Genomic DNA, 57,671 nt, shown 5'->3' with positions numbered 1-57,671 from the left:
CCAATCAGCAGGCCGGATAAAAATTCGCTGACGTGCTCGCGCGGTAGCGTGCCCAGCACGTGCGAAGCGCGAACCTGAAAGAGCTGCGCTAAAACGGCGGGCGATGTCAGCCCGCGCTCGAGGCCGGCGGAAAATGCCTCCGCTGAGGTTTCCTGCTGCGGCAGGCCGGCGCCCACCAGCGAATGGTGCAGTAATAAATGGTGCAGTTCACCGGTCATCACGGTGCGAAAATCAAGAATTTGCTCGCGATCGGCCTGCACCCATTTGCAGTGGGTGCCGGGCATCACATAGACAGAGGAGGGAGCAATCGCGCGCGCGCCGAGCAGCTGCGTCTCTTCGCCGCGCATCACGTTGCGGTTATCGTCCCGGGAGACGCTAAGGCCGGGAACGATCCAGATATTGTCGCCAACGGCGGTTAACTGTTGGCAAATAGCCGAAAAATGGGCGGGAACCGGTAGGTAAGGGGCGATTTTCCAGCCCACGTTGCTGCCGACCATCCCCGCCATCACCGTTGGCGTGGCGTCATCGCGCCAGCTTTCGGTTATCTCGCTAAACACCGCAGCCGGGGACCTGCCGTTGAGGCGGGTTACGCCAGCTTCCGACTGCCTGCTCTCCAGGCACCTGTCGCCCTGGAAAAGCCAGGCGCGCAGATTGGTCGATCCCCAGTCAATTGCGATGTAGCGAGATGTCATGTGATTTCCTTCAGCCTTCGTGTTGAGCTGGCGATCATGGTGAGCGCCGCCTGCTCCGCCGCTTCGCTATCCTGATGCCGGATGGCATCAAACAGCGCCTTATGTTCCTGGAGGGTTTTCGGCATGTTGCCTTCATCACCCATCCAGGTTCGTTCAAATACCGCTCTCTGCAGCGAGCTGATTGCCACGCTCAGCTGCTGTAACACCGGGTTATGTACCGACTGCAGCACCGCTTCGTGATAGCGAATGTCGGCTTCGTTAAAGGCATCCCGGTCCTGGTTATTGGCAATCATGTCGTTGAGCGCTTCTTCGATTTGCGCTAAATCGCTCGAGGTTGCGCGTTCAGCCGCCCAGCGGGCGATGGCCGGTTCCACCAGGTTTCGTACTTCGCTCATCGCGCCAATCAGGCGCGGGTCGTAATCATTCTCCAGCACCCACTGCAGCACCTCGGTATCAAGGTAGTTCCAGTGGTTACGCGGTGCGACGAAGGCGCCGCGATAACGCTTCATTTCTATCAGCCGCTTGGCCATCAGGGAGCGGAACACTTCGCGAATAATATTGCGCGAGGTTTCAAACTCTTCACACAGCTCCGCCTCAGCCGGCAGCGCCGAGCCGGGAACGTATTTGCCGCTGACGATCTGGTTGCCCAGCGTGATAACGATGCGATCGGTTTTATTGAGAGTCATGGAGAGTCCTTGTGCTCTGTATGTCCTGCTCTACTTTACCGTGACCGCCGGATTTCGCCTCAACTTTGTAGTACTAACGTGATAGCACTCATCATTACCGTGGCCTTAATGTAGTACAACCATATCGTGTTGTACTACAATTTAGATCACAAAAACGACAATTGATGATAAGAATATTGATGGCGGGGAAACGGCAGGCATAAAAAAACCCGCGAGGGTCGCGGGTTGGTTCCAGGGGAAGAGGGATTAATTCAGAACATACTTTTCAATGGCATACGCCACGCCATCTTCAAGGTTAGATTTAGTAATAAAGTTTGCCGCTTCTTTAACGGTCGGTATCGCGTTATCCATCGCGACGCCAACGCCGGCGAACTCAATCATCGCAATATCGTTTTCCTGATCGCCAATCGCCATGATCTCTTCCTGCTTGATATTCAGCGCATCGGCCAGCGACTTCACGCCGGTACCTTTATTGACCCGCTTATCGAGGATCTCGAGGAAGTATGGCGCGCTTTTCAGCACGGTATACTTCTCTTTCACTTCTGCCGGGATGCGGGCGATCGCCTGGTCCAGAATCACCGGCTCATCAATCATCATGACCTTCAGCAGCTGGATGTTGGGATCCATATTTTCTGCTTCACAGAAGACCAGCGGGATGGTTGCAACGTAGGATTCATGCACCGTGTAGTAGCTCACATCGCGGTTGGCGGTATACAGGGTATTGCGGTCAAGCGCGTGAAAATGGGAGCCGACGTCGCGGGAAAGCTGTTCCAGATAGCGGTAGTCATCATAGCTCAGCGCAGTTTGCGCGACGGTGCTGCCGTCGCTTGCCTTCTGCACTAACGCACCGTTGTAGGTGATGCAGTAGTCTCCCGGCTGCTCCATGTGCAGTTCTTTCAGGTAGCTGTGCACGCCGGCATACGGCCGACCGGTGGTCAGCACCACGTTGACGCCGCGCGCGCGCGCCGCGGCAATCGCGGTTTTAACGGCAGGAGAGATGGTATGGTCTGGCAGCAGAAGCGTGCCGTCCATATCAATTGCAATCAGTTTAATGGCCATGAGATCCCCAGGTAAGATGAGTCCTGACTCATGCTAACGCGATTCCGCTCAAAAAACAGCAACAGAAGCCAGGGAAAACGAGGATAGGTTCGGCAGGGGCATTCCCCTTTTCCGGCTGAAAAAAAACCGGATGACGCCGTTGAGCGTGCGATCCGGGTTTATCAAACGGTTACCCCGGTCAGCGAAGCGCTATACCGGGGAATTCGCGGCTTAGATATCGATATTCGCCGCTTTCAGGGCGTTTTCTTCGATAAATGCGCGGCGCGGTTCAACGGCGTCGCCCATCAGGGTGGTGAACAGCTGGTCAGCGGCAATCGCATCCTTAACGGTGACGCGCAGCATACGGCGGCTATCCGGGTCCATTGTGGTTTCCCACAGCTGATCCGGGTTCATTTCACCCAGGCCTTTATAGCGCTGGATAGAGAGCCCGCGGCGGGACTCTTTCACCAGCCACTCCAGCGCCTGCTCAAAGCTGGCAACCGGCTGACGGCGTTCGCCGCGTTCGATAAACGCGTCGTCTTCAATCAGGCCGCGCAGCTTCTCGCCCAGGGCGCAGATACGACGATATTCGCCGCCGGTCACAAACTCATGATCCAGCGGATAGTCGGTATCTACACCATGAGTACGGACGCGAACAATCGGCTCGAACAGCTGCTGTTCCGTGTTTTCATGAATATCAAACTTCCACTGGCTGCCGTGCTGCTCATTTTCGTTCAGGTCGGTTACCAGCTTATTCACCCAGCGGGTTACGGCCTGTTCGTCCGCCAGTTCAGCTTCGCTCAGCGTTGGCTGGTAAATAAGCTCTTTCAGCATCGTTTTCGGGAAGCGACGCTCCATGCGGCCAATCATTTTCTGCGTTGCGTTGAACTCGGCAACCAGCTTCTCTAACGCTTCGCCAGCCAGGGCAGGGGCACTGGCGTTGGTGTGCAAGGTGGCGCCATCGAGGGCGATGGAGATCTGGTACTGATCCATCGCTTCATCGTCTTTAATGTACTGTTCCTGCTTGCCTTTCTTCACTTTGTACAGCGGCGGCTGCGCAATGTAGACGTGACCACGTTCGACGATTTCCGGCATCTGACGGTAGAAGAAGGTCAGCAGCAGGGTACGAATGTGCGAACCATCGACGTCCGCATCGGTCATGATGATGATGCTGTGGTAGCGCAGCTTATCCGGGTTGTACTCGTCGCGGCCAATGCCGCAGCCCAGGGCGGTGATAAGCGTAGCGACTTCCTGGGAGGAGAGCATCTTGTCAAAACGGGCTTTCTCAACGTTGAGGATTTTACCCTTCAGCGGCAGGATAGCCTGGTTTTTACGGTTACGGCCCTGCTTGGCAGAACCGCCCGCGGAGTCCCCTTCCACGAGGTACAGTTCGGACAGCGCCGGGTCGCGTTCCTGACAGTCAGCCAGCTTGCCCGGCAGGCCAGCCAGGTCCAGCGCGCCTTTACGACGGGTCATCTCACGGGCACGGCGTGCCGCTTCGCGCGCGCGCGCAGCATCGATAATTTTACCCACCACGATTTTGGCGTCTGACGGGTTTTCCAGCAGGTATTCGTTCAGCAGCTCGTTCATCTGCTGCTCTACCGCGGTTTTCACCTCGGAGGAGACCAGCTTGTCTTTGGTCTGCGAGGAGAACTTAGGATCCGGTACTTTCACGGAGACTACGGCAATCAGGCCTTCGCGGGCATCGTCGCCGGTCGCGCTGACTTTGGCCTTTTTGCTGTAGCCTTCTTTATCCATGTAGGCGTTCAGGGTACGGGTCATCGCCGCGCGGAAGCCCGCAAGGTGAGTCCCGCCGTCGCGCTGCGGAATGTTGTTGGTAAAGCAGTAGATATTTTCCTGGAAGCCGTCGTTCCACTGCAGCGCAACTTCGACGCCGATACCGTCTTTTTCGGTGGAGAAATAGAAGATATTCGGGTGAATTGGCGTTTTGTTCTTGTTGAGATACTCAACGAACGCCTTGATGCCGCCTTCGTAGTGGAAATGGTCTTCTTTGCCATCACGCTTATCGCGCAGGCGGATGGAGACGCCGGAGTTCAGGAACGACAGCTCGCGCAGGCGTTTTGCCAGAATCTCATATTCGAACTCGATCACGTTGGTGAAGGTTTCATAGCTCGGCCAGAAACGTACCATGGTGCCGGTTTTTTCGGTATCGCCGGTTACGGCCAGCGGCGCCTGCGGCACGCCGTGGGCGTACATCTGACGGTGAACTTTATTATCGCGCTGAATCACCAGCTCCAGCTTCTGCGACAGGGCGTTAACCACGGAAACGCCTACGCCGTGCAGGCCGCCGGAAACTTTATAGGAGTTATCATCAAACTTGCCGCCTGCGTGCAGTACGGTCATGATGACCTCTGCCGCCGATACGCCCTCTTCCGGGTGAATACCGGTCGGAATGCCGCGGCCATCATCCTGTACGGAGACGGAGTTATCGCTATGGATGGTGACAACGATGTCTTTACAGTACCCTGCGAGCGCCTCGTCGATAGCGTTATCCACAACCTCGAATACCATGTGGTGCAGACCGGTGCCGTCATCCGTGTCGCCGATATACATACCCGGGCGCTTACGCACCGCATCCAGCCCTTTCAGGACTTTGATACTGGAGGAGTCATAAGAATTCGACATCAACGTTTCTCGCTCATTTAATCTTGGGTTAATCCGTTATTTTACCCTTTTCCACGGTGAACATCTTCGAATTTTTGTCCGACATGTCCATTACGTGCTCAGCGCTTATTGCGCTGACGAAAACCTGCGACTGCGTGGCTTTTAAGCGGCTGGCAAGCAGCCCGCGCCGCGCGTCATCAAGTTCCGAGGCAAAATCATCTATCAGATACAGACAGCGTCTCCCGCTTTCGCGGGTTAAAAACTCTCCCTGTGCCAGCCGTAGCGCGCACATCAGGAGTTTGAGCTGCCCACGTGACAAAGTATCTTCGACCGGCGCACCATCGGCACGTATGCGGAAATCCGCTTTGTGCGGGCCGTGGGCGGTGTAGGTCAGCATGCGGTCACGCTCGAAGTTTCTCTCCAGTACCTCGGCGTAATCCGTGTCTTTTTCCCAGCCGCGCTGGAAGGAAAAGGTCAGAGAGAATTCAGGTAAAAACTGCTTACAGGTATCCGCCATGTCTTCGACGATAGCGGCGCTGTAATCGGCACGCCAGCGGCTAATTTGCTCCGCCAGCGGGATAAGCTCCAGGTCCCAGGGCCGAATTTGAGCATAGCGGCCGACCTGACGCAGCGCGGCGTTGCGCTGCTTCAGCAGGCGCTTCAGGTTGCTCCAGGCGGTAAAAAACCCGCTCTCATTGTGAAAGCATCCCCAGTCAAGAAAGGCTCTTCTGTATTTGGGGCCGCCGTTGAGTAAAGTGAACCCTTCCGGCGTAATCAGCTGCATCGGCATTAAATGCGCCAGCTCAGCGACTTTGTGCCCATCGGTACCGTCAATACGGACCTTGCTGTCACCGAGCTTATCTTTAGTCAGGCCGATGGCGACCTCGCGCTCGTTATCCTGTAAGCGTCCGTGCAGGATAAACGACTCCTGCTCATGGCGGATAACGCGGCCAATTTGCAGGCTGCGAAACGCCCGGCCGTGACCGAGCGTATAGATGGCCTCGAGCACGCTGGTCTTGCCGCTGCCGTTGGCGCCAACCAGGAAGTTAAAGCCAGGAGATAAAGCGAGATCCGCATCTTCAATATTGCGGAAGTCTTTGATGAGTAATCGGGTCAGCGACATATCAACTCATAGCCAGGGCGTTATCGTCGCAGCCAGTTTCAACGCGGACTGCGCACAGGCCCTGGAGCGTACACGAAGTACGTGACAGGGGCGAGCACAGCCCAGGTTGAAAATGGCAAGTAAGATAGCCCGATATTCTTTACAAGCGCATAGGCATGACAACGTAGGCTGCGGATTGCGACGCCGCATCCTCAATCTGCACGCTCGAAACCGAATCGGTCAGCAAAATACGCACGTTTTCGCACTTCAGCGCATTCAGCACGTCCAGCACGTAGCTGACGTTAAAGCCGATTTCCATTTCGCTGCCGGAGTAGGAAACGTCGAGGATCTCCTCCGCTTCTTCCTGCTCCGGGTTATTGGCGGTGATTTTCAGCTGATTTTCGCTCACGTACAGACGCACGCCGCGGAACTTCTCGTTCGACAAAATCGCCGCCCGGGCAAACGCCTGCTTGAGAATATCGCAGCCTGCATCCAGATGTTTATCCGGATTCTTCGGCAGCACGCGGCGGTAGTCAGGGAAGCGACCGTCAACCAGCTTCGAGGTAAAGATGAAGTCACCGACGTGGGCGCGGATATTGTTGCTGCCAATCTGCACGCGCAGCGGCGTATCGCCGCCGTCGAGCATGCGCATCAGCTCAATCACCCCTTTACGCGGTACGATCACCGAATGGTCAGGCAGCGATTCCCCCAACGGCATAGAGCAGACCGCCAGGCGGTGCCCGTCGGTGGCGACGGTGCGCAGTTCGTCGCCTTCGGTTTCAAACAGCATACCGTTTAAGTAATAGCGGACGTCCTGATGGGCCATCGAAAACTGGGTGGCTTCAATCAGGCGCTTCATCGTCGCCTGCGGCAGCGTGAATTCAACTTCGCTCTGCCAGTCGTCGAGATTAGGGAAATCTGCGGCAGGGAGCGTCGATAGCGAGAAGCGGCTGCGCCCGGAGCGCACCAGCATCCGATCGCCTTCCAGCTGAACCGCGATCTCCGCCCCTTCAGGTAGGCCACGGCAGATATCAAAGAATTTACGTGCCGGAACCGTCGTTGCGCCCGTTTCATGCGGTTGCATCAGCGCAACGCGCGCCACCATTTCCATTTCCAGGTCCGTGCCGGTGAGCGACAGCGCGCCTTCCGAGACCTGAAGCAGCAGGTTACCGAGAATGGGCAGCGTCGGACGACCACCTAACGGGCCGCTTACCTGTTGCAGCGGTTTTAATAAATGTTCACGTTCTACGGTAAATTTCATAGCGTCACGAGGATAATGTTCTGATTAAATTGGAAAAATCTTCTTTGATATCGTGGCTTTCTTCACGCAGCTGCTCAATCTTACGGCAGGCGTGCAGCACGGTGGTATGGTCACGGCCGCCAAACGCATCGCCAATTTCCGGCAAACTATGGTTGGTCAGCTCTTTGGCCAGCGCCATCGCCATCTGACGAGGACGCGCCACCGAGCGGGAGCGGCGCTTGGAGAGCAGATCCGCTACCTTAATCTTATAATACTCCGCCACCGTCTTCTGAATATTGTCGATGGTGACCAGCTTTTCCTGAAGCGCCAGCAGATCGCGCAGCGCTTCGCGGACGAAATCGATGGTAATCGCCCGGCCGGTAAAGTTGGCGTTAGCGATAACGCGGTTCAGCGCCCCTTCCAGCTCACGTACGTTGGAACGTAAACGCTTGGCAATAAAGAAGGCCACTTCACCCGGCAGACGAATGTCGTTTTCGTCCGCTTTTTTCATCAGGATCGCCACGCGGGTTTCCAGCTCCGGCGGCTCGATCGCCACCGTCAGCCCCCAGCCGAAGCGTGATTTCAGACGATCCTCAACGCCGTTGATCTCTTTCGGATAGCGATCCGAGGTGAGAATGATCTGCTGATTACCTTCCAGCAGGGCGTTGAAGGTGTGGAAAAACTCTTCCTGCGAGCGCTCTTTATTCGCAAAGAACTGAATATCATCGATCAGCAGGGCGTCTACGGAGCGGTAGTAGCGCTTAAATTCTTCGATCGCGTTGTTCTGCAAGGCTTTCACCATGTCCTGAACGAAGCGCTCGGAGTGCATATAGACCACTTTGGCGTTCGGTTTGCGCGCAACAATGCCGTTACCGACCGCGTGCAAAAGGTGGGTTTTACCCAAACCGGTACCGCCATAAAGGAATAACGGGTTGTAGGCGCCACCCGGGTTATCCGCAACCTGACGCGCCGCAGCGCGGGCCAGCTGGTTAGACTTACCTTCGACAAAGTTATCAAAGGTATGCTTGACGTTGACGTTGGAGCGGTAGGTCGGTTCCGCCGGCGCCGGGACGTTATCCCAGCCCGGGCGCACGATCGTCGGCGCTACGCGCGTCATCTGAACCTGCGCGGCCGGGACGGTTGCCGCGACGTTATTTACCGCGCCGCGCTGCGGCTGTACTGCCGGTTTAGTGCCGACTTCAAACCGCAGCTGTGGGGCATCAGCACCGCAAAAATCATTGAGGAGTCCATTGATATTATTGAGGTATTTATCCCTTACCCAATCGAGCACAAAACGGTTTGGCGCATACAGTGCCAGCGTGTTATCGCTCAGTTCCGCCTGCAACGGGCGTATCCACATACTGAATTCTGTGGCTGGTAACTCATCCTGCAATCGGGCAAGACACTGCTGCCAAAGCGAAAGTGACACGGCGGACTCCACTCGAACGTAAAATCGATATAAAGAAAAAAAGAAACAATCGTGATTGTTGGCACACGTCGACAAGGCCCTGCATAAGCCGAAAGCCCCTGCACAAAAGGGGTGACGTGCGAACCGCTATCTGCGGTTTTTGTCCGATGCGGATCCGGGGATCGCGATCGGGACCGGGGATCATAGCCTAAACTGAAAAAGATATCTTGTGTTTCTCAACAGATTCTTCCCGTTTTATCCACAGGAAGGATCGAAGCCGGGTAAGTGTAATCGATCCAGGGAAAGGAGGGGCACGATTTCGCCCACATATTGGAAAAATTAATGAGCTATGCCGGTTTTGGGCCTAAACGATCTAACAAAGATCCCCTGCGATCCTTGCGCTTTACCCGTCAGGCCGTATAATCCTCCACCCGGTGCGTAATGCCCGTTTTCCGCAGCCTGTCTCAGCTCATTTTTTGTGCGACAAGGTGTGAGAAATAAGGAAAGAGAATTGACTCCGGAGTGTACAATTATTACAATCCGGCCTCTTTAATCACCATCGCTGAGGCGTTAGCCGTTCGAAGTTCGTTCGGGTATACGCAAAAGTCAGTGAAATTATTCAAGTTTAGGTAGAAACCGCCATGAAACGCACTTTTCAACCGTCTGTACTGAAGCGCAACCGTTCTCACGGCTTCCGTGCACGTATGGCTACTAAAAATGGTCGTCAGGTTCTGGCACGTCGTCGTGCTAAAAGCCGTGCTCGTCTGACCGTTTCCAAGTAATAAAGCTAACCCTGCGTGGTTAAGCTAGCATTTCCCAGGGAGTTACGTTTGTTAACTCCCAGTCATTTCACTTTCGTCTTCCAGCAGCCACAACGGGCTGGCACGCCGCAAATCACCATCCTCGGCCGCCTGAATTCGCTGGGGCATCCCCGCATCGGTCTTACTGTCGCCAAGAAAAACGTCAAACGCGCGCATGAACGCAATCGGATTAAACGTCTGACGCGTGAAAGCTTCCGTTTACGTCAGCATGAACTCCCGCCAATGGATTTCGTGGTGGTGGCAAAGAAAGGGGTTGCCGAACTCGATAACCGTGCTCTCTCGGAAGCGTTGGAAAAATTATGGCGCCGCCATTGTCGCCTGGCTCCCGGGTCCTGATAGGCCTTATACGGGTCTATCAGCGCCTGATTAGTCCGCTACTCGGGCCGCATTGTCGTTTCACTCCAACCTGCTCAAGCTACGGAATTGAGGCATTGCGCAGGTTTGGGGTGGTAAAAGGCAGTTGGTTGACAGTGAAACGCGTATTAAAATGCCACCCTTTACACCCTGGTGGTGACGATCCCGTCCCGCCTGGACCATTTGATACCAGAGAACACTAACGATGGATTCGCAACGCAATCTTCTTATCATCGCTTTGTTGTTCGTGTCTTTCATGATCTGGCAAGCCTGGGAGCAGGATAACAATCCGCAAGCCCAGCAACAGCAGACCACGCAGACAACGACCACAGCAGCGGGTAGCGCCGCCGACCAGGGCGTACCGGCCAGTGGCCAAGGGAAACTGATTACGGTTAAAACAGACGTGCTTGATCTGACCATCAACACCCGCGGTGGTGATGTTGAGCAAGCGTTGCTTCCGGCTTACCCGAAAGCGCTGAAGTCTACCGAACCGTTCCAGCTACTGGAGACCACTCCGCAGTTTATCTATCAGGCACAGAGCGGTTTAACCGGTCGTGATGGCCCGGATAACCCGGCGAATGGCTCTCGTCCGCTGTATAACGTCGATAAAGATGCGTTTGTGCTGGCCGACGGCCAGAACGAAATCGTCATTCCGCTGACGTACACCGACCAGGCCGGCAACGTATTCACCAAAACGTTCACCCTGAAACGTGGTGAGTATGCGGTGAACGTAGGCTATAACGTACAGAACGTCGGCGAAAAACCGTTGGAGATCTCCACCTTCGGTCAGCTGAAACAGTCTGCTAACCTGCCAACCGCCCGCGATACGCAAACCGGTGGCCTGTCTACGATGCACACCTTCCGCGGTGCCGCGTATTCAACTGCAGATGCCAAGTACGAAAAATACAAATTCGATACTATCGTCGATAACGAAAACCTGAACGTCAGCACCAAAGACGGTTGGGTCGCCATGCTGCAGCAGTACTTCACTACCGCATGGGTTCCGCATAACAGCGGCACCAACAGCTTCTACACCGCGAACCTCGGTAACGGTATTGTCGCTATTGGTTACAAATCTCAGCCGGTTCTGGTACAGCCGGGTCAAACCGATAAGCTGGAAAGCGTGCTGTGGGTCGGCCCGGCAATTCAGGACAAAATGGCTGCCGTTGCGCCGCACCTCGATCTGACCGTTGACTACGGCTGGCTGTGGTTTATTTCTCAGCCGCTGTTCAAGCTGCTGAAATGGATCCATAGCTTCCTCGGCAACTGGGGCTTCTCCATCATCGTTATTACCTTTATCGTTCGTGGCATCATGTACCCGCTGACCAAAGCGCAGTACACCTCCATGGCGAAGATGCGTATGCTGCAGCCGAAGATTCAGGCAATGCGTGAGCGTCTGGGCGATGATAAACAGCGTCAAAGCCAGGAAATGATGGCCCTGTATAAAGCGGAGAAGGTTAACCCGCTGGGCGGCTGCTTCCCGCTGATTATCCAGATGCCTATCTTCCTTGCGCTGTACTACATGCTGAGCGCCTCGGTTGAACTGCGTCATGCGCCGTTTATCCTGTGGATCCACGACCTGTCTGCACAAGACCCGTACTACATCCTGCCGATCATCATGGGCGCAACGATGTTCTTCATTCAGAAGATGTCGCCGACGACCGTGACCGACCCGATGCAGCAGAAGATCATGACCTTTATGCCGGTCATCTTCACGGTGTTCTTCCTGTGGTTCCCGTCTGGCCTGGTGGTTTACTATATCGTCAGCAACCTGGTCACCATTATTCAGCAGCAGCTGATTTATCGTGGTCTGGAGAAGCGTGGCCTGCATAGCCGCGAGAAGAAAAAAACCTGATTCTCTTCATTCTTCAAGCCGCAGATGCGTTGGCTTCGTTAGTTCGCCCCAGTCACTTACTTGAGTAAGCTCCTGGGGCCTCTCTAACTTGCCGCCTTCCTGCAACTTGAACTATTTCGAGAATATACGGTAAAGTTAATGCCAGAGAAGGCGGTCAATAGACCGCCTTTTTTACATTTACATAGAGAGTCATCATGAGCCATAACGACACTATCGTCGCCCAGGCAACCCCACCGGGACGCGGTGGTGTGGGCATCCTGCGCATCTCCGGCCTGAAGGCGCGCGAGGTCGCGCAGGCGGTGCTCGGCAAGCTGCCAAAGCCGCGCTATGCCGACTATCTGCCGTTCAAGGACGTTAACGGAACGGCGCTGGATCAGGGCATCGCGCTGTGGTTCCCTGGGCCAAACTCCTTTACCGGCGAAGACGTCCTCGAGCTGCAGGGCCACGGCGGCCCGGTCATTCTCGATCTGCTGCTCAAACGCATCCTGACCCTTCCGGGCCTGCGCATTGCTAACCCGGGAGAGTTCTCCGAACGCGCGTTTCTCAACGATAAGCTCGACCTGGCTCAGGCCGAGGCGATTGCCGATCTGATTGACGCCAGCTCCGAGCAGGCGGCGCGTTCGGCGCTAAACTCGCTGCAGGGCGCCTTCTCCGCGCGCGTAAACCACCTTGTGGAAGCGCTGACCCACCTGCGTATCTACGTCGAAGCGGCAATCGACTTCCCGGACGAAGAAATCGACTTCCTGTCCGACGGCAAAATAGAGGCCCAGCTTAACGACGTGATCGCCGATCTCGACGCGGTTCGCGCTGAGGCCCGTCAGGGCAGCCTGCTGCGGGAAGGGATGAAGGTGGTGATTGCCGGGCGCCCCAACGCCGGGAAATCGAGCCTGCTGAACGCGCTGGCCGGGCGTGAAGCCGCGATTGTGACGGATATCGCCGGAACCACCCGCGACGTGCTCCGCGAGCATATCCACATCGACGGCATGCCGCTGCACATCATCGATACCGCCGGTCTGCGCGACGCCAACGATGAGGTTGAACGCATCGGTATCGAGCGCGCCTGGCAGGAAATCGCCCAGGCCGACCGGGTGCTGTTTATGGTGGATGGCACCACCACCGACGCCGTCGACCCTGCGGAGATCTGGCCGGACTTTATCGAACGCCTGCCGGCAAAACTGCCGATTACCGTGGTGCGCAATAAAGCCGACGTTACCGGCGAAACGCTGGGTCTGAGTGAAGTAAATGGTCACTCGCTTATTCGCCTGTCGGCGCGTACCGGAGAGGGCGTTGAGGCGCTGCGCAATCATCTTAAGCAGAGCATGGGCTTCGAGACCAATATGGAGGGCGGCTTCCTCGCCCGCCGCCGCCACCTGCAGGCGCTGGAAGCGGCAGCCAACCATCTGCAGCAGGGTAAGGCCCAGCTGCTTGGCGCATGGGCCGGCGAGCTTCTGGCAGAAGAGCTGCGGCTCTCGCAGCAGGCCTTAAGCGAAATTACCGGCGAATTTACCTCTGACGATCTGCTGGGGCGCATTTTCTCCAGCTTCTGTATTGGTAAATAACGTTTAGTCCGTAGTCGTGCGTAAACGTTCACTAACCCGCATTAACCGGCTGTTAATGCGGGTTTTTACTTATTAACCCCCCGTTTTTCCTCCCAGGAAATCATTGTTGTCCAAATGGCAACTCGTACTGGCACGCATTCACCATTACTCTGTACGGCACTATTATCGCGAGGGGTTCTATGGCACGCTTTCTGATCTGTGGTTTTGCGCTGGTTTTGCTCTATCCATCCGGCATTGATATGTACCTGGTCGGTCTGCCGAGAATCGCGCAGGATCTGGGGGCCAGCGAGGCGCAGCTGCATATCGCGTTCTCGGTCTACCTGGCGGGTATGGCCACCGCAATGCTGTTTGCCGGGCGCATTGCCGATAAGTCCGGACGCAAACCGGTCGCCGTATTTGGTGCCTTTATCTTTATTCTGGCCTCCCTTCTTTGCTCGCTGGCGCATACCAGCACCCTTTTCCTGATCGGACGCTTTATTCAGGGTATCGGCGCCGGGAGCTGCTACGTGGTGGCCTTTGCGGTGCTGCGCGACACCCTCGATGACCGGCGGCGCGCCAAGGTACTATCGCTCCTCAACGGCATTACCTGCATTATCCCGGTGCTGGCTCCGGTACTGGGCCATCTGATTATGCTTAGGTACCCGTGGCAAAGCCTGTTCTACACCATGACCGGCATGGGCGTGATGGTCGGTCTGCTTTCGATCTTCGTGCTGCGGGAGACGCGGCCGACCGCGCTGCCAGGCGAGTCGGCTCAGCAACCTGCCGGCTCCGAGTCGCTGCTGAACCGCTTTTTCCTCAGCCGGGTAGTCATTACCACCCTCAGCGTAACCGCCATCCTGACCTACGTGAACGTCTCGCCGGTTCTGATGATGGAGGAGATGGGCTTCGACCGCGGCAAATATTCGATGGCGATGGCCCTCATGGCGCTGATTAGCATGGCCGTGTCGTTCTCCACGCCCTTTGCGCTCACCCTGTTTAAGCCGCGCACCCTGATGCTAACCTCGCAGGTGATATTCTTTATCGCCGGGGCGCTGCTCAGCCTCGCCACCAGCCAAACGGTGACCATGCTGGGCCTGGCGCTGATCTGCGCGGGCTTCTCCGTCGGCTTCGGCGTGGCAATGAGCCAGGCGCTGGGGCCGTTTACCCTGCGCGCCGGCGTCGCCAGCTCCGCGCTGGGTATCGCTCAGGTCTGCGGCTCTTCGCTATGGATTTGGCTGGCCGCTATCGTTGGCTTAAGCGCAATGAATATGCTGATCGGGATCCTCATTGGCTGTAGCATAGTCAGCATTGTGCTGATTGTGGCCGCTGCCCCCGCACGGGCCGCGCAAACTTATGAAGAAACCCCTGTCGAGTCTCGATCTTAATTTATTACTCTGCCTGCAGCTCTTAACCCAGGAGCTCAGCGTCACCCGCACGGCGAAACGAATGAACGTTTCGCCGTCGGCGGTGAGCAAGTCGCTGGCCAAACTCCGCGCCTGGTTCGACGATCCGCTATTCGTTAAAACGCCCCTCGGCCTGACGCCCACCCCGCTGATGACCAGCATGGAGCAGGATCTGGCGGACTGGATGCAGATGGGCAACCAGATCCTGGATAAGCCGCATCACGCCATGCCCAGCGGTCTGAAGTTCGAACTGGCGGCGGAAATGCCGCTCATGATGATCCTGTTTGATACCCTTGCCCGGCAGATCTACCAGCGCTATCCCCAGGCGCTGATCCGCCTGCGCAGCTGGGACTATGATTCGCTGGATGCCATTATTCGCGGCGAGGTTGATATTGGATTTTGCGGGCGGGAAACGCACCCGCGTTCACGCGAACAGCTGAGCCAGCTGCCGTGGTATATCGATTTTGAGGTGCTGTTTACCGATCTGCCGCAGGTGTGGCTGCGCGCGGATCATCCGGCCCTCAGCGAAGAGTGGAATCTGGAGACCTTTTTACGCTACCCGCATATCAATATCAGCTGGGAGCAGATCGATACCTGGGCGCTGGATGAGGTTCTGCACGATTTGGGACACAAGCGCACCGTCGCCCTGACCCTGCCTGGCTTTGAGCAATCGCTGTTTATGGCCGCTCAGCCGGATCACCACATGCTGGCGACGGCACCGCGCTACTGCCACCACTATAACCGCCAGCACCAGCTGCCGCTGGTGTCCCGCCCTCTCCCTCTGGAGCCCCAGCTGCTGGAAAAAGTCAGGGTGCCTTTCGTCCTGCTGTGGCATAAGCGCAACAGCTACAACCCAAAAATCGTCTGGCTCAGGGAAGCCCTGAAACGACTCTATACGGACCCGCTGTAGCGCTGTTATCCGTATCCCCCTCTCTTTGTTACGCAAGAATTTGTAAAATTCACATAATCCCCTTTTCAAGGGATGATTTCCGCATTAAAACCTATCAATTCCAGGCGATAATGTAATTCTCAATTTTTATCTCTGACCATTAATCACGGAGCGACGAATGGCAACGCATTTTGCAAGAGGGATACTGAGCGCAAGGGAGCCGCTATCGACACGCCTGTCGGCGGCCTGTCATCAAACCGCCCAAAGTTTGCCGGAGTACCGACAGACCCGCTACCGCGCATCGCGGTCGCTGCTCGCAGAGCTGCTGTTTATGCTGTACGGCATTAGCGAGCTCCCCGAAATCATCAGAGAAGCCGACGGCAGGCCCGTCTTTCGCGACCGCCATCTTCCCCGCTTTTCCATTTCGTATGCCGGAAATATCGTTGGCGTCACGCTGACAACGGAAGGCGACTGCGGCCTGGACATGGAGCTGCAGCACGCTTCGCGCGGCGTGCATCCGCTGCACGACGCCAATCGGTATGTTTTCAACAGCAACGAAAATCTATGGATTAACAACCAGCACGATCCTGATGAAGCACGCGCCCAGCTGGTCGCGCTGCGCCGCAGCGTCCTCAAGCTCACCGGCGAAGCGCCCGTGCGCCTGCAGCTGCTTCCAGGCTCAGGTCGGCTGCGTACCGCCAACATGCAGCCCATAGAGGCGCTCTGCGACGCCGAGACTGTGCTGGTCTGGTCCATCGCCGCCACTCCGGGTCTCGGCCAGCTTAAAGTCTGGGAGTACACGAGCAGCGACGGCTGGCGTAGCCTGCCGAACGCACAGGTACGCGCGAAAGAGCCCTCAGCCCGCCTGATGCGCTTTACCAGCCTGCCGGTGGAAAAAGCATTCTCCCTCAACTGACCGGTCCGTCCGGCCATCATGATGCAAAGGAGCAATCATGTCTGATACGTTGAAAGTTGTTACGTTACTCGGAAGTCTGCGCAAAGAGTCGTTTAATGGCATGGTCGCACGCACCCTGCCAGCTATCGCCCCTGCGGGCATGGCAATCTCGGCGCTGCCGTCGATTGGCGACATTCCGCTATACGATGCGGATCTCCAGCAGGAAGAGGGATTCCCACAAAGCGTGCAGGATATCGCGCGGCAGATTCGCGAAGCGGATGGCGTGGTCATCGTGACGCCGGAATATAACTACTCGGTTCCCGGCGGCCTGAAAAATGCGATTGACTGGCTATCTCGCCTGCCTGAACAGCCGCTCTCAGGTAAACCCGTATTGATCCAAACCAGCTCGATGGGCGCTATCGGCGGCGCGCGCTGCCAGTATCACCTGCGGCAGATTCTGGTGTTCCTCGACGCGATGGTGATGAACAAGCCTGAGTTTATGGGTGGGGTTATTCAGAACAAGGTGGACCCGCAGTCGGGAGTGGTGGTCGATCAAAGCACGCTCGATCATCTCAGCGGACAGCTGAGCGCCTTTGGCGATTATATTCAGCGCGTTAAAGCCTAAGTGACAGCCCTCTCCCTTTTGGGAGAGGGCTTCGTGCGGGCAAATCAGTGGGCGTCGATAAACACAATTTTCAGCACGAACAGCAGTGATACGATGATTACGCACGGGCTGAGGTCGCGCAGGCGGCCGGTACCAATCTTCATCACGCAGTAGGAGATAAAGCCGAGGGCGATACCTTCGGTGATAGAGAAGCTAAACGGCATCATGACCGCGGTAATGAACGCCGGTACCGCTTCCGTCAGATCGTCCCACTTCACGCGCGACAGGCTGGATGTCATCAGCACGCCGACGTAGATTAACGCGCCAGCGGCAGCGTAGGCTGGCACCATTCCCGCCAGCGGCGACAGGAAAATAACCAGCAGGAACAGAATGCCGACAACGACCGCCGTCAGGCCGGTACGTCCGCCGACGGAGACGCCGGAGGAGGATTCGATATAGGCCGTGACCGACGAGGTGCCGATAAAGGAACCCGCTACGGAGGAGATACTGTCCACAAACAGCGCCTGCTTCATGCGCGGGAATTTACCTTTCTCATCAGCAAGGCCGGCTTTATCCGTCACCCCAATCAAGGTGCCGGAGGAGTCAAACAGGTTTACCAGCATAAAGGAGAAGATAACGCCGGCCAGGCCAAGATTAAACGAACCGGCTAAATCGACATGACCCACAACCGTCATCACGCTCGGCGGCGCAGAAACAATGCCGGTGTAGTGAACATCACCCAGCATCCAGCCCAGCAGCGTTGTCACCACGATAGAAACCAGTACCGCCGCATGGATGTTACGCGACGCCAGAATGGCGATGATAAAGAAGCCAAGGATCCCCAGCAGCACGCTGTGGGACGTCAGGTTACCGATGCTGACCAGCGTGTCCTGGTTGGCAACAATTACGCCCGCATTTTTCAGCCCCATCATACCGATGAACAGGCCAATCCCGCTGGTGATCCCCACGCGCAGGCTTACCGGAATATTGGCAATCATCCAGTAGCGTACGCGGAAAATCGTCAGCAGCAGCAGGCCAACGGCCCCCCAGAAAATAGCCCCCATCCCCACCTGCCACGGCAGGCCCATTGCCTGAACCACCACAAAAGCAAAGAAGGCGTTGAGGCCCATTGCCGGTGCCAGGGCGACTGGCAGGTTAGCAAACAGCCCCATCATAATACTGCCGAATGCCGCGATCAGACAGGTCGTCACAAACACAGCGCTGGTATCCATACCCGCCACGCCGAGAATTTGTGGGTTAACGAAAACAATGTAGACCATCGTCAGGAAGGTGGTGAAACCTGCGATCGCTTCGGTGCGTGCCGTCGTGCCATGTTCACGCAGCTTGAACACGCGCTCCAGCAGACCCTGGCCAGAAGACTGGCTGGTTTGTTGTTGACTCATTATCGGTTTCCGAACAAAGGAGGGAAAATTCGAGGCTATCCTATACCAAAATGCGACACCTGGTGCAGTTGTGTGTTAATTTTTTTTCATTGCTTTTGCTTATACGGCAACGATTGCGTCCCGCAAATCGGCATTACGAAAACGTTAAACTTGTTAAAATGGAAACAGCATGTCCCAAATAGAAGCCCTGTTTTTCGACTGTGACGGCACGCTGGTCGACAGTGAAGTGATCTGTTCCCGCGCCTATGTTCACATGTTCAAAGAGTTCGGCATTACGCTGGATTTAGAAGAGATCTTTAAGCGCTTCAAAGGCGTAAAACTCTACGAGATCATCGATACCATAAATGAGGAGTACGGCGTCAGCCTGCAAAAGGCGACGCTTGAACCGGTCTATCGCGACGAGGTGGCGCGCCTGTTTGATTCAGAGCTGGAGGCTATCGCCGGCGCTGAAGCCCTGCTGGATGCGGTGACGGTTCCCCTGTGCGTGGTCTCGAACGGCCCGGTCAGCAAAATGCAGCACTCGCTCGGCAGAACCGGCATGTTGCACCATTTCCCCGACAGGCTGTACAGCGGCTACGATATTCAACGCTGGAAGCCCGATCCGGCGCTGATGTTCCACGCGGCGAAGGCCATGAACGTTAACGTCGAAAACTGCATTCTGATTGATGACTCCAGCGCCGGCGCCCGGTCGGGAATTGATGCCGGAATGGAGGTGTTCTACTTCTGCGCCGATCCGCATAACCTGCCGATCGTGCATCCGAAAGTGACGATGTTTACCGATTTGGCGCAGCTTCCGGCGCTGTGGAAAGCGCGGGGCTGGGAAATTACCCGCTAAGCTCCGGCATCGCTGCGCTCGGCCGGGCCTGGGTTGCGCAATCCTGTCACCCCGGCCAGCGTCGCGCGGCCGGGGAACGGTCGTTTACTCTTTCGGATCTTTACCCGCCAGCAGCTTGTCCAGCTCGTCGCCGCCAACGTGGCGGAAGTCCTGGCCTTTAACGAAGTAGAAAATATATTCGCAGATGTTCTGGCAGCGGTCGCCGATGCGCTCAATAGAGCGGGCGCAGAACAGGGCGGTCAGCACGCTAGGAATCGTACGTGAATCTTCCATCATATAAGTCATCAGCTGACGCACGATGCCCTCATACTCCTGATCCACTTTCTTATCTTCACGATAGATACGCACGGCTTCGTCCAGATCCATTCGCGCAAAGGCGTCCAGCACATCATGCAGCATCTGCACGGTGTGACGGCCGAGAGACTCCAGGCTCACCAGCAGCGGCTGATGCTGCTGGGAAAACTTCTCCAGCGCCGTGCGGCAAATTTTATCCGCGACATCACCGATACGTTCCAGCTCGGCGATGGTTTTGATAATCGCCATCACCAGGCGCAGGTCGCTGGCGGTAGGCTGACGTTTGGCGATGATGCGCACGCAGGCTTCATCAATGGCCACTTCCATCATATTGACCTGCTTATCACCATCGATAACGCGCTTTGCCAGCTCGCTGTCCTGGTTGTGCATCGCGGTGATCGCATCAGAAAGCTGCTGCTCCACCAGCCCACCCATCGTCATCACCTGGGTGCGGATATACTCCAGTTCAGCGTTGAACTGGCCGGAAATATGTTTATTAAGATTTAGGTTATCCATCGTTCCTCCAGATGCCCAAAAGATTTCTGGCCATAGCGAGGCGGCAACAGCGCAAATCCCCGGGTGCGTAGATATACAGCTACGTAACCGGGGTGAGCAAAGGCAGCCAGCGCGGGTACAGCCTGAAAGCTGAGGAGCATATCAACCGTAGCGGCCGGTAATGTAATCTTCAGTTTGCTTCTTAGCGGGCTTCGTAAACAGATCGTCCGTGTTGCTGAATTCAATCAGCTCGCCAAGATACATAAATGCCGTATGGTCAGAACAACGCGCAGCCTGCTGCATGTTGTGAGTAACGATAACGACGGTGTAGTCCTGCTTCAGCTCGGTGATCAGCTCTTCAATGCGCCCGGTCGAAATCGGGTCCAGCGCGGAGCACGGTTCATCAAGCAACAGCACTTCCGGGCGAATCGCGATACCGCGCGCAATGCACAAACGCTGCTGCTGACCGCCGGAGAGAGAGTAGCCGCTCTGATGCAGCTTATCTTTGGTTTCGTTCCATAATGCGGCCTTGGTCAGCGCCCACTGCACGCGTTCATCCATATCGGTGCGCGACAGCTTTTCAAACAGACGAACGCCAAAGGCGATATTGTCATAAATCGACATCGGGAACGGCGTCGGCTTCTGGAAGACCATTCCGACCTTGGCACGCAGCAGGGCGATGTCCTGGGTGTTGGTCAGAATATTATCGCCATCCAGCAAAATTTCGCCTTCCGCACGCTGCTCCGGATACAGCTCAAACATTTTGTTGAACGTACGCAGCAGGGTCGACTTACCGCAGCCTGACGGGCCGATAAACGCCGTAACCTGGTTTTTAGTAATATCCAGGTTGATGTTTTTCAGGGCATGGAATTTTCCGTAGTAGAAGTTCAGGTTACGAACTGAAAGTTTACCCGGGATAGCATTCACCATACTCATCAATCTCTTCCTCATTCGGCGCCGCGTTTCGCCGCGCCGCAAAAAATTAACCGTGTTTATTCTTCGCGAAAACCACGCGCGCCAGAACGTTCAGCAGCAGTACGCACAGGGTGATAATCAATACCCCGGCCCATGCCAGTTGCTGCCACTCCGCAAACGGACTCATGGCAAATTTGAAAATCGTTACCGGCAGGTTGGCGATCGGCTGCATCATGTCGGTACTCCAGAACTGGTTGGAGAGCGCGGTAAACAGCAGCGGTGCCGTCTCCCCGGCGATACGCGCGATAGCCAGCAGGATGCCCGTCATAATGCCGGAAACCGAGGCTTTCAGGGTGATCGCGGAAATCATTCTCCATTTCGGCGTACCCAGCGCGTAGGCCGCTTCACGCAGGCTGTCCGGCACCAGCTTCAGCATATTCTCCGTGGTACGAATCACGATAGGCACCTGCAGCAGCGCCAGGGCAATAACTCCTGCCCAGCCGGAAAAGTGCTGCATCTGCGCAACCACGATGGTGTAAACGAACAGGCCAACCACGATAGAAGGAGCGGAGAGCAGGATATCGTTAATAAAACGAATCACTTCCGCTAGCGCGGATTTACGGCCATATTCCGCCAGATAAATCCCCGCCAAAATGCCCAGCGGCGTGCCGAAGATCGTTGACCACAGGATCAGCAGGCCGCTGCCCGCGAGGGCGTTAGCCAGGCCGCCGCCAGCGGTGTTCGGCGGCGGAGTCATTTCGGTAAACAGCGCCAGGCTCATGCCGTCAATGCCTCGGGTCACGGTGGCCATCAGGATCCAGATAAGCCAGAACAGACCGAATACCATTGTCCCCATAGAGAGGCCCAGCGCGATCCGGTTTTTCAGGCGCCGCTTAGCCTGCATTTTACGGCGGGATTCCGCCAGCTCAGCGGTGGTTTGTAGTTCAATCGTCGCCATTAGCGTGCTCCCTCATTCTTCGCCAGGCGCATCACCATGAACTTAGATGCAGCCAGAACAATAAAGGTAATAACGAACAGAATCAGCCCCAGCTCCATCAGCGCGGCGACGTGCAGGCCAGACTCGGCTTCGGCAAACTCATTCGCCAGCGCAGAGGTGATACTGTTGCCTGGCATATACAGCGAAGCGCTATCCAGCTGGTAGGTGTTACCGATAATAAAGGTCACCGCCATGGTTTCCCCCAGCGCACGCCCCAGGCCGAGCATCACGCCGCCTATCACCCCGTTGCGGGTAAAGGGCAGCACAATGCGCCAGATAACCTCCCAGGTGGTGCAGCCGATGCCGTAGGCGGACTCTTTCATCATCACCGGCGTCTGCTCAAACACATCGCGCATAACCGCTGCGATATAAGGGATGATCATGATGGCCAGAATGACGCCGGCCGCCAGAATACCGATACCAAACGCCGGTCCCGCAAACAGGGCGCCAACGAAAGGAATTGTCGACATGATGTTGCCGACCGGCTCCTGGAAGTAGGTCGCGAACAGCGGCGCAAAGATAAACAGACCCCACATGCCGTAAACGATACTCGGGATAGCCGCCAGAAGTTCGATCGCAATACCGAGAGGACGCTTAAGCCAGGCAGGGGAGAGTTCGGTCAGGAACAGCGCAATACCGAAGCTCACAGGAACGGCGATCAGCAGCGCAATAAATGAGGTAACCAGCGTACCGTAGATCGGAACCAGCGCCCCGAAGACTTCGTTCGGCGCATCCCACTCTTTAGTCCACAAAAAGGAAAAACCAAACTTTTGAATGCTTGGCCACGAAGAGATAATCAGGGAAACGATGATGCCGCCCAGCATCAATAGCACAATCAGCGCCGCCAGTTTGACCAGCACGCCGAAAAATATGTCACCCTTTTTCCCCGGAGGGTTGAATGCCGGCTTGGTTGCAGCCATAGGTTACTCTTTAAGTTCGGGTCCGAAAGGCCGCTATATTACTGACCTGTTAGACAAAGGTAATGCTATACCCAAAATAATTCGCGCCGCAGCAAGATGGCCTGCAGCGCGAAGTATAACAAGTATTAGTACAGCGCTTTACCGCTGCTGTCTTTCACGTTGGTTTTCCATGCAGCGCGAACCTGCTCAACCACGCTTTCCGGCAGCGTTGCGTAATCCAGTGCGTTAGCTTCTTTACCGCCGTTTTTATATGCCCAGTCGAAGAACTTCAGCACTTCAGCCGTCTGCTCAGGCTTGCTGGAAGCTTTGTGTACCAGGATGAAGGTGGTTGAGGTGATCGGCCATGCATTTTCACCTTTCTGGTTAGTCAGGTCCTGTGCAAAGGACTTGCTCCAGTCGATACCTTTCGCGGCGTTAGCGAAGTTATCTTCCGTTGGGCTAACCGGCTTGCCGTCAGCAGACAGCAGTTTGGTGTAGGCGAGGTTGTTTTGTTTCGCATAGGCGTATTCAACGTAGCCAATTGAACCCGGCAGACGCTGAACGAAAGCGGCGATACCGTCGTTACCTTTACCGCCCAGACCGGTCGGCCAGTTAACGGTAGAGCCTGCGCCGATTTTGGATTTCCACTCTTCGTTCACTTTCGCCAGGTAGCTGGTGAAGACGAAGGAAGTACCGGAGCCATCAGCGCGACGAACTACGGCAATATTCTGTGCCGGCAGCTTCTTGCCTGGGTTGAGTTTGGCAATCGCTTCGTCATCCCATTTCTTAATTTTGCCCAGGTAGATATCACCCAGCGTTTTACCATCCAGCACCAGCTCGCCGGACTTCAGGCCTGGCAGGTTAACGGCCAGCACCACGCCGCCGATAACGGTTGGGAACTGGAACAGACCTTCCTGAGCCAGCTTGTCATCAGCCAGAGGAGCATCAGAAGCACCGAAATCAACGGTGTTGGCAATAATCTGTTTTACACCACCGGAAGAGCCGATGCCCTGGTAGTTCACTTTATTGCCGGTCTCTTTCTGATAAGTATCAGCCCATTTGGCATACACCGGCGCAGGGAAAGTTGCGCCTGCGCCTGTCAGACTTGCTGCTGCAAATGCAGAAAAAGCGCTCATAGATAAGGTCGCGGCGACAACTGTTGCGACGGTGGTACGCATAACGTTCATAATGTCTCCTGCTGGATTCGTAAATCGTTGTTTCGAGGCTATGGTGAGCAAAATAGGACAAAGAGGTGACAGTAAAATGTACGAATTATTACAGTTTTATGACAATGAATTATGCGCAGAATAATGGTAAATAAAATCCATTTTAATCATTTAGTTAATCACAATAATGACAATGAGTTTACGGAAAAATTTTCTTTTTATGACAGGCAAATTTAGCGCTAAAGCGGGTCAGTTGTCATAAAAGCCAGGGGACGCGCCTTTTTACTTCATGCGGAAAAAGCGACCAGCGAACCGACAAAAAAGGCCGCCATCCGGCAGCCATTCATGCTTATTTAACCGCCATTCAAAGCGGGTCCGCGCTTTTCCGTCCGCAGACGGCAGGGGAAAAAAAATCCGGGGAGCTTCATCAGCCCCACCGGATGTTTTAACTGACTCGCGAGTTGCGAAAGCGCATCGCTTCAGCAAATTCGCCTTACTCTACGGTAACCGATTTTGCGAGGTTACGCGGCTGGTCAACGTCGGTGCCTTTAATCAGCGCGACGTGATAGGCCAGCAGCTGCAGCGGGACGGTGTAGAAGATTGGCGCAATCACCTCTTCAACATGCGGCATCTGGATGATGTGCATATTATCGCTGCTGTTAAAGCCAGCATCCCCATCGGCAAAGACGTACAGCTGGCCGCCGCGGGCGCGAACTTCTTCGATGTTGGATTTGAGCTTCTCCAGCAGTTCGTTGTTCGGTGCGACAACAATAACCGGCATCTCGGCGTCAATCAGGGCCAGAGGACCATGCTTCAGCTCGCCTGCAGCGTAGGCTTCCGCGTGGATATAAGAGATCTCTTTCAGCTTCAGCGCCCCTTCAAGAGCAATAGGATACTGATCGCCACGGCCGAGGAACAGCGCGTGGTGCTTATCAGAGAAACTTTCCGCCAGCGCTTCAATACGCTTGTCCTGCGACAGCATCTGCTCGATTCGGCTCGGTAACGCCTGCAGACCATGCACGATATCGTGCTCAATCGCCGCATCCTGGCCCTTCAGGCGCGCCAGTTTCGCCACCAGCATCAGCAGCACGGTCAGCTGAGTGGTGAAGGCTTTGGTGGAAGCCACGCCGATTTCGGTGCCCGCTTTGGTCATCAGCGAAAGATCGGACTCGCGAACCAGCGATGAGCCTGGCACGTTGCAAATAGCCAGAGATCCAAGATATCCCAGCTCTTTCGACAGGCGCAGGGCGGCCAGCGTATCCGCCGTTTCGCCGGACTGGGAAAGAGTGATCATCAGGCTGTTGCGGCGTACTGCCGATTTGCGATAGCGGAATTCAGAGGCGATTTCGACATCGCACGGCACGCCGGCCAGCGCTTCAAACCAGTAGCGAGAAACCATCCCGGAGTTATACGAAGTGCCGCAGGCGACAATCTGAATATGCTCAACCTGAGACAGCATCTCGTTGGCGTTGGCGCCCAGTTCGCTCAGATCGACTTCTCCGTGGCTAATCCGCCCGGTCAGGGTGTTCTTGATAGCGTTCGGCTGCTCGTAGATCTCTTTTTGCATGTAGTGGCGGTAGATGCCCTTATCGCCCGCGTCGTATTGCAGGTTGGATTCGATGTCCGGGCGTTTAACCTCCGCGCCTGACTTATCAAATACCACCACCGAGCGGCGGGAGACTTCCGCAATATCGCCCTCTTCGAGGAAGATAAAGCGGCGGGTCACCGGCAGCAGCGCCAGCTGATCGGAGGCGATGAAGTTCTCCCCCATCCCCAGACCAATAACCAGCGGGCTGCCTGAACGAGCGGCCAGCAGGGTGCCCGGATCGCGGGTATCCATGATGACGGTACCGTAGGCGCCGCGCAGCTGTGGGATGGCGCGCAGAACGGCTTCCCGCAGGGTTCCGCCCTGCTCCAGCTCCCAGTGCACCAGGTGAGCAATCACTTCCGTATCAGTCTCTGATACAAAAATATAGCCACGCGACTGCAGCAGCTCGCGCAGCGGTTCATGGTTTTCGATGATGCCGTTGTGGACCACCACAATATGTTCAGAAACATGCGGATGCGCATTGCTCTCTGACGGTTCGCCGTGGGTCGCCCAGCGGGTATGGGCAATCCCCGTACCGCCGTGCAACGGCTGTTCTTCTACCGCCTGAGCCAGCATCTGTACTTTACCGAGCCGACGAACGCGGGACATGTGTCCTTCGTTATCAACCACTGCCAGACCGGCAGAGTCATAGCCACGGTATTCCAGACGACGTAAACCTTCGAGAAGGATTTCAGCAATATCACGCTGCGCGACTGCGCCAACAATTCCACACATAGTTAAATTTCCTGATAATGGCGTTATGCCATGCGTTGTCGCTGACCTGTGTTTACCCAACGCATTTACGTTGGATAATGCCCTTTCCGGGCGCCCCGAGCCTTGTAGAGAGTGGGGTTATTTTTATGGTTACTGCTATGGGGGGAGGATTATTTTATCCTCTCACCCCGGCCCTCATCCCGGAAGGATGAGGGTAAATGACCTACTTTTTCTTCACCGGACGCTGCCAGCCCTGCTTATGGACCTGCGGCACGCGGCTTAATACTAATTCATTATCAGCAATATCGCGGGTAACCGTGGTGCCGGCGGCGATCGTCACGCCGTTGCCAACGGTTACGGGCGCCACCAGCTGGCTATCCGACCCGACAAACACGTCGTTGCCGATAACGGTTTTAAATTTATTGGCGCCGTCATAGTTACAGGTGATGGTACCTGCACCGATATTCACGTTATCGCCGATTTCCGCATCACCCAGATAGGAGAGATGCCCCGCCTTCGAGCCTTTGCCCAGACGCGCTTTTTTCATTTCGACAAAGTTGCCGACGTGCGCGCCTTCCAGCAGCTCCGCCCCTGGGCGCAGACGAGCGAAAGGTCCGATGGTGCAGGCTGCCTGCAGATGGGCATCCTCCACCACGGAGTACGGGCTGATTTCACAGTCATCACCGATGGTGCTGTTTTTAATCACGCAGCCGGCGCCAATTTTCACCCGTTCGCCCAGTACCACGTTCCCTTCAAGGATAACGTTAGTATCAATCTCAACATCGCGCCCATGCGCCAGCGTGCCGCGGAGATCAAAACGCGCCGGATCGCGCAGCATAACGCCCGCCAGCAGCAGTTTTTCCGCCTGTTCAGACTGATAGACGCGCTCGAGGCGGGATAGCTGCAGGCGGTTGTTGACGCCTTCAACTTCGCTTAAACGCTGAGGGTGGACGGCGACGATTTCCCGGCCTTCCTGATACGCCATCGCGATAATATCGGTAATGTAGTATTCGCCCTGGACGTTGTTATTCGTCAGCTTCGCCAGCCAGCGTTTTAAATCCGCGCCGCCGGCGATCAGGATCCCGGTGTTGATTTCCTGAATTTGACGCTGCGCTTCGCTGGCATCTTTATGCTCAACAATGCCGCTAACCCGGCCGTTATCACGCGTAATGCGCCCATAGCCGCTCGGATCGTCCAGCTTCACCGTCAGCAGGCCAATGCCGCCCTGCGGTTTGGCGGCGCGCAGGCGCTGCAGGGTATCGACGGAGATCAGCGGGACGTCGCCGTACAGCATCATGATATCTTCATCATCGGCGAAGAATGGCGCCGCCTGCTGCATCGCATGGCCGGTACCCAGCTGTTCCGCCTGCAGAACCCAATTAAGATTGTCTTCATGCAGCGCCTGACGCAGCAGATCGCCGCCGTGCCCGTACACAAGGTGTACGGAAGAAGCGCCTAAATCTTTAGTCGCATCAATAACATGTTGCACCATTGGCTTCCCAGCCAAGGAGTGCAGCACCTTGGGAAGATCGGAATACATGCGGGTCCCTTTGCCTGCGGCAAGGACAACCACGCTCATCGCACTGTTTGACATACGCATCCTGACAGCTGTTAGAACGAAAAGTAAAAGCCTTTCACGTTGAAATTACTACATATTTTTCATCATGAAACGAGACGAGGATAAAACGCTCAGGCTCAACGCTATACACCATTTTATGGCGCTATTTTTAGTCACTGCAAATCAGTTTATCTCCGAAAAAACCTGATAAGAGAGATGAATATCTGCTATCCCACTGCTTTTCCTGTTTTTTCGACGCCTGAATAAAGCGAAAACACAAAATGAAACACGATTTTAATATTCATTTATTGTGACGCGGTAAATAGAAACACCGTTTCATTCCGATGATAATGCTGCTCATTATTTACTCTGGAGAAAGAAATGAATAAAAAAATCCCTTTGGCATTAGCCCTTTGTAGCTCAATTATCGCATTGCCGCTGCACGCTGGCGAGGCTCATGTCTGGCGAGGTATCGCTTTTGGTCAATCAACCGATGTGAATTTCTCCTCCAACGTACTGCCGGAAAAAATCGGGGTTAATGACGTCACCATCGCAGGCAAAAAGCTGACTCCCCAGGATACCGCCGATCTCAGCGCCCCCGTAACCATCGAGAGTCGGGGAGGCAAGATCGCGAATTCACATGATGGCCTGACCTTCTTTTATACCACGCTGCCGGTTAGCCAAAATTTTATCCTGCAGGCAACGGTAACGGTGGATCAGTTCGGCCCGGAGAACGGCGCCCGTCCGGCAGCGCAGGAAGGCGCGGGACTGCTGGTTCGTGATGTTATCGGTCTGCCACGCCAGCAGCCTTTAAAGGTGGGCTATGAAGAGTTTCCGGCAGCATCGAATATGCTAATGAACGCGATCATGACGCAGGATAAAAAAGATCATGCGCATATAAAACTGCAGGCCATCAGTCGTGAAGGGATCGTCCAGCCCTGGGGAAATGCCGGCTCTTCTATCACCAGGCAGAGCTATAAAGAAAATATCGATCTCCGGCAAACGCCAACCTTTCAGCTTAAGCTGGAACGCACCAACGACGGTTTTATCACCTCATGGGCGCCGACGGGCAGCAGCGCATGGGTAAGCGAGAAGGTTGCCCATAGCGACACGATCGCGCAGCAGGATAAAGACCATTACTACGTCGGCTTTTTCGCCTCGCGTAATGCCAAAATCACCGTCAGCAACGCCTCGCTTACCACTTCTGCAGCCAATACGCAGGCCTCCCCGCCCTATATTGCGAAAACCTGGCCGGTCGTAATGCAGATAGCCTCTGGCGCCACAAGCCAAAGCGCGGAGTACATTCTGCAGGCGCGGGCTAACTATGACGGGCGCTTTACCGTCCGCCAGGACGAAGTCATCATCGGCAAGGACATAGCCGTCAAAGCCGGGGAGATGTTTACTCAACCCGCCACGCTCAAAGACAGGAACACCTTCGAGGTTCAGTTTACTCCGGCCACCAGCGGCAAGCCGGTAGCGCAAACGCTAACGGTTGAACGCAGCGCCGGCGTAGAAGGCCGTACCCTGTACGTCTCTGCGCAAGGGCAGGCGAATGCTAACGGAACGGCAGACGCTCCGCTCACTCTCTCCCGCGCCGTGGAGTTACTGCCCGCTGGCGGTACGCTTATCTTAGCCGCCGGAGACTATCCGCAAACGCAGATCCCGCTCAGCGCCAGCGGGCTCAAAGGGCAAAACAAGACGCTGCAGGCCGACGGAAAGGCGGTTATCCACGGCCTGCAGCTTGACGCCAGCTACTGGCATATCAAGGGAATTACCATCACCGATAAAAGCCTGCGCGTGCAGGGTAGCTATAATCTGATTGAGAACGTCACCGCTTATCGCAACGATGATACCGGGATTCAAATTTCCTCTCCGCCAGACGTGGGGCGCCCGCTGTGGGCCAGCTATAATCGGGTGGTCAATTCCGAATCGTTCAGTAATGAAGATCCGGGCAAGATTAACGCCGATGGTTTTGCGGTAAAAATGCGGGTGGGTGAGGGAAACCGGCTCGAAGGCTGCTACTCCTACGATAATATCGACGACGGATTTGACCTGTTCAACAAGATTGAAGATGGCGCCAATGGCGTTGTGGTGATCGAGAATTCAATTGCCCGTAATAACACCAGCAATGGTTTTAAGCTGGGTGGGGAAGGGCAGCCGGTGGCGCATGAAGTGCGCAACAGCATTGCGATTGGCAATCATCTGGACGGTTTTACGGATAACTTCAACCCCGGCAGGCTGGTGGTGGTCAATAACGTGGCGGTGGATAATCAGCGCTTTAACTACATCTTCCGCGCCAGCCCGTACGGTAAACCCGAGACTCAAGGGACGTTTAGCGACAATATCTCCCTGCGCAGCCAGCCAGGAAAATACGATGATGCCGTGGTCGGGAATATTGACGACAGCAACTATTTTATCCACGACGGTAAGAGCATCAACGCCCAGGGAAAGAGTATTAATAGCGACGATTACCAAACGCTGGCGCTACCGGACCCGATGCTGCGTAATGCAGACGGCCGTTTTAATACCGGTCATTTCCTCAGCCGTAGCCAACCTCGTTCCTGAAGCGAGCCCAAAAATACAAAGGTCGCCCGCGGGCGACCTTTTACTTTCTTTCCTGCTTCACACCGCATGTGTTGTCGTTTTAGTTAGCGGTACAGCGTAAAAGCAGGCCGGAGAGCGTACTTTTTAGTGGTTGAATGTACCGAAGGTAACGTTCATAGCACTGAAGAAGGCGATGATTTTATTGAGCAGTTTCATGATGACTTCCTGGATAGAGATGCGTTTTGATAAGTTATTTTTTGTGATATACATCACAAAAAGAAGTCTACGCCTCATTTTTTAAGCGATCAATAAAAATGAGACTTTCATCACAAAATTTTTAAAATGTCTTTTTAGTTTTGAAATTACTGAAACGAGAGCATAAAAAAAGCCAGCCTGGAAACCAGACTGGCCTTTAACTTTCAAGCCGGTGTTACATCGCTTTTTTGGTCAATTCGATAACGCGCAGTTTGGCGATCGCTTTGGCCAGTTCCGCAGACGCCTGAGCGTAATCTACGTCGCCGTGAGAGCTGTTAATGTGCTCTTCCGCTTTACGCTTCGATTCCAGGGCTCGTGCTTCGTCGAGATCCTGGCCACGAATTGCCGTATCAGCCAGTACGGTCACGCTGCCAGGCTGCACTTCAAGAATGCCGCCGGACAGATAGATAAACTCTTCATGACCGTGCTGTTTAACGATGCGAATCATACCAGGCTTAATGGCGGTGAGCAGCGGGGCGTGACCCGGGAAAATACCCAGTTCACCTTCACTACCCGTTACCTGGATTTTCTCGACCAGACCAGAGAACATTTGCTTCTCTGCGCTGACGACGTCCAGGTGGTAAGTCATTGCCATATCACCCTCCGATTAAGGCGTTAAAGTTTTTTGGCTTTTTCCACGGCTTCGTCGATGGAACCAACCATGTAGAACGCCTGCTCCGGCAGGTGATCGTATTCGCCTTCCATGATGCCTTTAAAGCCACGGATGGTGTCTTTCAGGGAGACATATTTGCCCGGAGAACCGGTAAATACTTCTGCCACGAAGAACGGCTGGGACAGGAAGCGCTGGATCTTACGCGCGCGAGCTACCACCAGTTTATCTTCTTCAGACAGCTCATCCATACCGAGGATGGCGATGATGTCTTTCAGTTCCTGATAACGTTGCAGCAGAGACTGTACGCCACGCGCGGTGTCGTAGTGTTCCTGACCAACAACCAGCGGATCCAGCTGACGGCTGGTGGAGTCCAGCGGGTCAACGGCCGGGTAGATACCCAGAGACGCGATCTGACGGCTCAGTACCACGGTTGCATCTAAGTGAGCAAAGGTGGTGGCTGGGGATGGGTCAGTTAAGTCATCCGCAGGTACGTATACTGCCTGTACGGAAGTGATAGAACCGGTTTTGGTGGAGGTGATACGTTCCTGCAGAACGCCCATCTCTTCCGCCAGAGTCGGCTGATAACCTACCGCTGAAGGCATACGGCCCAGCAGTGCGGATACTTCCGTACCGGCCAGGGTATAACGATAGATGTTATCGACGAACAGCAGTACGTCACGACCTTCGTCACGGAATTTCTCAGCCATGGTCAGACCGGTCAGCGCAACGCGCAGACGGTTTCCCGGCGGCTCGTTCATCTGGCCGTAAACCAGGGATACTTTATCCAGAACGTTGGAGTCAGTCATCTCGTGGTAGAAGTCGTTCCCCTCACGAGTACGTTCACCTACGCCCGCAAACACGGAGTAACCGGAGTGCTCGATCGCGATATTACGGATCAGCTCCATCATGTTTACGGTTTTACCCACGCCCGCACCGCCGAACAGACCGACTTTACCGCCCTTAGCGAACGGACACATCAGGTCGATTACTTTGATGCCGGTTTCCAGCAGTTCCTGAGAGCTGGAGAGCTCTTCGTAGGAAGGTGCCGCGCGGTGGATAGCCCAACGGTCTTCTTCACCGATGTCGCCTTTCATATCGATCGGCTGACCCAGCACGTTCATGATACGACCCAGCGTTGCTTTACCAACCGGGACTTCGATCGGGTGCTCGAGATCTTTAACTTCCAGACCACGACGCAGACCGTCGGAAGAACCCATGGCGATAGCACGTACGATACCACCGCCGAGCTGCTGCTGAACTTCCAGCACCAGACTCTCGTTACCATTTTGTACCTCAAGAGCATCGTACACGCGCGGTACGGCATCCTGAGGGAATTCGACGTCAACCACGGCGCCGATTACCTGGACAATTTTTCCAGTAGCCATCTTGAATCCTCTACGAATTAACCTGGTTATACCGCGGATGCACCACCGACGATTTCGGTGAGTTCCTGAGTAATGCTGGCCTGACGAGCTTTGTTGTATACCAACTGCAGCTCTTTAATCAGGCTGCCGCCATTATCGGTAGCGGCTTTCATCGCCACCATACGTGCGGCCTGCTCGCTGGCCAGGTTTTCTACCACGCCCTGATAAACCTGAGACTCAACGTAGCGACGCAGGAGGGTATCCAGCAGCGCTTTTGGATCTGGCTCATACAGGTAATCCCAGGATTTACGCTTCAGATCAGCATCGTCTGACGCCGGTAGCGGCAGCAGCTGAGTAATGGTCGGAGCCTGAGACATGGTATTAATAAATTTGTTGCTGACAACGTACAGCTTGTCCAGACGGCCTTCATCATAGGCCTGCAACATCACTTTTACCGGACCGATCAGTTCGGACAGGGACGGGTTATCACCCATGCCGGTCACCTGAGCGACAATATTGCCGCCTACGGAATTAAAGAAAGAAACGCCTTTAGAGCCGATCATTGCGATATCGCACTGAACGCCTTTATCGGACCAGACTTTCATATCCGCCAGCAGCTTTTTGAACAGGTTAATGTTCAAGCCACCGCACAGACCACGGTCGGTCGACACCACCAGGTAGCCTACGCGCTTAACGTCGCGTTCTTCCAGGTAAGGGTGCTTATATTCCAGATTACCGTTCGCAAGGTGACCAATCACTTTGCGCATGGTTTCTGCATAAGGACGGCTGGCCGCCATGCGATCCTGCGATTTACGCATTTTGGAAGCGGCGACCATTTCCATCGCTTTAGTGATCTTCTGCGTGTTCTGGACGCTTGCGATCTTACTACGTATCTCTTTTGCGCCGGCCATGAACTTCTCCTCAATGCCGTGCGGCTTGCCCTAAGACAAGCCGCCAGACTTTACCAGGACTGGGTTGCTTTGAAGGAGTCGAGGATGCCTTTCAGCTTGCCTTCGATCTCGTCGTTATAGCCACCGGTCTGGTTAATCTCTTGCATCAGCGGAGCGTGGTCACGGTCAACGTAAGCCAGCAGAGCGGCTTCGAAGCTACCGATTTTCGCCAGTTCCACATCTTCGAGGTAACCGCGTTCAGCAGCAAACAGGACTAAGCCCTGCTGTGCTACAGACATCGGCGCATACTGTTTCTGTTTCAGCAGCTCGGTTACTTTCTGACCATGGCTCAGCTGTTTACGGGTTGCTTCATCCAGATCGGATGCGAACTGAGAGAACGCAGCCAGTTCACGATACTGTGCCAGAGCGGTACGAATACCACCGGACAGTTTCTTGATGATCTTGGTCTGAGCAGCACCACCAACACGGGATACGGAGATACCCGGGTTGACCGCCGGACGAATACCGGAGTTAAACAGGTTGGTTTCCAGGAAGATCTGACCATCGGTAATGGAAATTACGTTAGTCGGAACGAATGCGGAAACGTCACCAGCCTGCGTTTCGATAATCGGCAGCGCGGTCAGGGAACCCGTTTTACCTTTCACTTCACCTTTGGTGAAGTTCTCAACGTATTCAGCGTTAACGCGGGATGCGCGCTCCAGCAGACGGGAGTGGAGGTAGAACACGTCGCCCGGGAATGCTTCACGTCCTGGCGGACGGCGGAGCAGCAGGGACACCTGACGGTAAGCAACGGCCTGTTTAGACAGGTCATCGTATACGATCAGCGCATCTTCGCCGCGGTCGCGGAAGTATTCGCCCATTGCGCAACCGGCATACGGAGCCAGGTACTGCAGCGCTGCGGATTCAGAAGCGGTCGCCACAACAACGATGGTGTTGGACAGCGCGCCGTGTTCTTCCAGTTTACGTACCACGTTAGAGATGGTGGACGCTTTCTGGCCGATAGCCACGTAGACGCACTTAATACCGGAATCACGCTGGTTGATGATCGCATCGATTGCCATCGCGGTTTTACCGGTCTGACGGTCACCGATGATCAGCTCACGCTGGCCACGGCCGATTGGGATCATGGCATCGACGGATTTATAACCGGTCTGTACCGGCTGGTCGACGGACTGACGTTCGATTACGCCCGGTGCGATAACTTCGATTGGCGAGAAGCCATCGTGTTCAACCGGACCTTTACCGTCAATGGGTGCACCCAGGGTGTTCACCACGCGGCCCAGCAGGCCACGACCGACAGGAACTTCCAGGATACGGCCAGTACATTTAACCTTCATGCCTTCGGCCAGGTCAGCGTACGGACCCATCACCACCGCACCTACGGAGTCGCGCTCCAGGTTCAGTGCGATAGCGAAACGGTTACCCGGCAGGGAGATCATCTCGCCCTGCATACAATCGGCCAGGCCGTGGATGCGGATAACACCGTCACTGACGGAAACGATAGTACCTTCGTTGTGAGCCTCGCTCACAACATTGAACTGAGCAATGCGCTGCTTGATCAGTTCGCTGATTTCGGTGGAATTCAGTTGCATGCTCCAGTCCCCTTAAGACTGCAAGACGTCTGCAAGGCGATCAAGACGGCCGCGTACGCTGCCATCAATGACCATATCACCCGCACGGATGATAACACCTGCCAGTACAGACTTATCGATTTTGCAATTCAGCTTAACTTTGCGTGACAAACGTTTTTCCATCGCGTCGGCAATCTTCGCGAGCTGTTCTTCACTCAGTTGGGTGGCAGAAATAACCTCTACCTCTGCGGTTGCCTCACTGGCAGCGCGCAGGTGAATGAACTGCTCAAGAACATCCGGGAGCACCTTCAGACGACCGTTTTCAGCCATAACCCGAATCAGGTTCTGGCCGCTGTCGTCCAGCTGCTCGCCGCAGACCGCGATGAACGCTTCAGAGAGCGTTTCCGGCGCCAGGGCACCGGACAGAAGCTCTGCCATTTGTTCGTTTTTAGTCACTTCAGCGGCAAACGCCAGCATATCCTGCCAGCGCTCAACACCTTTGTGTTCGACGGCAAAGTCAAAAGCTGCTTTGGCGTAGGGGCGAGCTACCGTTACAAATTCAGACATCAGCCCCTCCCTCCTTACAGTTCAGCGACAAGTTTATCCACGATGTCGCTGTTAGCAGCTTCATCCACGGAACGTTCGATGATCTTCTCGGCGCCAGCAACAGCCAGGATTGCGACCTGCTTACGCAGCTCCTCACGAGCACGTTTACGTTCGGCATCAATTTCAGCCTGCGCCTGTGCGACGATTTTGGTGCGTTCCTGTTCTGCTTCAGCTTTAGTTTCATCCAGAATCTGAGCGCGACGCTTGTTCGCCTGCTCGATGATTACCTGGGCTTCCGCTTTCGCTTTTTTCAGCTGGTCGGTCGCGTTGGCCTGTGCAAGGTCCAAATCCTTCTTAGCGCGTTCTGCAGAAGCTAAGCCGTCAGAAATCTCTTTCTGCCGCTTTTCGATGGCAGCCATTAAAGGCGGCCATACGTACTTCATGCAGAACCATACGAAAAGAACAAACGCGATGGCCTGGCCGAGGATTGTTGCGTTCATGTTCACAGCACAATACCTCTTAAATTAACTCTGTGGCTTAGGTTTCTTACGTACAACTTACTACGCGACAGCAAACATCACGTACAGACCCAGACCTACAGCGATCATCGGGATTGCATCCACCAGACCCATAACGATAAAGAACTGAGTACGCAGCAGAGGAATCAGATCCGGTTGACGCGCTGCGCCTTCCAGGAATTTGCCCCCGAGGATGCCGATACCGATCGCAGCACCGATCGCCGCCAGACCCATCATCACAGCGGCAGCCATGTACAGCAGATCCATATTCAGGTTTTCCATGACAGTCTCCAGTTTATTTCAGTAAAAACGTAGTATGTTGGTAAAAATCAATGCTCTTCGGATGCCATCGACAGATAGACGATCGTCAGAACCATGAAGATGAAGGCTTGCAGCGTAATAATCAGGATGTGGAAAATGGCCCACGGCACATTCAGAATCCACTGTGACCACCACGGCAACAGACCAGCAATCAGAATGAAAATCAGCTCACCGGCATACATGTTGCCGAACAGTCGCAGACCCAGTGAAACAGGTTTGGACAGCAGGCTTACCCCTTCAAGGATTAAGTTGACAGGAATGAACGCCCAGTGATTGAACGGCTGCAGCGTCAGTTCTTTAACGAACCCACCCACGCCTTTCATTTTGATGCTGTAGAAAAGAATCAGGATAAACACGCCAAGCGCCATCGACAGGGTGATGTTTACGTCCGCAGACGGAACCACGCGCAGTGCAGGCAGGCCGAAAATGTGTTCACCGATATAAGGAATCAGGTCGATTGGCAGCAGATCCATCAGGTTCATCAGGAATACCCAGACGAACACGGTGAGGGCCAGCGGAGCAATCAGCTTGCTCTTGCCATGATACATATCTTTAACGCTGCCATGGACGAAGCCGATGGTCATCTCGATAGCCGTCTGGAGTTTACCCGGTACTCCGCTGGTCGCTTTCTTCGCAACGCTACGGAAAATGGTAAGGAACAACAGACCGAGCACCACTGAGAAGAACATGGAGTCAATGTTGAGCGTCCAGAAGGTGGCCGGGGGGTTGTGCGGATCCACCAGCGAGAAAGTACGCAGGTCCAGCTGAAGGTTATTCAGATGGTGTCCTATGTATTCCTGCGGCGTCATATTTTCTGCAGCCATGATGCCTTTTACCCTTTGTTGTTAATTACAGCTGGTGCCAGAATTTGTACCACCAGCACCAAAACCCACGTCACTATCAGCGGTAAAAATACCGCTTTGAAAACGGCCAGCGCCATCACGAGGAGGGCGAAGGTCAGCAACACCTTGGAGGCTTCGCCGATAGCGAAGGTCCAGGCCATTCGGCCTCTGGCTGGTGTATGCGCCTGATGACGCCAGGCAAAAATCATAAACATTATGTTTGGCACAACGACCGCCAAACCACCGCATATTGCGGATACGCCCCAGAAGGGGTCTTTGAGGCTGAACAGCAGTCCACTTGCTATTACTGCCAGTAACTGAATAAACAGAAGCTTACGAGCAACGTTTCGACTCAAGAGCGACACAGACATCACGTTTTTACTCCTGCTCCCTTCGAGGTATGTCGCGTGTCGTATAAAACGTCCTTTGAGGCGAAGAGTCAAGCATCAAAAAGCGGACAAATTATACGGTGACGCCCCGTGAATTCAAACAATAAGTAGCAAAATAGTGAATAAATGTTTAATTATTTTCCGACAGGCAACTTTTCCTGCATTTTGCCAATCTGTGAGCGATCATGCAAAACTGCAAATACCGAGAAAATACGGCCTATAAAGCGTGCATTAGATCACATTATAAACATTTAAGGTTTTAGTGAATTAATTCTGTTCATAAATCATGACTTTTCATCCTTTTGATATTCAAGATAAAAAGTAGGGACTTTTTACAAAACAACCCAACATACATTAAAAACCTTTTATTGACATTTATAATAAATATTTAACAACTATATGCCTGTTCAGCGCCTTGATTTGTAGCGGACTGATATTTTCAAAGTTGACTATTGTGCTGGTAAATGAATCGACAAAAGTTAATCATCAGAAAAGGCATAGTGAACATATGGTTAAATGTCCCCCGATAATACCCCGACGTTACATTCATTTTTGTAACATGCGCAGGTGACATTTTTTCCACATTTTTTGGTAAAAATTAAATCATTTTTGATTTAATCACCACCAGGTGACGCTCCCCTTCCAGCTGAGGAACATGCAGTTTAATCACCTCGCTCACCGCGTATCCGACTGGCAAATCGGTGATTTCCTCTTCCTGAGCAACGCCCTTGAGCGCGTAAAAACGCCCTTCTTCCGCCGGCAAATGGTGACACCAGCTCACCATATCACTCAGCGAAGCGAACGCGCGGCTGATCACGCCATCAAACGGCGGCTCGGCCGGGAACGCTTCTACCCGGCTCTGTACCGGCGTCACGTTCTCAAGCTTCAGCTCATGCTGAACCTGGCGAAGAAAGCGCACGCGCTTGCCCAGGCTATCCAGCAGGGTGAAATGTGATTCAGGGCGCACGATGGCCAGCGGAATACCGGGCAGCCCGGGACCGGTGCCGACATCAATAAAACGGCTTCCTTGAAGATAGGGGGCAACGACAATGCTGTCGAGAATATGCCGCACCAGCATCTCATTCGGGTCGCGAACGGAGGTCAGGTTATAGGCTTTGTTCCACTTATCCAGCAGTCCAACATACGCCACCAGCTGATTTTTCTGATGATCGGTGAGCGTAATAGCCGCTTCATCCAGGAGACGAGAAAGTTTGTTGAGCACGGTCGGTACCTGTCTAAAAATAATGAGCCCGGAGGCGAAAACGCTTACCGGGCTGATGAACAACAAGGCGGAGAACGGGAAGCTATCCGCCAAAAAACCTGCCTGAGGATCAGGCGCTGCGGCGCAGCATCCCCTGCTTTTTCAACCAGACCAGCAGAATGGAGATCGCCGCCGGGGTGATCCCCGAAATGCGCGATGCCTGGCCGATTGAAGACGGCTTGTGATCGTTCAGCTTGGCAATCACCTCATTGGAGAGCCCAATGACCTGGCGGTAATCAAGCGTAGCAGGCAGCAGGGTATTCTCATTGCGCTGCTGTCTTTCGATCTCATCCTGCTGGCGAGCGATATAGCCTTCATACTTCACCTGGATCTCAACCTGTTCAGCCGCCTGCGCATCCTGCAGACCCGGAGCGAAAGGCGACAGCTGCACCAGCTGTTGATAGGTCATTTCCGGACGACGAAGCAGATCCTCGCCGCTGGCTTCGCGTGAGAGCGGCGCGGTGAGGTGAGCGTTCACTTCTTCAGCGCTTTCGGCCTGCGGGTTCACCCAGCTCGATTTCAGCCGCTGACGTTCAAGTTCAATGCTTTCCAGCTTCTGATTGAAGCGCGCCCAGCGTTCATCATCGACCAGACCCAGCTCGCGGCCCTGTTCGGTCAGGCGCAGATCGGCGTTATCTTCGCGCAGCATCAGGCGGTACTCCGCGCGGGACGTGAACATGCGGTACGGTTCTTTGGTACCGAGCGTGCACAGATCGTCCACCAGCACGCCAAGGTAGGCCTGAGAACGACCCGGCGCCCAGCCCTCTTTTTCTGCGGAGAAGCGACCGGCGTTCAGACCGGCAAGCAGGCCCTGGGCAGCGGCTTCTTCGTAGCCGGTGGTGCCGTTAATCTGGCCGGCAAAAAACAGACCCTGAATATATTTGCTTTCCAGCGTCGGTTTCAGGTCGCGCGGATCGAAGAAATCATACTCAATAGCGTAGCCCGGGCGAACGATTTTGGCGTTCTCCATACCCTGCATTGAGCGAACAATCTGCATCTGCACATCGAACGGCAGGCTGGTGGAGATACCGTTCGGATAAATTTCGTTAGAGGTCAGCCCTTCCGGCTCGAGGAAGATCTGGTGCTGGTTGCGATCGGCAAAGCGCATCACTTTATCTTCGATCGACGGGCAGTAGCGCGGACCGATCCCCTCAATCACCCCGGCGTACATCGGGCTGCGATCGAGGTTATTGCGGATGACGTCGTGCGTTTTCTCGTTGGTGTGGGAGATGTAGCACGGAACCTGGCGCGGATGCTGATCCGCAGATCCCATGAACGAGAACACCGGCATCGGGTCATCGCCGTGCTGCTGTGCCAGTACGCTGAAATCGATGGTACGCGCGTCAATACGCGGCGGAGTACCGGTTTTCAAACGGCTGACGCGCAGCGGCAGTTCACGTAAGCGGCGGGAAAGCGAGATAGCCGGCGGATCGCCTGCACGACCGCCGCTGTAGTTATCCAGCCCGATGTGGATCTTGCCGTCGAGGAAGGTTCCGACGGTCAGGACAACCGCTTTGGCGCGAAACTTCAGCCCCATCTGGGTCACTGCGCCGACAACGCGATCGTTTTCGACAATCAGATCCTCAACCGCCTGCTGGAAGATCATCAGGTTGGGCTGATTTTCCAGCGCCGTACGTACCGCCTGGCGGTAGAGCACGCGGTCTGCCTGAGCACGAGTGGCGCGTACCGCCGGGCCTTTGCTTGCGTTTAGTATCCTAAACTGAATGCCCGCATGGTCGATCGCTTTCGCCATCAGGCCGCCAAGAGCATCCACTTCTTTTACCAGGTGTCCTTTCCCAATGCCGCCAATCGCCGGGTTGCAGCTCATCTGCCCCAACGTGTCGATATTGTGTGTCAAAAGCAGGGTCTGCTGACCCATTCGCGCTGCGGCCATTGCGGCCTCAGTGCCTGCATGACCCCCGCCAATGATGATGACGTCAAAAGGATCCTGATAAAACATGGTGGTATGCCTCGCATAAAGCGGTTTGAAAATGGATTGAAGCCCGGGCCGTGGATTCTACTCAACTTTCGACTTCCGAGAAAGCTCCGGGATCTTGAGTAATTAAAAGAAGATCTTTTATTTAGAGATCTGTTTTATTGTGATCTCTTATTAGGATCGGACCTTTCTGTGGATAAGCCGGATCCGCGTTTTAAGATCAATCGGTTAAGGAGGATCACTTTCTGTGAATGATCGGTGATCCTGTTCCGTATAAGCTGGGATCAAAATGAAGGGTTATGCACAGCTCAAAAAGCAGTCAACGGTTATGCTTTGGATAACTACCGGTTGATCAATGGTTTTAAGCATAGTTATCCACAGATGATCGAACGATCTTTACAAAAATCAGAGCAAATTTTTCCAGGATCCCAGCCAAATTTCCGCCGGATCTTCCGGAATCTCATGATCGAGGACGTTAATCTTCAGCGTTTCGCCGATCTGTTTTGCCCCGCATGCCCTTAATGCATCGTCAATCTTGTCGATTGCGCCACAGAAAGTGTCATATTCACGGCTGCCGATCCCGATTAAGCCAAAGCGTATGCCCGAAAGGTCCGCTTCCTTCTCCTGCAGAGCCTCATAGAAAGGCACCAGGTTGTCAGGAATATCGCCGGCACCGTGAGTTGAGGAGATAACCAGCCAGATCCCGTCCGTCGGCAGATCTTCAATCAGTGGGCCGTGCTGGATTTCGCTGCTGTAGCCCGCTTCTTCCAGCTTTTCCGCCAGATGCTCTGCTACATATTCCGCACTGCCTAAGGTGCTGCCGCTGATAAGAGTAATGTCTGCCATGATCGTCCGCTCATTTATTCAGTGTGGCACATTGTACGCTGTGTGTGAGCTGGGATCTACCTGTGGAAAATGTGGGATTAAAAAAGCCCGATTACGGGCGGATGGTGCGCATAATCGGGTTTTGCAGGGAGATCAGCGTCTCGGTGGACTGAATTTCATCGATTGTTTGGATCTTGTTGATAAGTACCTGCTGAAGGGCGTCGATCGAGCGGCACATTACCTTAATAAAGATGCTGTAGTGGCCGGTGGTGTAGTAGGCCTCGGTGACCTCATCCAGGCTCTCCAGCCTGGCCAGCGCGGAAGGGTAGTCTTTGGCGCTTTTCAGAATAATGCCGATAAAGCAGCACACGTCATAGCCGAGCTGCTTCGGATTCACGTCGATTCGCGCGCCGGTAATGATGCCTGCCTGCTTCATCTTCTCCACGCGCACGTGGATAGTCCCCGGGCTGACGCCAAACTGTTTGGCCAGTTCGGCGTAGGCGGTGCGCGCATTGGCCATTAACGCTTCGAGGATGCCGCGGTCCAGATTGTCGATCTGATAATTTTCCATAGGTTTTTCTTATGATGTTTGAAGATTCTTTCTATATTAGCTTTATATTTTAATGAATCAAAAGTGTATGAGCCTTTTTGTTGTTTGATTATTGAATTGACGGCCTGTTTTGTTGCTTAATCAATAGCAACAGGACGCAGGAGTCATAAAAATGAAAACCGCATATATCGCAAAACAACGCCAGATCAGCTTCGTTAAGTCTCACTTTTCCCGCCAGCTGGAAGATAAACTGGGCCTGATCGAAGTCCAGGCTCCCATTTTAAGCCGCGTAGGGGACGGGACTCAGGACAACCTGTCTGGTTGCGAGAAGGCGGTTCAGGTAAAAGTGAAAACGCTGCCGGATGCCCAGTTTGAAGTCGTTCATTCCCTGGCTAAATGGAAGCGTCAAACGCTGGGGCAACACGACTTCAGCGCGGGAGAAGGGCTGTACACGCACATGAAGGCTCTTCGCCCCGATGAAGACCGGCTGACCGCCATTCATTCTGTTTACGTTGACCAGTGGGACTGGGAGCGCGTGATGGGCGACGATGAACGCCACGACGGGACGCTGAAATCCACCGTAGAAGCCATCTATGCCGGGATCAAAGCGACCGAAGCGGCCGTCAGCAAAGAGTTTGGCCTGACGCCGTTCCTGCCGGAGCAGATCCAGTTTGTTCATAGCCAGGAGCTGCTCAGTCGTTACCCGGATCTCGACGCTAAAGGACGCGAGCGGGCGATCGCCAAAGAGCTGGGCGCCGTATTCCTCATCGGGATTGGCGGCAAGCTCACCGATGGTCAACGCCACGACGTTCGTGCGCCGGATTATGATGACTGGAGCACCGAGGTTGCCGAAGGCTTTGCCGGCCTGAACGGCGATATTCTGGTGTGGAACCCGGTTCTGCAAGATGCTTTCGAGCTTTCTTCTATGGGGATCCGCGTTGATGCCGACGCCCTGAAGCGTCAGCTGGCGATCACCGGTGATGAGGATCGCCTGAAGCTGGAGTGGCACCAGGCGCTGCTGCGCGGCGAAATGCCGCAGACCATCGGCGGCGGTATTGGTCAGTCGCGTTTGACGATGCTGCTGCTGCAGCTCGATCACATCGGACAGGTCCAGTGTGGCGTATGGCCTGCCCAGGTCCGTGAAAGCGTCGCTTCCCTTCTTTAATCCGCTCTTTAACGCCGCCAGCGTCTCAGCAGGCGGCTGCGCAGCCCGGTATCAAAGCGCCAGATATGATCGAAGATGCGCATGATCCCGGGTTTGCCATGCACCGACATCGCCACCGCGTGAAAGCGATGCTGGTGACTGCGCTGAAGTTCTCCCACCTTATTGATCACCTCATCCGGCAGGCGCTGGGCGATAAAATCAGAAATGACCACCGCATCGGCATCCACCCACTGCGGGTTTTGCATGCGCTCAATAATGGCCCGAAAACAGCTGGCCAGATCGGTACCGCCGCGAAAGCGCTGGCTGAGGAAACGAATTGCCTGCTCCAGCCCCTGTGGGCCGGTGAGCTCGTAATGCACCACTTCGCTGGAAAACAGCATAATAAAGCAGCGCCGGTTGTCCGCCAGGGCGATCCGCATTAACGCCAGGCAAAACGCCTTGGCGCACTGTTCGTTAAAACCGCCCATTGAGCCTGAAGTATCGACGCAGACAATAAATGGCCCGCGCGGCTGCTCGTCAAAATCCTGCCGGGTAACCGGTCGTTCGGTAATTTTTTCCCGCCATGCGTCGCCGTGCAGCCGGTAGGTCAGCAGCTGTTTTTCCACCAGCTTGCGGTAGAACTCGAACTCCAGTTCGGTGATCCCGAGGGTGGCCAGCTCCGGCGGAAGAAGGCGCAGAATATCATCGCTTTGCTGCAGGCCATCAACCTGTTCCGGTACCGTTGCCGGTTCACGAACGAGGCTGCGAAAGGCCTCCATCGGCGCATCCTTTTTCGGAACCGATTTTGCTTCCCGCGATCGCCCTAGCTGTTCAGCCAGCTGTATCAGCTCCGGCTGCTGCGTAAAAAAATCGCCATAGCGAACGATCAGCTGATAATCGCCGCGCTTCAGCTCGCCTGCGCTCATATCCCACAGGCGTCCTGCGGAGTTATCGTTTTCCACCAGCACCGGATCGAGCTGGCCGCTGAGGGTCATCCGCTCCTGCATCGTGCTGAGCAGCCGATCGCGTTCTTCATCCAGCAGCTGCTGGTTGAGGGTGGTGGCCTGCACCACCAGGCTCAGGCGCCAGCGCTGCAGGAACAGGGTGTGCAAAGCGGGCGTAAAGTGCGGGTTATCATCCGCCAGCTGCTGGGCCTGGGTGGCAAAAGGGGACTCGAGCTTGTGCAGCTGCGTAAGAATTTGCGGCAGCTGAACGATAAACTGCGAAGTCGAAAGAAGCTGAGACTGCTGATAATTCTGCACTTCAGCATCGAGCTCGGGCGGGATATGCGTCTCTTTTAGCCTGGCTCTGACGGCTTCGCGCCAGCGCGGGATATCGGCGGCGATAATGTTCTTCAGCCGCGGGAATTTTTCAAAGAAAACGGCAAGCTGCGGGGAGGCCAGCAGCGCCAGCAGCATCTCTTCGATCATCCCCTCTTCGCTGACTGCCAGCATGACATTCAGCATATCCAGCGTCATGGCTGACGGGCCTGTTTGATCTGCGCCCCGACGTCCTGCAGGCTGGCTTCAATACGTCCCAGCCAGTCACCGGGAATAAACAGACATTTTTGCTGTTCGCTGAAACGGTTGTGCTGCTGATGCCACTCGTCATCGAGGGCTTCCAGCTGCTGCCTGATTTCCGCTGGCATATTTTCCTGCGATTCGCTGCCGGGAAGGGCCAGGCGCGAGCCCTGCAGGCTGACGTCGCGAACCACCAGATGCTGGCTGGTATCGACATCCATATTTAACGGCTGGGCAAAACCAATGCCGTTGAGTTTGCCGCGGATCTCGCCGCCCTTCTCCAGCCAGTGGGAGAGCTCCTCACGGGTAAACGTAATATGGATAACCTCCATATCGTGCAGCTTGAGCGGCTGCTGCAGCAGCAGAAGGAGCGTCGTTCCTTCTACGTCGGCGGGAAGTTCATAATGCGCTTTTCGGCTGAACATACCGCCGAGACGCGTGACCTTCAGCGCGGTTTTGTCGCTGTGCTGCTGCTGGATCTGAATACGCCTTTGGGTAATCGCCCCGAGGCGCGTCAGCATCGTCTGCTGCTGCCAGGCGTGGTTGGTCATCAGGGTTTCCAGCAGCTGCGCCATCAGGTTCATGCTTTCGATGTCGTGCCACAGGCAGTCTTTCAGCAGGATCAGGTCGATGGGCGCGATGGTATCGCGGCCGCTGAAGAAGGCGCTGGCCTGCAGCAGGCGAATGGCCTTTTTCCAGCGGCGGTCCGAAACATAGGGCGCTTTGGGCTGCGTCTCCAGCTGCTGGCGCAGCTGATAGATCAGTTCGAATACGCTATCCGTCAGCTTCACGCCGCTGATATCCTGCTGCCATTGCGTAAACTCTTCGCTACTAATCTGCAGGGATGTCGGGACGGGATTGCTGTTTTCATCCTGCTGGCTGAGCAGCATGGAGCGGAAGTTGGTTTTATCCTGTACCTTGTCGAGCCACAGGCGGATCAGCATTCGGTCATACAGTGCTTCCAGGCTGCTATCCGCTTCCGGGAGCTCGTTGGACGCCGCCACCAGCAGGCGCATCGGGATTTTCACTTCCCTGGCGCCGTTGCGGAAATGGCGTTCGTTGATGGCGGTCAGCAGGGTATTAAGGATTGCCGGGCCAGCTTTCCAGATCTCATCGAGGAAGACGATCTCCGCTTCCGGCAGGTAGCCTGCGGTTAAGCGCTCGTAACGGCCTTCATCCTTCAGAGCCTGGATCGACAGCGGACCAAAAACCTCTTCCGGGGTAGAGAAGCGGGTCATCAGGTATTCAAAGGCGCGAGCCTGCTGGAAGGCGAATTTGAGACGGCGGGCGATCAGACTCTTGGCGATGCCCGGCGGACCCAGCAAAAAAACGCTCTCGCCGCTGAGCGCGGCCAGCAGACAGAGTCGTATCGCGTGACTGCGTTCAAACAAACCTTTTTCCAGCGCCGCGCTTAGCCGGGAAATTCTTTCTGCCAGTAAATGTGATTGAGCCATAATTGAGTTGCGTGCTTTTTCATGTGTCGTTATTGAGTCGAGTATAGATGTTTGATTAGGTGTGGTAATAGCCTGAAGATTCGATTTATTTTCTTTGAGCCAGGTTAATATGGTGTCTGTTAGGGGTACGATTCAGCAAATAATCGTGCATACTGTGCGCTTTTTGTGAGCCTGAGGACCGGGAACACATTTGTTTTATATACACAAAAACATTCAAGATGCGGCAAGGCAGCAAGGGATGAAATCCCCTGGCGCACGGCTATGTGACCGGGATTTCTGGACGCCAGCAGCGCAGAAGCAGCTTGAAAAATGATATGTATAAACGAAAAGACTAGTCTATGAGCTCTGATAATAAGCAATCGCTTCCGGCAGTAACGCTGGCGGCAATCGGCGTGGTGTACGGCGATATTGGTACCAGCCCGCTGTATACACTGCGTGAATGTCTGTCAGGTCAGTTTGGGTTTGGCGTTGAACGTGATGCTGTTTTTGGCTTTCTTTCGCTAATTTTCTGGCTGTTAATTTTTACCGTATCACTCAAATATATTACCTTCGTTATGCGGGCGGATAACGCCGGCGAGGGGGGGATCCTGACGCTGATGTCGCTGGCGGGGCGCAATACGTCCGCGCGAATGACGTCGGTGCTGGTTATCCTCGGGCTGATTGGCGGTAGCTTCTTCTATGGCGAGGTGGTCATCACCCCGGCGATTTCGGTGATGTCGGCGATTGAGGGGCTGGAAATTATCGCGCCCAATCTGGATACCTGGGTTGTCCCTATATCCATCATTGTGCTGACGCTGCTGTTTGCTATCCAGAAGCACGGCACCAGTATGGTGGGTAAGCTGTTTGCGCCGATTATGCTGATTTGGTTCCTGCTGCTGGCGGTGCTTGGCGCGCGCAGCATCATTGCGAATCCGGAAGTGTTGCAGGCGCTGAACCCGTACTGGGCGGTGCACTTCTTCCTCGAATATAAAACCGTCTCTTTTGTCGCTCTCGGGGCGGTAGTGCTGTCCATTACCGGCGTTGAGGCGCTGTATGCCGATATGGGACACTTCGGCAAATTACCTATTCGCCTGGCCTGGTTCTCCGTGGTGCTGCCTTCGCTGGTGCTGAACTACTTCGGCCAGGGGGCTCTGCTGCTCAAACATCCTGAGGCGATTAAAAACCCGTTCTTCCTGCTGGCTCCTGAATGGGCGCTGATCCCGATGCTGATTATCGCCGCTCTGGCGACGGTGATTGCCTCCCAGGCGGTTATTTCCGGGGTCTTCTCGTTGACCCGCCAGGCGGTGCGCCTGGGGTATCTGTCGCCAATGCGCATCATCCATACCTCCGAAATGGAATCCGGGCAGATTTATATCCCGTTCATCAACTGGCTGCTGTACGTTTCGGTGGTCATTGTGATTATCAGCTTCGAGCACTCCTCCAACCTGGCGGCGGCGTACGGTATTGCGGTGACGGGAACCATGGTGCTGACCACTATCCTGTTCACCACCGTGGCGCGTCAAAACTGGCACTGGAATAAATTTCTCGTGGCGCTGCTGTTTATTGCCTTTATGTGCATCGACCTGCCGCTGTTCTCGGCCAACCTGGATAAGATCGTCTCCGGCGGCTGGCTGCCGCTGACCCTCGGCCTGGTGATGTTCACCGTGATGACCACCTGGAAGAGCGAGCGTTTCCGCCTGCTGCGTCGGATGCACGAACACGGCAATTCGCTGGAAGCGATGATCTCTTCGCTGGAAAAATCGCCGCCGGTTCGCGTTCCGGGTACTGCGGTCTATATGTCCCGCGCCCTGAACGTCATCCCGTTTGCCCTGCTGCATAACCTCAAGCACAACAAGGTGCTGCATGAGCGGGTGATCCTGCTGACGCTGCGTACCGAAGATGCGCCTTATGTGCATAACGTTCGCCGGGTGCAGATCGAGCAAATCTCACCGTCGTTCTGGCGCGTGGTGGCGAGCTACGGCTGGCGCGAAACGCCGAATGTGGAAGAAGTTTTCCACCGTTGCGGGCTGGAAGGGCTGAGCTGTCGGATGATGGAAACCTCGTTCTTTATGTCGCATGAATCGCTGATTATCGGCAAACGGCCGTGGTATCTGCGGCTGCGCGGCAAGCTGTATCTCCTGCTGCAGCGCAACGCCCTGCGGGCGCCGGATCAGTTTGAGATCCCGCCTAACCGGGTCATTGAACTGGGTACTCAGGTCGAAATTTGATATTCCGAAGCCCTTCCTTGCGAAGGGCTTTTCACGGTTATTTGGCTCCGCTCACTTTTCTCTTCTCCCGCTTGCGAAACGTTTCGATGGCGATCACATTTCTCTCTTCTGAAGATGGTTTTCTGCGCGCATTTTGACAATAATTTCTTCAGCGAAACGTTTCGCTAATGGAGCAGAAGAGAAAAATGAAAAAAGGCACCGTACTTAACGCTGATATTTCCTCGGTTATCTCCCGCCTGGGTCATACCGATACGCTGGTGGTCTGCGATGCCGGATTGCCGGTTCCCCGCAGCAGCGCGCGTATTGATATGGCGTTAACCCAAGGCGTTCCCTCCTTTATGCAGGTTCTGGAGGTGGTAACGGCGGAAATGCAGGTTGAGGCGGCGATCCTTGCGGAAGAGATTAAAACTCATAATCCGCAGCTCCATGCGACGTTGCTCACTCACCTTGAGCTGCTGCAGCAATACCAGGGAAACACCATTGAAATTCGTTACACCAGTCATGAGCAGTTTAAAAAACAAACCGCGGATAGTCAGGCGGTGATTCGCAGCGGGGAGTGTTCCCCGTTTGCGAACGTCATTCTCTGTGCCGGCGTGACGTTCTGAGGTCGCCGATATGGAAGCCTTATTGCAATTAAAAGGGATCGATAAAGCGTTCCCAGGCGTCAAAGCGCTCTCCGGCGCCGCGCTCAACGTCTATGCCGGCCGGGTGATGGCGCTGGTAGGAGAAAACGGTGCCGGTAAGTCCACCATGATGAAGGTGCTGACCGGGATCTACGCCCGCGACGCCGGCTCCTTAACGTGGTTAGGAAAAGAGACCACCTTCAACGGACCGAAATCCTCTCAGGAAGCCGGGATCGGTATTATCCACCAGGAACTTAACCTGATCCCCCAGCTGACGATCGCGGAGAATATTTTCCTCGGCCGTGAGTTCGTGAACCGGTTTGGCAAAATCGACTGGAAAACGATGTATGCCGAAGCGGACAAGCTGCTGGCGAAGCTGAATTTACGTTTTAACAGCCAAAAGCTGGTGGGCGATCTGTCGATTGGCGACCAGCAGATGGTTGAAATTGCCAAGGTGCTGAGCTTTGAGTCGAAGGTCATCATCATGGATGAGCCGACGGACGCCCTGACCGACACCGAAACGGCCTCCCTGTTCCGCGTCATCCGCGAGCTGAAATCTCAGGGTCGCGGGATTGTCTATATCTCCCACCGTATGAAAGAGATCTTCGAGATTTGCGACGATGTTACCGTCTTTCGCGACGGGCAGTTTATCGCCGAGCGCGAGGTGGCGAGCCTGGATGAAGACCAGCTGATCGAGATGATGGTCGGCCGTAAGCTGGAAGACCAGTATCCGCGCCTGGATAAAGCGCCGGGCGCCGTGCGCCTGAAGGTCGATAACCTGTGCGGGCCGGGCGTGGAAAATGTCTCCTTCACCCTGCGTCAGGGGGAAATTCTGGGCGTCGCCGGGCTGATGGGCGCCGGGCGCACGGAGCTGATGAAGGTCCTGTACGGCGCGCTGCCGCGCAGCAGCGGTTCCGTCACCCTTGATGGACACGAGGTAGTCACCCGCTCCCCGCAGGATGGCCTGGCAAACGGCATCGTTTATATCTCCGAAGACCGTAAGCGCGATGGCTTAGTCCTCGGCATGTCGGTAAAGGAAAACATGTCGTTGACCGCGCTGCGCTACTTCAGCCGCGCCGGCGGCCAGCTGAAGCATAAAGATGAACAGCAGGCGGTGAGTGATTTCATCCGCTTGTTCAATGTCAAAACGCCATCGATGGAGCAGGCGATCGGCCTGCTCTCCGGCGGTAACCAGCAGAAGGTGGCCATTGCCCGCGGGCTGATGACCCGCCCGAAGGTTCTGATCCTTGATGAGCCTACCCGCGGCGTGGACGTTGGGGCGAAGAAAGAGATCTACCAGCTGATTAACCAGTTTAAAGCCGATGGTCTGAGCATCATTCTGGTCTCTTCGGAGATGCCGGAAGTGTTAGGCATGAGCGATCGCATCATTGTGATGCATGAAGGGCATCTCGGCGGTGAATTTACACGCGAGCAGGCCACCCAGGAAGTATTGATGGCTGCCGCTGTGGGCAAGCTTAACCGTGTGAATCAGGAGTAAAAAAGATGACAACCCAGGCTGCTGCTGGTCGCCGCTATTTCACAAAGGCATGGCTGATGGAGCAAAAATCGCTGATTGCCCTGCTGGTGCTGATAGCGATTGTCTCGACCATGAGCCCCAACTTTTTTACCGTCAATAACCTGTTCAATATCCTGCAGCAGACGTCGGTTAACGCCATTATGGCGGTGGGAATGACGCTGGTTATTCTCACTTCGGGGATCGACCTGTCCGTGGGTTCCCTGCTGGCGCTGACCGGTGCGGTAGCGGCGTCGATTGTCGGCCTTGAGGTTAATGCGCTGGTGGCGATTGCCGGAGCGCTGGCGCTGGGTGCGGCCATCGGTGCGGTGACCGGAGTTATTGTGGCTAAGGGGCGCGTGCAGGCCTTTATCGCCACTCTGGTGATGATGCTGCTGCTGCGCGGCGTGACGATGGTCTACACCAACGGCAGCCCGGTAAATACCGGGTTTACGGATAATGCCGATCTGTTTGGCTGGTTTGGTATCGGCCGCCCGCTGGGGATCCCAACGCCGGTGTGGATTATGGCTATCGTCTTCCTTGCTGCCTGGTACATGCTGCACCACACGCGCCTGGGCCGCTATATCTACGCGCTGGGCGGCAACGAAGCGGCCACGCGTCTGTCCGGTATCAGCGTGAATAAAGTCAAAATCATCGTCTATTCTCTGTGCGGCCTGCTGGCTTCGCTGGCGGGAATTATCGAGGTGGCGCGCCTCTCTTCCGCGCAGCCGACGGCGGGGACCGGCTATGAACTGGATGCCATTGCGGCGGTGGTGCTGGGCGGTACCAGCCTGGCCGGCGGCAAGGGCCGTATCGTCGGTACCCTAATCGGCGCGCTGATCCTCGGCTTCCTGAATAACGGTTTGAACCTATTAGGCGTTTCTTCCTATTACCAGATGATCGTAAAAGCGGTGGTAATTTTGCTGGCGGTGCTGGTAGATAACAAAAAGCAGTAACTAAGAACTCTACAGGACATCTTAACTATGAATATGAAAAAACTGGCGACCCTGGTATCTGCTGTTGCTTTAAGCGCGACCGTGAGCGCAAACGCGATGGCGAAAGATACCATTGCCCTGGTTATCTCGACCCTTAACAACCCGTTCTTTGTCTCCCTGAAAGATGGCGCCCAGAAAGAAGCCGACAAGCTGGGCTACAACCTGGTGGTGCTGGATTCACAAAATAACCCGGCGAAAGAGCTGGCCAACGTGCAGGATTTGACGGTGCGCGGCGCTAAGCTGCTGCTGATCAACCCGACCGACTCTGATGCGGTAGGTAACGCCGTGAAGATGGCTAATCAGGCGAAGATACCGGTTATTACCCTTGACCGTCAGGCGGCGAAAGGCGACGTGATTAGCCATATTGCGTCTGATAACGTGCTCGGCGGTAAAATGGCCGGCGACTATATTGCGAAGAAAGCGGGTGAGAACGCTAAGGTTATTGAGCTGCAGGGTATCGCAGGGACATCCGCGGCGCGCGAGCGTGGCGAAGGATTTAAGCAGGCCGTAGCGGCTCACAAATTTAACGTGCTGGCGAGCCAGCCGGCAGATTTTGACCGTACCAAAGGCCTGAACGTCATGCAGAACCTGCTGACGGCGCATCCGGACGTGCAGGCGGTATTTGCTCAGAACGACGAAATGGCGCTGGGCGCGCTGCGTGCTTTACAAACAGCGGGGAAATCCGATGTGATGGTGGTTGGATTTGACGGCACTCCGGATGGCGAAAAAGCGGTAAATAGTGGCAAACTAGCTGCGACAATCGCCCAGCTGCCTGAGCAGATCGGCGTGAAAGGCGTCGAGACTGCCGATAAAGTGCTGAAGGGTGAAAAAGTGGATGCCAGCTATCCGGTTGAGCTGAAACTGGTCATTAAGCAGTAGTAATATGCGATTCGGACCGGCAACGGTCCGAGGGACAACATAAAAAAGAAAAGCAGGGCATGCGCCACCGGAGTCCGGTGGCGCGCTTTACCGGGAACTCAAATGATGAAAACCGCAGGCAAACTTGTCGTCCTTGGCAGCATCAATGCCGATCACATTCTTAACCTTAAATCTTTCCCGACGCCGGGCGAAACCGTCACCGGCAACCACTATCAGGTGGCTTTCGGCGGTAAAGGCGCCAACCAGGCCGTTGCCGCCGGGCGCAGCGGGGCAAATATTGCGTTTATCGCCTGTACCGGCGATGACGATACCGGCGAGCGCGTTCGCCGCCAGCTGGCGAGCGATAACATCGACATCGCGCCGGTTCGCGCGGTAAAAGATGAATCGACCGGCGTAGCGCTAATCTTTGTTAACGGTGAAGGTGAGAATGTGATCGGCATTCATGCCGGCGCCAATGCCGCTCTTTCTGTCGCCCAGGTTGAGGCTGAGAAGGCGCGGATTGCCGACGCCCAGGCGCTGCTGATGCAGCTGGAGTCGCCGCTGGAGAGCGTGCTGGCTGCGGCTAAAATCGCCCATCAGCATCAAACAACCGTGGTGCTGAATCCGGCGCCGGCGCGCGAGTTGTCGGATGAGCTGCTGGCGCTGGTGGATATCATCACGCCTAACGAAACGGAAGCGGAGAAGCTGACCGGTATTCGCGTAGAAAACGATGACGATGCGGCCAAAGCGGCTAACGCGCTCCATAAGAAAGGCATCGGTACCGTTATTATTACGCTGGGTAGCCGCGGCGTCTGGGTGAGCCACGATGGCGAAGGCCGCCGGGTCCCGGGCTTTAAGGTTCAGGCCATCGATACCATTGCCGCGGGCGATACCTTTAACGGCGCCCTAGTGACCGCCTTACTGGAGGGCACCGGGCTGGCAGAAGCTATCCGCTTTGCCCATGCCGCCGCCGCCATTGCCGTTACCCGCAAAGGCGCTCAGCCTTCAGTGCCGTGGCGAAAAGAAATCGACGAATTTTTACGTCAACAGGGGTAACGCTTGGCTACCATGAAGGATGTGGCCCGCGAGGCGGGCGTTTCCACCTCGACGGTTTCCCACGTCATTAATAAAGATCGTTTCGTCAGCGAGGCGATTACCGCCAAAGTGGACGCGGCGATCAAAAATCTTAACTACGCGCCGTCCGCTCTGGCGCGTAGCCTCAAGTTAAACCAAACCCGTACCATCGGTATGCTCATCACTGCCAGTACCAACCCGTTTTATTCTGAGCTGGTGCGCGGCGTGGAGCGTAGCTGTTTTGAACGCGGCTATAGCCTGGTGCTGTGCAATACGGAAGGTGATGAGCAGCGCATGAACAGTAATCTGGAAACGCTAATGCAAAAGCGCGTCGATGGTTTACTGCTGCTCTGTACCGAGACGCATCAGCCTTCGCCAGAAATTATGCAGCGCTATCCTTCGGTTCCAACGGTGATGATGGACTGGGCGCCGTTTGATGGCGACAGCGATCTGATTCAGGATAACTCGCTGCTGGGGGGCGATATGGCGACCCAGTACCTGATAGACCAGGGGTATACCCGGATTGCCTGTATCGCCGGCCCGCTGGATAAAACGCCGTCGCGGCTGCGCCTGGAGGGCTATCACGCCGCGATGTCCCGCGCCGGGCTGGAAGTGGCTGAGGGATACGTGATTACCAGCGACTTTGAATTTGGCGGTGGATTCAGTGCGATGCAGGAGCTGCTGACCTTATCGGAACGCCCGCAGGCGGTATTTGTCGGCAACGACGCTATGGCCTTTGGGGCGTATCAGTCGCTCTATCAGGCCGGGCTGCGAATTCCGCAGGATATGGCGCTGGTGGGCTATGACGATATTGAGCTGGCCCGCTATATGACGCCACCGCTGACGACTATCCATCAGCCGAAGGATGAGCTGGGTGAGCTGGCGATTGATGTGCTGATCCACCGGATGGCCGATCCCGGACAGCAGCAGCAGCGCGTGCAGCTCACGCCCGAGCTTATCGTTCGCGGTTCAGCTTAACGTTTGTGCCGTTCCTTTATCAGGTTACGGCCATCCTTCGCCTTTAACAGCATAAACACCAGCGCGGACACGACGGTGATCGCGCCCATCGTAATAAAGGTGTAGTGAAACTGCTCCACGGTATTGGCGCTGTCAAACCCTTCATAAAAGCGCAGTACCGCAGCGCTAATCGCCACCCCGAGGCTGATCGATAGCTGCTGAGTGACCGCCAGCAGGCTGTTGCCGCTGCTGGCATTATCATCGGTCAGATCGGCAAGCGTAATGGTGTTCATTGAGGTGAACTGAGTGGACATCGCCATCCCCAGAACAAACAGCGGCAGCAGCAGCATCCAGACGGGCATCGCGGGCGACTGGAACGAGAACTGGGCGATCATCAGGCCGATAAATATCGTTATCCCTACCAGCGTTTTCCGGTAGCCGAGCCAGCGTAGAATCTGCGTGACGGTGGATTTTGCGATAATAGAACCGACGGCGGTCGGCGCAATCATGCAGCCGGCGATAATCGCCGGATAGCCAAAACCGACCTGCAGCATCAGCGGCATCAGGAACGGCACGCACCCCGTACCCAGACGCGTTGCCAGATTGCCGGCGATACCCACTGAAAAGGTTCGGGTCTTAAATAAAGAAAGCGAGATCAGCGGGGTTGGATGGCGGCGGGCATGGCGGATATAGGCCAGCAGCAAAAGGACGCTAAGGGCGATAATCGTCAGCGCGATCCAGGTGGCGACGATTTTCTCGCCAAACAATTCGATGCCGCTGGAAAACAGTACCAGGCTCAACCCAAAGAGCAAAAATCCGCTGGTATCGAAGCGACGGCGTGGGGTAGTGAAGTCCGGCATGCATTTACGCGCGTAAAGGATGCCAATAATGCCAATGGGAATATTGATCAGGAAAATCCAGTGCCAGCTGGCCCAGGTAACCAGCACGCCGCCGAGAACGGGCCCAAGAATAGGGCCGACCAGCCCCGGCATCGTCACGAAGTTCAGCACCGGCAGCAGCTCGCTGCGCGGATAGGCTCGCAATAATGCCAGCCGCGCGACCGGCATCATCATCGCGCCGCCAATCCCCTGAATGACGCGAAAGATGACCAGCTCCATCAGGGAGCTGGAAAGCGCGCAGGCGAGGGAGCCGAGCGTAAACAGGCCAACGGCAATAATAAACACTTTACGCGTGCCGAAGCGGTCGGCTAGCCACCCGCTGACCGGAATGAGCATCGCCACCGTTAGCGTATAGCTGATGATCGCGGATTGCATTGCCAGTGGCGAACGGTTGAGGCTATGGGCTATTGCCGGAAGGGCGGTATTCAGAATGGTGGCGTCCAGCGCCTGCATAAAAAAGGCCATTGCCGCAATCCACGGCAGTCCGGCCATACTACGCCCTTTCTTCTCGGTCATGCGGAGCCCTTTATTTACCTGAATGGTTTGGTGCGCTCAGCAGAGCCTGGCAGGCGCTGAGCGCTTGCGGGCCGTCGCTGTTCAGAATCGCGTCGACAATTGCCTGATGGAGATCCAGCTTCACCACTTCATTCTGGGTAATAGAAGTGAAGTACGTGTGATAGACCGAATGGAATAGCGAGGCGAAAGAGATAAGGAAGGGATTACCGCTCATTTCATAGATGTGTTCATGCCAGGCCATATCGACTTCAATCCAGCGTTCACGCTGGAAGCGCCTTTTCAGCTCGCCCATCTCTTCCATTAAGCTATTGAGCTGCGCTTTCTGCTCCGCGCTGCCCAGGGTGGCGGCCAGGAAGCAGGCCTGCGGCTCGAGGCTGCTGCGCATGACGAGGAAATGGGTCACCACCTCTTCGAAGTTATCTTCCGTTAACCACCAGGAGAGCAGCTCTTTATCGAGAAAGTTCCAGCTACTGCGTGGCATAACCCGGGTACCGATGCGCGGGCGCGGCAACAGCATACCTTTCGCTGTCAGCGTCTTGACCGCCTCTCGTACCGCCGTTCGGCTCACGCCGAATTGCTCGCCCAGCTCCATTTCACCGGGGAGAATGCTTTCCGGCTGATATTCGCCGGTCAGAATTTTTTGGGCCAGTTTCTCCGCCAATACCCAGGAGATGTTTTTTTGTGCCGCCAGTTGCTGTGCGCTTAAAGACATAAATGCCGTTCCTTTCTCTTTTTTACTCTATCAGTATGCCACCTGGTGGGGCGTTTCGTTGTTTAAAACGGCAAATCGCCGGTTTTTTGCCACTCCCTGGCCCGTTTTGGTGAAAAAAGAGACGGTTGAAAAGTTTTTTGAAAACAGGACTTGTCAACGTCAGAGAACTCCCTATAATGCGCCTCCACTGACACGGAACAACGGCCAGCACGCCGCCGGGTCAGCAGGCTTCAGCGCTGAATATCAGCCGCGAAAGCCGACGGAGAAAAGCAAAATAAACGCTTGACTCTGAATGAGGAAAACGTAATATACGGGACCTCGCGACAGAGCGCTAAAGCGCGTCGCAGCTGCTCTTTAACAATTTATCAGACAATCTGTGTGGGCACTCAAAGTGACATGGATTCTTAACGTCCTCGGACGAAAAATGAATACCAAGTCTCAGTGAGTGAACATACGTAATTCATTACGAAGTTCTTTTCTTTAGAAATAAAGAAGCACGAGCATCAAACTTAAATTGAAGAGTTTGATCATGGCTCAGATTGAACGCTGGCGGCAGGCCTAACACATGCAAGTCGAGCGGTAGCACAGAGAGCTTGCTCTCGGGTGACGAGCGGCGGACGGGTGAGTAATGTCTGGGAAACTGCCTGATGGAGGGGGATAACTACTGGAAACGGTAGCTAATACCGCATAACGTCGCAAGACCAAAGTGGGGGACCTTCGGGCCTCATGCCATCAGATG

51 protein-coding genes and 1 rRNA gene (1 of these 52 running past the window's edge) are annotated in these 57,671 nt (G+C 55.1%); 20 read left to right on the top strand and 32 right to left on the bottom strand.

Translation table 11 applies throughout. The features are described from left to right. The 7 genes from NWP14_RS15610 to dnaA form a co-directional block, all read right to left on the bottom strand. Positions 1 to 692 carry the 5' portion of a 2-dehydro-3-deoxygalactonokinase gene (locus NWP14_RS15610; RefSeq protein WP_375215619.1) on the bottom strand. 202 nt of this gene lie to the left of the window's left edge, so only the first 692 of its 894 coding nucleotides appear in the window; its start codon is at positions 690 to 692; its stop codon lies off the left edge, out of view. After that, positions 689 to 1,378: a D-galactonate utilization transcriptional regulator DgoR gene (gene dgoR / locus NWP14_RS15605; RefSeq protein WP_095102397.1), complete on the bottom strand. Its 690-nt coding sequence runs from the start codon at positions 1,376 to 1,378 to the stop codon at positions 689 to 691. The genes NWP14_RS15610 and dgoR overlap by 4 nt, the downstream gene beginning before the upstream one ends. Positions 1,379 to 1,624: 246 nt before the next feature. After that, complete coding sequence (yidA, locus tag NWP14_RS15600; RefSeq protein WP_045853748.1) at positions 1,625 to 2,437, bottom strand: sugar-phosphatase; 813 nt, start codon at positions 2,435 to 2,437, stop codon at positions 1,625 to 1,627. Positions 2,438 to 2,647: 210 nt separating this feature from the next. Next, the gene (gene gyrB, locus NWP14_RS15595; RefSeq protein WP_095102394.1) at positions 2,648 to 5,062 is read right to left on the bottom strand and encodes a DNA topoisomerase (ATP-hydrolyzing) subunit B; all 2,415 of its coding nucleotides are present in this window, start codon (positions 5,060 to 5,062) and stop codon (positions 2,648 to 2,650) included. Between the two features lie 28 nt (positions 5,063 to 5,090). Then, positions 5,091 to 6,164: a DNA replication/repair protein RecF gene (gene recF, locus NWP14_RS15590; protein ID WP_095102390.1), complete on the bottom strand. Its 1,074-nt coding sequence runs from the start codon at positions 6,162 to 6,164 to the stop codon at positions 5,091 to 5,093. Between the two features lie 139 nt (positions 6,165 to 6,303). Then, positions 6,304 to 7,404 carry a DNA polymerase III subunit beta gene (dnaN, locus tag NWP14_RS15585; protein ID WP_095102386.1) on the bottom strand — a complete coding sequence of 367 codons (1,101 nt, stop codon included), beginning with the start codon at positions 7,402 to 7,404 and terminating at the stop codon, positions 6,304 to 6,306. 4 nt (positions 7,405 to 7,408) lie between these two features. Next, the gene (gene dnaA, locus NWP14_RS15580) at positions 7,409 to 8,812 is read right to left on the bottom strand and encodes a chromosomal replication initiator protein DnaA (protein WP_095102383.1); all 1,404 of its coding nucleotides are present in this window, start codon (positions 8,810 to 8,812) and stop codon (positions 7,409 to 7,411) included. A gap of 620 nt (positions 8,813 to 9,432) precedes the next feature. On the opposite strand from dnaA, the gene rpmH reads away from it, so the two are divergent. The 9 genes from rpmH (at position 9,433) to NWP14_RS15535 (ending at position 17,171) form a co-directional block, all read left to right on the top strand. Beyond that, positions 9,433 to 9,573, top strand: a complete 141-nt coding sequence (rpmH, locus tag NWP14_RS15575) for a 50S ribosomal protein L34 (protein WP_004871828.1) — start codon at positions 9,433 to 9,435, stop codon at positions 9,571 to 9,573. A gap of 15 nt (positions 9,574 to 9,588) precedes the next feature. After that, positions 9,589 to 9,948 (top strand): ribonuclease P protein component, encoded by a 360-nt coding sequence (rnpA, locus tag NWP14_RS15570; RefSeq protein ID WP_071844868.1) that lies wholly within the window; start codon positions 9,589 to 9,591, stop codon positions 9,946 to 9,948. After that, the gene (yidD, locus tag NWP14_RS15565; protein WP_071844869.1) at positions 9,912 to 10,169 is read left to right on the top strand and encodes a membrane protein insertion efficiency factor YidD; all 258 of its coding nucleotides are present in this window, start codon (positions 9,912 to 9,914) and stop codon (positions 10,167 to 10,169) included. The genes rnpA and yidD overlap by 37 nt, the downstream gene beginning before the upstream one ends. A gap of 2 nt (positions 10,170 to 10,171) precedes the next feature. Beyond that, positions 10,172 to 11,821 carry a membrane protein insertase YidC gene (gene yidC / locus NWP14_RS15560; protein ID WP_095102380.1) on the top strand — a complete coding sequence of 550 codons (1,650 nt, stop codon included), beginning with the start codon at positions 10,172 to 10,174 and terminating at the stop codon, positions 11,819 to 11,821. Between the two features lie 194 nt (positions 11,822 to 12,015). Beyond that, on the top strand, positions 12,016 to 13,380 hold the full coding sequence (gene mnmE, locus NWP14_RS15555; RefSeq protein WP_095102377.1) for a tRNA uridine-5-carboxymethylaminomethyl(34) synthesis GTPase MnmE: 1,365 nt from the start codon (positions 12,016 to 12,018) through the stop codon (positions 13,378 to 13,380). A 179-nt stretch (positions 13,381 to 13,559) separates the two neighbouring features. Beyond that, positions 13,560 to 14,744 carry an MFS transporter gene (locus NWP14_RS15550; protein ID WP_375215618.1) on the top strand — a complete coding sequence of 395 codons (1,185 nt, stop codon included), beginning with the start codon at positions 13,560 to 13,562 and terminating at the stop codon, positions 14,742 to 14,744. After that, on the top strand, positions 14,713 to 15,672 hold the full coding sequence (gene yidZ, locus NWP14_RS15545) for an HTH-type transcriptional regulator YidZ (protein ID WP_331835006.1): 960 nt from the start codon (positions 14,713 to 14,715) through the stop codon (positions 15,670 to 15,672). The genes NWP14_RS15550 and yidZ overlap by 32 nt, the downstream gene beginning before the upstream one ends. A 157-nt stretch (positions 15,673 to 15,829) precedes the next feature. Next, a complete protein-coding gene (locus NWP14_RS15540) occupies positions 15,830 to 16,567 on the top strand; it encodes a 4'-phosphopantetheinyl transferase superfamily protein (RefSeq protein ID WP_095102368.1) in 738 nt (245 codons plus the stop codon). Between the two features lie 37 nt (positions 16,568 to 16,604). Next, a complete protein-coding gene (locus tag NWP14_RS15535) occupies positions 16,605 to 17,171 on the top strand; it encodes an NADPH-dependent FMN reductase (protein WP_331835005.1) in 567 nt (188 codons plus the stop codon). Positions 17,172 to 17,215: 44 nt separating this feature from the next. Here the strand turns inward: NWP14_RS15535 and adeP are convergent, their stop codons facing one another. Continuing rightward, complete coding sequence (gene adeP / locus NWP14_RS15530) at positions 17,216 to 18,553, bottom strand: adenine permease AdeP (RefSeq protein ID WP_095102362.1); 1,338 nt, start codon at positions 18,551 to 18,553, stop codon at positions 17,216 to 17,218. A 169-nt stretch (positions 18,554 to 18,722) separates the two neighbouring features. Between adeP and yieH the strand changes: the two genes are divergently transcribed. Then, the gene (gene yieH, locus NWP14_RS15525) at positions 18,723 to 19,388 is read left to right on the top strand and encodes a 6-phosphogluconate phosphatase (protein ID WP_331835004.1); all 666 of its coding nucleotides are present in this window, start codon (positions 18,723 to 18,725) and stop codon (positions 19,386 to 19,388) included. 84 nt (positions 19,389 to 19,472) lie between these two features. Here yieH and phoU read toward each other — a convergent pair whose 3' ends face one another. From phoU to glmU, 7 genes are all read right to left on the bottom strand, one after another. Next, positions 19,473 to 20,198 (bottom strand): phosphate signaling complex protein PhoU, encoded by a 726-nt coding sequence (phoU, locus tag NWP14_RS15520; RefSeq protein WP_004107251.1) that lies wholly within the window; start codon positions 20,196 to 20,198, stop codon positions 19,473 to 19,475. A gap of 141 nt (positions 20,199 to 20,339) precedes the next feature. Then, positions 20,340 to 21,113 (bottom strand): phosphate ABC transporter ATP-binding protein PstB, encoded by a 774-nt coding sequence (pstB, locus tag NWP14_RS15515; RefSeq protein WP_095102353.1) that lies wholly within the window; start codon positions 21,111 to 21,113, stop codon positions 20,340 to 20,342. 46 nt (positions 21,114 to 21,159) lie between these two features. After that, positions 21,160 to 22,050, bottom strand: coding sequence for a phosphate ABC transporter permease PstA (gene pstA, locus NWP14_RS15510; RefSeq protein WP_095102351.1), 891 nt, complete (start codon positions 22,048 to 22,050; stop codon positions 21,160 to 21,162). Beyond that, complete coding sequence (gene pstC / locus NWP14_RS15505) at positions 22,050 to 23,009, bottom strand: phosphate ABC transporter permease PstC (RefSeq protein WP_095102349.1); 960 nt, start codon at positions 23,007 to 23,009, stop codon at positions 22,050 to 22,052. The genes pstA and pstC overlap by 1 nt, the downstream gene beginning before the upstream one ends. 125 nt (positions 23,010 to 23,134) lie before the next feature. Then, a complete protein-coding gene (gene pstS / locus NWP14_RS15500) occupies positions 23,135 to 24,175 on the bottom strand; it encodes a phosphate ABC transporter substrate-binding protein PstS (protein WP_095102348.1) in 1,041 nt (346 codons plus the stop codon). A 472-nt stretch (positions 24,176 to 24,647) separates the two neighbouring features. Continuing rightward, positions 24,648 to 26,477: a glutamine--fructose-6-phosphate transaminase (isomerizing) gene (gene glmS / locus NWP14_RS15495; RefSeq protein WP_095102346.1), complete on the bottom strand. Its 1,830-nt coding sequence runs from the start codon at positions 26,475 to 26,477 to the stop codon at positions 24,648 to 24,650. A 202-nt stretch (positions 26,478 to 26,679) separates the two neighbouring features. Then, complete coding sequence (glmU, locus tag NWP14_RS15490) at positions 26,680 to 28,050, bottom strand: bifunctional UDP-N-acetylglucosamine diphosphorylase/glucosamine-1-phosphate N-acetyltransferase GlmU (RefSeq protein ID WP_375215617.1); 1,371 nt, start codon at positions 28,048 to 28,050, stop codon at positions 26,680 to 26,682. Positions 28,051 to 28,395: 345 nt separating this feature from the next. Here glmU and NWP14_RS15485 point away from each other — a divergent pair, with 345 nt between their 5' ends. Then, a complete protein-coding gene (locus tag NWP14_RS15485; RefSeq protein WP_375215616.1) occupies positions 28,396 to 30,579 on the top strand; it encodes a right-handed parallel beta-helix repeat-containing protein in 2,184 nt (727 codons plus the stop codon). Between the two features lie 409 nt (positions 30,580 to 30,988). On the opposite strand, the gene NWP14_RS15480 is transcribed toward NWP14_RS15485, so the two are convergent. From NWP14_RS15480 to asnC, 13 genes are all read right to left on the bottom strand, one after another. Further along, on the bottom strand, positions 30,989 to 31,408 hold the full coding sequence (locus NWP14_RS15480) for a F0F1 ATP synthase subunit epsilon (protein WP_041143353.1): 420 nt from the start codon (positions 31,406 to 31,408) through the stop codon (positions 30,989 to 30,991). Between the two features lie 20 nt (positions 31,409 to 31,428). Beyond that, a complete protein-coding gene (atpD, locus tag NWP14_RS15475; RefSeq protein ID WP_041143354.1) occupies positions 31,429 to 32,811 on the bottom strand; it encodes a F0F1 ATP synthase subunit beta in 1,383 nt (460 codons plus the stop codon). A gap of 26 nt (positions 32,812 to 32,837) precedes the next feature. Continuing rightward, entirely contained in the window at positions 32,838 to 33,701 is an 864-nt protein-coding gene (gene atpG, locus NWP14_RS15470) for a F0F1 ATP synthase subunit gamma (protein WP_041143355.1), read from the bottom strand. Positions 33,702 to 33,751: 50 nt separating this feature from the next. Then, positions 33,752 to 35,293 carry a F0F1 ATP synthase subunit alpha gene (gene atpA, locus NWP14_RS15465; protein WP_041143356.1) on the bottom strand — a complete coding sequence of 514 codons (1,542 nt, stop codon included), beginning with the start codon at positions 35,291 to 35,293 and terminating at the stop codon, positions 33,752 to 33,754. A 12-nt stretch (positions 35,294 to 35,305) separates the two neighbouring features. Next, positions 35,306 to 35,839, bottom strand: coding sequence for a F0F1 ATP synthase subunit delta (gene atpH / locus NWP14_RS15460; RefSeq protein ID WP_331833341.1), 534 nt, complete (start codon positions 35,837 to 35,839; stop codon positions 35,306 to 35,308). A 14-nt stretch (positions 35,840 to 35,853) separates the two neighbouring features. Next, entirely contained in the window at positions 35,854 to 36,324 is a 471-nt protein-coding gene (gene atpF, locus NWP14_RS15455) for a F0F1 ATP synthase subunit B (protein WP_041143358.1), read from the bottom strand. A 54-nt stretch (positions 36,325 to 36,378) separates the two neighbouring features. Then, on the bottom strand, positions 36,379 to 36,618 hold the full coding sequence (atpE, locus tag NWP14_RS15450) for a F0F1 ATP synthase subunit C (protein ID WP_000429386.1): 240 nt from the start codon (positions 36,616 to 36,618) through the stop codon (positions 36,379 to 36,381). A 47-nt stretch (positions 36,619 to 36,665) separates the two neighbouring features. Beyond that, entirely contained in the window at positions 36,666 to 37,481 is an 816-nt protein-coding gene (atpB, locus tag NWP14_RS15445) for a F0F1 ATP synthase subunit A (RefSeq protein WP_041143359.1), read from the bottom strand. Positions 37,482 to 37,489: 8 nt separating this feature from the next. Beyond that, positions 37,490 to 37,870 carry a F0F1 ATP synthase subunit I gene (atpI, locus tag NWP14_RS15440; RefSeq protein ID WP_095102338.1) on the bottom strand — a complete coding sequence of 127 codons (381 nt, stop codon included), beginning with the start codon at positions 37,868 to 37,870 and terminating at the stop codon, positions 37,490 to 37,492. 616 nt (positions 37,871 to 38,486) lie between these two features. After that, positions 38,487 to 39,110: a 16S rRNA (guanine(527)-N(7))-methyltransferase RsmG gene (rsmG, locus tag NWP14_RS15435; protein WP_331833483.1), complete on the bottom strand. Its 624-nt coding sequence runs from the start codon at positions 39,108 to 39,110 to the stop codon at positions 38,487 to 38,489. Between the two features lie 109 nt (positions 39,111 to 39,219). Further along, entirely contained in the window at positions 39,220 to 41,109 is a 1,890-nt protein-coding gene (gene mnmG, locus NWP14_RS15430) for a tRNA uridine-5-carboxymethylaminomethyl(34) synthesis enzyme MnmG (protein ID WP_375215615.1), read from the bottom strand. A 381-nt stretch (positions 41,110 to 41,490) separates the two neighbouring features. Then, entirely contained in the window at positions 41,491 to 41,931 is a 441-nt protein-coding gene (gene mioC, locus NWP14_RS15425) for an FMN-binding protein MioC (RefSeq protein ID WP_095102334.1), read from the bottom strand. A gap of 91 nt (positions 41,932 to 42,022) precedes the next feature. Beyond that, complete coding sequence (gene asnC / locus NWP14_RS15420) at positions 42,023 to 42,481, bottom strand: transcriptional regulator AsnC (RefSeq protein WP_045853727.1); 459 nt, start codon at positions 42,479 to 42,481, stop codon at positions 42,023 to 42,025. A 151-nt stretch (positions 42,482 to 42,632) separates the two neighbouring features. Between asnC and asnA the strand changes: the two genes are divergently transcribed. Then, on the top strand, positions 42,633 to 43,625 hold the full coding sequence (gene asnA / locus NWP14_RS15415; protein ID WP_095102332.1) for an aspartate--ammonia ligase: 993 nt from the start codon (positions 42,633 to 42,635) through the stop codon (positions 43,623 to 43,625). Positions 43,626 to 43,633: 8 nt separating this feature from the next. Here the strand turns inward: asnA and viaA are convergent, their stop codons facing one another. Then, positions 43,634 to 45,082, bottom strand: coding sequence for an ATPase RavA stimulator ViaA (gene viaA / locus NWP14_RS15410; RefSeq protein ID WP_375215614.1), 1,449 nt, complete (start codon positions 45,080 to 45,082; stop codon positions 43,634 to 43,636). After that, positions 45,079 to 46,578 carry an ATPase RavA gene (gene ravA, locus NWP14_RS15405; RefSeq protein WP_375215613.1) on the bottom strand — a complete coding sequence of 500 codons (1,500 nt, stop codon included), beginning with the start codon at positions 46,576 to 46,578 and terminating at the stop codon, positions 45,079 to 45,081. Before ravA ends, viaA begins: the two co-directional genes overlap by 4 nt. A gap of 338 nt (positions 46,579 to 46,916) precedes the next feature. On the opposite strand from ravA, the gene kup reads away from it, so the two are divergent. The 7 genes from kup (at position 46,917) to rbsR (ending at position 54,826) form a co-directional block, all read left to right on the top strand. After that, the gene (kup, locus tag NWP14_RS15400) at positions 46,917 to 48,785 is read left to right on the top strand and encodes a low affinity potassium transporter Kup (RefSeq protein WP_095102326.1); all 1,869 of its coding nucleotides are present in this window, start codon (positions 46,917 to 46,919) and stop codon (positions 48,783 to 48,785) included. A 185-nt stretch (positions 48,786 to 48,970) separates the two neighbouring features. After that, on the top strand, positions 48,971 to 49,390 hold the full coding sequence (gene rbsD / locus NWP14_RS15395; protein WP_045853722.1) for a D-ribose pyranase: 420 nt from the start codon (positions 48,971 to 48,973) through the stop codon (positions 49,388 to 49,390). Positions 49,391 to 49,400: 10 nt separating this feature from the next. Then, positions 49,401 to 50,906 carry a ribose ABC transporter ATP-binding protein RbsA gene (gene rbsA / locus NWP14_RS15390; RefSeq protein ID WP_331833480.1) on the top strand — a complete coding sequence of 502 codons (1,506 nt, stop codon included), beginning with the start codon at positions 49,401 to 49,403 and terminating at the stop codon, positions 50,904 to 50,906. A gap of 5 nt (positions 50,907 to 50,911) precedes the next feature. Further along, positions 50,912 to 51,877, top strand: coding sequence for a ribose ABC transporter permease (rbsC, locus tag NWP14_RS15385; protein ID WP_041143370.1), 966 nt, complete (start codon positions 50,912 to 50,914; stop codon positions 51,875 to 51,877). Positions 51,878 to 51,904: 27 nt separating this feature from the next. Beyond that, positions 51,905 to 52,795 carry a ribose ABC transporter substrate-binding protein RbsB gene (gene rbsB, locus NWP14_RS15380; protein ID WP_095102320.1) on the top strand — a complete coding sequence of 297 codons (891 nt, stop codon included), beginning with the start codon at positions 51,905 to 51,907 and terminating at the stop codon, positions 52,793 to 52,795. A gap of 102 nt (positions 52,796 to 52,897) precedes the next feature. Next, on the top strand, positions 52,898 to 53,830 hold the full coding sequence (gene rbsK, locus NWP14_RS15375) for a ribokinase (RefSeq protein WP_375215612.1): 933 nt from the start codon (positions 52,898 to 52,900) through the stop codon (positions 53,828 to 53,830). A 12-nt stretch (positions 53,831 to 53,842) separates the two neighbouring features. Next, on the top strand, positions 53,843 to 54,826 hold the full coding sequence (gene rbsR / locus NWP14_RS15370; protein WP_189339897.1) for a ribose operon transcriptional repressor RbsR: 984 nt from the start codon (positions 53,843 to 53,845) through the stop codon (positions 54,824 to 54,826). Here rbsR and mdtD read toward each other — a convergent pair. Both mdtD and NWP14_RS15360 read right to left on the bottom strand, forming a co-directional pair. Further along, complete coding sequence (gene mdtD, locus NWP14_RS15365; protein WP_375215611.1) at positions 54,823 to 56,220, bottom strand: multidrug transporter subunit MdtD; 1,398 nt, start codon at positions 56,218 to 56,220, stop codon at positions 54,823 to 54,825. The genes rbsR and mdtD overlap by 4 nt on opposite strands. 10 nt (positions 56,221 to 56,230) lie before the next feature. Then, positions 56,231 to 56,932, bottom strand: coding sequence for a FadR/GntR family transcriptional regulator (locus NWP14_RS15360; RefSeq protein WP_095102314.1), 702 nt, complete (start codon positions 56,930 to 56,932; stop codon positions 56,231 to 56,233). A gap of 511 nt (positions 56,933 to 57,443) precedes the next feature. On the opposite strand from NWP14_RS15360, the gene NWP14_RS15355 reads away from it, so the two are divergent. Beyond that, positions 57,444 to 57,671, top strand: a 16S ribosomal RNA gene (locus NWP14_RS15355); the annotation flags it as partial.

This window comes from Klebsiella sp. C349492, from assembly GCF_042055345.1.
Lineage (GTDB): Bacteria > Pseudomonadota > Gammaproteobacteria > Enterobacterales > Enterobacteriaceae > Klebsiella > Klebsiella scottii.
The sequence above is the reverse complement of the archived record's forward strand: the minus strand, read 5'-3'. Positions and strand labels throughout refer to the sequence as shown.

What these genes read in the sequence shown, in the direction of transcription:
- pstS (WP_095102348.1), bottom strand. Translation starts at nt 24,175, where the DNA reads ATGAACGTTATGCGTACCACCGTCGCAACAGTTGTCGCCGCGACCTTA.
- rbsK (WP_375215612.1), top strand. Translation starts at nt 52,898, where the DNA reads ATGATGAAAACCGCAGGCAAACTTGTCGTCCTTGGCAGCATCAATGCC.
- rbsR (WP_189339897.1), top strand. Translation starts at nt 53,843, where the DNA reads ATGAAGGATGTGGCCCGCGAGGCGGGCGTTTCCACCTCGACGGTTTCC.
- rbsA (WP_331833480.1), top strand. Translation starts at nt 49,401, where the DNA reads ATGGAAGCCTTATTGCAATTAAAAGGGATCGATAAAGCGTTCCCAGGC.
- asnA (WP_095102332.1), top strand. Translation starts at nt 42,633, where the DNA reads ATGAAAACCGCATATATCGCAAAACAACGCCAGATCAGCTTCGTTAAG.
- ravA (WP_375215613.1), bottom strand. Translation starts at nt 46,578, where the DNA reads ATGGCTCAATCACATTTACTGGCAGAAAGAATTTCCCGGCTAAGCGCG.
- yieH (WP_331835004.1), top strand. Translation starts at nt 18,723, where the DNA reads ATGTCCCAAATAGAAGCCCTGTTTTTCGACTGTGACGGCACGCTGGTC.
- pstC (WP_095102349.1), bottom strand. Translation starts at nt 23,009, where the DNA reads ATGGCTGCAACCAAGCCGGCATTCAACCCTCCGGGGAAAAAGGGTGAC.
- mnmE (WP_095102377.1), top strand. Translation starts at nt 12,016, where the DNA reads ATGAGCCATAACGACACTATCGTCGCCCAGGCAACCCCACCGGGACGC.
- asnC (WP_045853727.1), bottom strand. Translation starts at nt 42,481, where the DNA reads ATGGAAAATTATCAGATCGACAATCTGGACCGCGGCATCCTCGAAGCG.
- atpI (WP_095102338.1), bottom strand. Translation starts at nt 37,870, where the DNA reads ATGTCTGTGTCGCTCTTGAGTCGAAACGTTGCTCGTAAGCTTCTGTTT.
- yidA (WP_045853748.1), bottom strand. Translation starts at nt 2,437, where the DNA reads ATGGCCATTAAACTGATTGCAATTGATATGGACGGCACGCTTCTGCTG.
- rbsD (WP_045853722.1), top strand. Translation starts at nt 48,971, where the DNA reads ATGAAAAAAGGCACCGTACTTAACGCTGATATTTCCTCGGTTATCTCC.
- yidZ (WP_331835006.1), top strand. Translation starts at nt 14,713, where the DNA reads ATGAAGAAACCCCTGTCGAGTCTCGATCTTAATTTATTACTCTGCCTG.
- glmS (WP_095102346.1), bottom strand. Translation starts at nt 26,477, where the DNA reads ATGTGTGGAATTGTTGGCGCAGTCGCGCAGCGTGATATTGCTGAAATC.
- dgoR (WP_095102397.1), bottom strand. Translation starts at nt 1,378, where the DNA reads ATGACTCTCAATAAAACCGATCGCATCGTTATCACGCTGGGCAACCAG.
- rpmH (WP_004871828.1), top strand. Translation starts at nt 9,433, where the DNA reads ATGAAACGCACTTTTCAACCGTCTGTACTGAAGCGCAACCGTTCTCAC.
- rbsB (WP_095102320.1), top strand. Translation starts at nt 51,905, where the DNA reads ATGAATATGAAAAAACTGGCGACCCTGGTATCTGCTGTTGCTTTAAGC.
- atpH (WP_331833341.1), bottom strand. Translation starts at nt 35,839, where the DNA reads ATGTCTGAATTTGTAACGGTAGCTCGCCCCTACGCCAAAGCAGCTTTT.
- pstA (WP_095102351.1), bottom strand. Translation starts at nt 22,050, where the DNA reads ATGGCGACGATTGAACTACAAACCACCGCTGAGCTGGCGGAATCCCGC.
- atpB (WP_041143359.1), bottom strand. Translation starts at nt 37,481, where the DNA reads ATGGCTGCAGAAAATATGACGCCGCAGGAATACATAGGACACCATCTG.
- atpE (WP_000429386.1), bottom strand. Translation starts at nt 36,618, where the DNA reads ATGGAAAACCTGAATATGGATCTGCTGTACATGGCTGCCGCTGTGATG.
- yidD (WP_071844869.1), top strand. Translation starts at nt 9,912, where the DNA reads ATGGCGCCGCCATTGTCGCCTGGCTCCCGGGTCCTGATAGGCCTTATA.
- pstB (WP_095102353.1), bottom strand. Translation starts at nt 21,113, where the DNA reads ATGAGTATGGTGAATGCTATCCCGGGTAAACTTTCAGTTCGTAACCTG.
- rbsC (WP_041143370.1), top strand. Translation starts at nt 50,912, where the DNA reads ATGACAACCCAGGCTGCTGCTGGTCGCCGCTATTTCACAAAGGCATGG.
- NWP14_RS15550 (WP_375215618.1), top strand. Translation starts at nt 13,560, where the DNA reads ATGGCACGCTTTCTGATCTGTGGTTTTGCGCTGGTTTTGCTCTATCCA.
- NWP14_RS15540 (WP_095102368.1), top strand. Translation starts at nt 15,830, where the DNA reads ATGGCAACGCATTTTGCAAGAGGGATACTGAGCGCAAGGGAGCCGCTA.
- atpA (WP_041143356.1), bottom strand. Translation starts at nt 35,293, where the DNA reads ATGCAACTGAATTCCACCGAAATCAGCGAACTGATCAAGCAGCGCATT.
- glmU (WP_375215617.1), bottom strand. Translation starts at nt 28,050, where the DNA reads ATGTCAAACAGTGCGATGAGCGTGGTTGTCCTTGCCGCAGGCAAAGGG.
- phoU (WP_004107251.1), bottom strand. Translation starts at nt 20,198, where the DNA reads ATGGATAACCTAAATCTTAATAAACATATTTCCGGCCAGTTCAACGCT.
- NWP14_RS15360 (WP_095102314.1), bottom strand. Translation starts at nt 56,932, where the DNA reads ATGTCTTTAAGCGCACAGCAACTGGCGGCACAAAAAAACATCTCCTGG.
- mnmG (WP_375215615.1), bottom strand. Translation starts at nt 41,109, where the DNA reads ATGTTTTATCAGGATCCTTTTGACGTCATCATCATTGGCGGGGGTCAT.
- mioC (WP_095102334.1), bottom strand. Translation starts at nt 41,931, where the DNA reads ATGGCAGACATTACTCTTATCAGCGGCAGCACCTTAGGCAGTGCGGAA.
- viaA (WP_375215614.1), bottom strand. Translation starts at nt 45,082, where the DNA reads ATGACGCTGGATATGCTGAATGTCATGCTGGCAGTCAGCGAAGAGGGG.
- NWP14_RS15485 (WP_375215616.1), top strand. Translation starts at nt 28,396, where the DNA reads ATGAATAAAAAAATCCCTTTGGCATTAGCCCTTTGTAGCTCAATTATC.
- NWP14_RS15535 (WP_331835005.1), top strand. Translation starts at nt 16,605, where the DNA reads ATGTCTGATACGTTGAAAGTTGTTACGTTACTCGGAAGTCTGCGCAAA.
- gyrB (WP_095102394.1), bottom strand. Translation starts at nt 5,062, where the DNA reads ATGTCGAATTCTTATGACTCCTCCAGTATCAAAGTCCTGAAAGGGCTG.
- yidC (WP_095102380.1), top strand. Translation starts at nt 10,172, where the DNA reads ATGGATTCGCAACGCAATCTTCTTATCATCGCTTTGTTGTTCGTGTCT.
- mdtD (WP_375215611.1), bottom strand. Translation starts at nt 56,220, where the DNA reads ATGACCGAGAAGAAAGGGCGTAGTATGGCCGGACTGCCGTGGATTGCG.
- kup (WP_095102326.1), top strand. Translation starts at nt 46,917, where the DNA reads ATGAGCTCTGATAATAAGCAATCGCTTCCGGCAGTAACGCTGGCGGCA.
- atpG (WP_041143355.1), bottom strand. Translation starts at nt 33,701, where the DNA reads ATGGCCGGCGCAAAAGAGATACGTAGTAAGATCGCAAGCGTCCAGAAC.
- atpD (WP_041143354.1), bottom strand. Translation starts at nt 32,811, where the DNA reads ATGGCTACTGGAAAAATTGTCCAGGTAATCGGCGCCGTGGTTGACGTC.
- adeP (WP_095102362.1), bottom strand. Translation starts at nt 18,553, where the DNA reads ATGAGTCAACAACAAACCAGCCAGTCTTCTGGCCAGGGTCTGCTGGAG.
- dnaN (WP_095102386.1), bottom strand. Translation starts at nt 7,404, where the DNA reads ATGAAATTTACCGTAGAACGTGAACATTTATTAAAACCGCTGCAACAG.
- NWP14_RS15480 (WP_041143353.1), bottom strand. Translation starts at nt 31,408, where the DNA reads ATGGCAATGACTTACCACCTGGACGTCGTCAGCGCAGAGAAGCAAATG.
- recF (WP_095102390.1), bottom strand. Translation starts at nt 6,164, where the DNA reads ATGTCGCTGACCCGATTACTCATCAAAGACTTCCGCAATATTGAAGAT.